The sequence below is a fragment of the Proteus faecis genome (genome assembly GCF_030286765.1).
In the GTDB taxonomy this organism is placed as follows: Bacteria; Pseudomonadota; Gammaproteobacteria; order Enterobacterales; family Enterobacteriaceae; genus Proteus; species Proteus faecis.
Genome location: NZ_JASVWV010000005.1, coordinates 1 through 57,671, shown reverse-complemented (window position 1 = coordinate 57,671; position 57,671 = coordinate 1). Strand labels below are relative to the sequence as shown.

The 57,671-nt window shown below is 38.6% G+C and carries 52 protein-coding genes and 1 rRNA gene (1 of these 53 running past the window's edge); 42 read left to right on the top strand and 11 right to left on the bottom strand.

Features of this window, described 5'->3' with window-relative positions; all coding sequences use genetic code 11:
* A protein-coding gene (locus QSH13_RS08610) for a sigma-54 interaction domain-containing protein (protein ID WP_286039040.1) crosses the window boundary here: on the bottom strand, positions 1-1,362 show its 5' portion. It extends 438 nt beyond the left edge of the window; the window shows 1,362 of its 1,800 coding nt (coding positions 1-1,362); the start codon lies at positions 1,360-1,362; the stop codon falls past the left edge of the window.
* Positions 1,363-1,726: 364 nt separating this feature from the next.
* On the opposite strand from QSH13_RS08610, the gene dpaL reads away from it, so the two are divergent.
* The 4 genes from dpaL (at position 1,727) to QSH13_RS08590 (ending at position 7,194) form a co-directional block, all read left to right on the top strand.
* Positions 1,727-2,944, top strand: coding sequence for a diaminopropionate ammonia-lyase (gene dpaL / locus QSH13_RS08605; protein WP_286039039.1), 1,218 nt, complete (start codon positions 1,727-1,729; stop codon positions 2,942-2,944).
* 31 nt (positions 2,945-2,975) lie between these two features.
* Positions 2,976-4,160 carry a YgeY family selenium metabolism-linked hydrolase gene (locus QSH13_RS08600; RefSeq protein WP_286039038.1) on the top strand — a complete coding sequence of 395 codons (1,185 nt, stop codon included), beginning with the start codon at positions 2,976-2,978 and terminating at the stop codon, positions 4,158-4,160.
* A gap of 77 nt (positions 4,161-4,237) precedes the next feature.
* Entirely contained in the window at positions 4,238-5,824 is a 1,587-nt protein-coding gene (locus QSH13_RS08595) for an N-acyl-D-amino-acid deacylase family protein (RefSeq protein WP_286039037.1), read from the top strand.
* A gap of 95 nt (positions 5,825-5,919) precedes the next feature.
* The gene (locus QSH13_RS08590; RefSeq protein WP_072064521.1) at positions 5,920-7,194 is read left to right on the top strand and encodes an MFS transporter; all 1,275 of its coding nucleotides are present in this window, start codon (positions 5,920-5,922) and stop codon (positions 7,192-7,194) included.
* Positions 7,195-7,415: 221 nt separating this feature from the next.
* On the opposite strand, the gene prfH is transcribed toward QSH13_RS08590, so the two are convergent.
* The 4 genes from prfH to deoC form a co-directional block, all read right to left on the bottom strand.
* Entirely contained in the window at positions 7,416-8,027 is a 612-nt protein-coding gene (prfH, locus tag QSH13_RS08585; RefSeq protein WP_109406856.1) for a peptide chain release factor H, read from the bottom strand.
* On the bottom strand, positions 8,027-9,163 hold the full coding sequence (locus QSH13_RS08580) for an RNA ligase RtcB family protein (RefSeq protein ID WP_286039036.1): 1,137 nt from the start codon (positions 9,161-9,163) through the stop codon (positions 8,027-8,029). The genes prfH and QSH13_RS08580 overlap by 1 nt, the downstream gene beginning before the upstream one ends.
* A gap of 312 nt (positions 9,164-9,475) precedes the next feature.
* Positions 9,476-10,252, bottom strand: coding sequence for a DeoR family transcriptional regulator (locus tag QSH13_RS08575; protein WP_196544149.1), 777 nt, complete (start codon positions 10,250-10,252; stop codon positions 9,476-9,478).
* A gap of 55 nt (positions 10,253-10,307) precedes the next feature.
* Positions 10,308-10,976: a deoxyribose-phosphate aldolase gene (gene deoC / locus QSH13_RS08570; protein ID WP_109396767.1), complete on the bottom strand. Its 669-nt coding sequence runs from the start codon at positions 10,974-10,976 to the stop codon at positions 10,308-10,310.
* Positions 10,977-11,155: 179 nt separating this feature from the next.
* Here deoC and rbsK point away from each other — a divergent pair, with 179 nt between their 5' ends.
* From rbsK to ilvN, 12 genes are all read left to right on the top strand, one after another.
* Positions 11,156-12,076 carry a ribokinase gene (gene rbsK / locus QSH13_RS08565; RefSeq protein ID WP_109396768.1) on the top strand — a complete coding sequence of 307 codons (921 nt, stop codon included), beginning with the start codon at positions 11,156-11,158 and terminating at the stop codon, positions 12,074-12,076.
* Between the two features lie 234 nt (positions 12,077-12,310).
* Positions 12,311-13,225 (top strand): N-acetylmuramic acid 6-phosphate etherase, encoded by a 915-nt coding sequence (gene murQ, locus QSH13_RS08560; protein WP_109396809.1) that lies wholly within the window; start codon positions 12,311-12,313, stop codon positions 13,223-13,225.
* Positions 13,226-13,264: 39 nt separating this feature from the next.
* Positions 13,265-14,629, top strand: coding sequence for a PTS transporter subunit EIIC (locus QSH13_RS08555; protein WP_109406853.1), 1,365 nt, complete (start codon positions 13,265-13,267; stop codon positions 14,627-14,629).
* Between the two features lie 24 nt (positions 14,630-14,653).
* Positions 14,654-15,505 (top strand): MurR/RpiR family transcriptional regulator, encoded by an 852-nt coding sequence (locus tag QSH13_RS08550; protein WP_109396770.1) that lies wholly within the window; start codon positions 14,654-14,656, stop codon positions 15,503-15,505.
* A complete protein-coding gene (locus QSH13_RS08545) occupies positions 15,505-16,293 on the top strand; it encodes a sulfite exporter TauE/SafE family protein (RefSeq protein ID WP_286039035.1) in 789 nt (262 codons plus the stop codon). Before QSH13_RS08550 ends, QSH13_RS08545 begins: the two co-directional genes overlap by 1 nt.
* Positions 16,294-16,594: 301 nt before the next feature.
* Positions 16,595-16,696: a leader peptide SpeFL gene (speFL, locus tag QSH13_RS18545; RefSeq protein WP_109372621.1), complete on the top strand. Its 102-nt coding sequence runs from the start codon at positions 16,595-16,597 to the stop codon at positions 16,694-16,696.
* Positions 16,697-16,833: 137 nt separating this feature from the next.
* Positions 16,834-17,826: an ornithine carbamoyltransferase gene (gene argF / locus QSH13_RS08540; RefSeq protein ID WP_109406851.1), complete on the top strand. Its 993-nt coding sequence runs from the start codon at positions 16,834-16,836 to the stop codon at positions 17,824-17,826.
* A 15-nt stretch (positions 17,827-17,841) separates the two neighbouring features.
* Positions 17,842-18,789 carry a carbamate kinase gene (gene arcC, locus QSH13_RS08535; protein WP_286039034.1) on the top strand — a complete coding sequence of 316 codons (948 nt, stop codon included), beginning with the start codon at positions 17,842-17,844 and terminating at the stop codon, positions 18,787-18,789.
* A 104-nt stretch (positions 18,790-18,893) separates the two neighbouring features.
* Entirely contained in the window at positions 18,894-20,405 is a 1,512-nt protein-coding gene (locus QSH13_RS08530) for a YfcC family protein (protein ID WP_109396774.1), read from the top strand.
* 243 nt (positions 20,406-20,648) lie between these two features.
* A complete protein-coding gene (ivbL, locus tag QSH13_RS08525) occupies positions 20,649-20,747 on the top strand; it encodes an ilvB operon leader peptide IvbL (protein ID WP_071788573.1) in 99 nt (32 codons plus the stop codon).
* A gap of 108 nt (positions 20,748-20,855) precedes the next feature.
* A complete protein-coding gene (ilvB, locus tag QSH13_RS08520; RefSeq protein WP_109396775.1) occupies positions 20,856-22,553 on the top strand; it encodes an acetolactate synthase large subunit in 1,698 nt (565 codons plus the stop codon).
* A 3-nt stretch (positions 22,554-22,556) separates the two neighbouring features.
* Positions 22,557-22,841 (top strand): acetolactate synthase small subunit, encoded by a 285-nt coding sequence (ilvN, locus tag QSH13_RS08515; RefSeq protein WP_023583512.1) that lies wholly within the window; start codon positions 22,557-22,559, stop codon positions 22,839-22,841.
* Positions 22,842-22,893: 52 nt separating this feature from the next.
* On the opposite strand, the gene QSH13_RS08510 is transcribed toward ilvN, so the two are convergent.
* Positions 22,894-23,472, bottom strand: a complete 579-nt coding sequence (locus QSH13_RS08510; RefSeq protein WP_069368071.1) for a helix-turn-helix domain-containing protein — start codon at positions 23,470-23,472, stop codon at positions 22,894-22,896.
* Between the two features lie 185 nt (positions 23,473-23,657).
* Between QSH13_RS08510 and QSH13_RS08505 the strand changes: the two genes are divergently transcribed.
* The 6 genes from QSH13_RS08505 to QSH13_RS08480 all read left to right on the top strand — a co-directional run bounded on the left by QSH13_RS08505 (position 23,658) and on the right by QSH13_RS08480 (position 31,438).
* Positions 23,658-24,404 (top strand): sulfite exporter TauE/SafE family protein, encoded by a 747-nt coding sequence (locus QSH13_RS08505; RefSeq protein WP_196544152.1) that lies wholly within the window; start codon positions 23,658-23,660, stop codon positions 24,402-24,404.
* A gap of 200 nt (positions 24,405-24,604) precedes the next feature.
* Complete coding sequence (locus tag QSH13_RS08500; RefSeq protein ID WP_109396777.1) at positions 24,605-25,792, top strand: MFS transporter; 1,188 nt, start codon at positions 24,605-24,607, stop codon at positions 25,790-25,792.
* 744 nt (positions 25,793-26,536) lie between these two features.
* The gene (locus tag QSH13_RS08495; RefSeq protein WP_109406849.1) at positions 26,537-27,883 is read left to right on the top strand and encodes an NCS2 family permease; all 1,347 of its coding nucleotides are present in this window, start codon (positions 26,537-26,539) and stop codon (positions 27,881-27,883) included.
* Between the two features lie 127 nt (positions 27,884-28,010).
* The gene (locus tag QSH13_RS08490; protein ID WP_109396778.1) at positions 28,011-28,514 is read left to right on the top strand and encodes a GNAT family N-acetyltransferase; all 504 of its coding nucleotides are present in this window, start codon (positions 28,011-28,013) and stop codon (positions 28,512-28,514) included.
* A gap of 399 nt (positions 28,515-28,913) precedes the next feature.
* Complete coding sequence (locus QSH13_RS08485) at positions 28,914-30,563, top strand: Na+/H+ antiporter (protein WP_072064506.1); 1,650 nt, start codon at positions 28,914-28,916, stop codon at positions 30,561-30,563.
* Positions 30,564-30,565: 2 nt separating this feature from the next.
* Complete coding sequence (locus QSH13_RS08480; protein ID WP_109396779.1) at positions 30,566-31,438, top strand: carboxylate/amino acid/amine transporter; 873 nt, start codon at positions 30,566-30,568, stop codon at positions 31,436-31,438.
* Here QSH13_RS08480 and metR read toward each other — a convergent pair.
* A complete protein-coding gene (metR, locus tag QSH13_RS08475; RefSeq protein WP_109396780.1) occupies positions 31,353-32,306 on the bottom strand; it encodes an HTH-type transcriptional regulator MetR in 954 nt (317 codons plus the stop codon). The genes QSH13_RS08480 and metR overlap by 86 nt on opposite strands.
* A gap of 107 nt (positions 32,307-32,413) precedes the next feature.
* Between metR and metE the strand changes: the two genes are divergently transcribed.
* The gene (gene metE / locus QSH13_RS08470) at positions 32,414-34,687 is read left to right on the top strand and encodes a 5-methyltetrahydropteroyltriglutamate--homocysteine S-methyltransferase (RefSeq protein ID WP_109406848.1); all 2,274 of its coding nucleotides are present in this window, start codon (positions 32,414-32,416) and stop codon (positions 34,685-34,687) included.
* Between the two features lie 175 nt (positions 34,688-34,862).
* Positions 34,863-35,690, top strand: coding sequence for a hypothetical protein (locus QSH13_RS08465; protein WP_109396782.1), 828 nt, complete (start codon positions 34,863-34,865; stop codon positions 35,688-35,690).
* 79 nt (positions 35,691-35,769) lie between these two features.
* Here QSH13_RS08465 and QSH13_RS08460 read toward each other — a convergent pair whose 3' ends face one another.
* A complete protein-coding gene (locus QSH13_RS08460) occupies positions 35,770-36,162 on the bottom strand; it encodes a YidB family protein (protein ID WP_109396783.1) in 393 nt (130 codons plus the stop codon).
* Positions 36,163-36,865: 703 nt separating this feature from the next.
* Here QSH13_RS08460 and udp point away from each other — a divergent pair.
* From udp to tatC, 10 genes are all read left to right on the top strand, one after another.
* Positions 36,866-37,624: a uridine phosphorylase gene (gene udp / locus QSH13_RS08455; RefSeq protein ID WP_023583501.1), complete on the top strand. Its 759-nt coding sequence runs from the start codon at positions 36,866-36,868 to the stop codon at positions 37,622-37,624.
* Between the two features lie 147 nt (positions 37,625-37,771).
* Positions 37,772-38,554, top strand: coding sequence for a tyrosine-protein phosphatase (locus tag QSH13_RS08450; protein WP_109396784.1), 783 nt, complete (start codon positions 37,772-37,774; stop codon positions 38,552-38,554).
* Positions 38,555-38,613: 59 nt separating this feature from the next.
* Positions 38,614-39,144, top strand: coding sequence for a DedA family protein (locus QSH13_RS08445; RefSeq protein ID WP_109396785.1), 531 nt, complete (start codon positions 38,614-38,616; stop codon positions 39,142-39,144).
* Positions 39,145-39,246: 102 nt separating this feature from the next.
* Positions 39,247-40,587, top strand: coding sequence for a DNA recombination protein RmuC (rmuC, locus tag QSH13_RS08440; RefSeq protein ID WP_109406847.1), 1,341 nt, complete (start codon positions 39,247-39,249; stop codon positions 40,585-40,587).
* Between the two features lie 83 nt (positions 40,588-40,670).
* Entirely contained in the window at positions 40,671-41,426 is a 756-nt protein-coding gene (ubiE, locus tag QSH13_RS08435; RefSeq protein WP_006535554.1) for a bifunctional demethylmenaquinone methyltransferase/2-methoxy-6-polyprenyl-1,4-benzoquinol methylase UbiE, read from the top strand.
* A gap of 1 nt (position 41,427) precedes the next feature.
* Entirely contained in the window at positions 41,428-42,069 is a 642-nt protein-coding gene (locus QSH13_RS08430; RefSeq protein WP_109396787.1) for a ubiquinone biosynthesis accessory factor UbiJ, read from the top strand.
* Positions 42,069-43,706, top strand: a complete 1,638-nt coding sequence (gene ubiB, locus QSH13_RS08425) for a ubiquinone biosynthesis regulatory protein kinase UbiB (RefSeq protein WP_109396788.1) — start codon at positions 42,069-42,071, stop codon at positions 43,704-43,706. The genes QSH13_RS08430 and ubiB overlap by 1 nt, the downstream gene beginning before the upstream one ends.
* 125 nt (positions 43,707-43,831) lie before the next feature.
* Positions 43,832-44,101: a twin-arginine translocase TatA/TatE family subunit gene (gene tatA / locus QSH13_RS08420; RefSeq protein ID WP_109396789.1), complete on the top strand. Its 270-nt coding sequence runs from the start codon at positions 43,832-43,834 to the stop codon at positions 44,099-44,101.
* 3 nt (positions 44,102-44,104) lie between these two features.
* Positions 44,105-44,620 (top strand): Sec-independent protein translocase protein TatB, encoded by a 516-nt coding sequence (gene tatB, locus QSH13_RS08415; protein WP_109406846.1) that lies wholly within the window; start codon positions 44,105-44,107, stop codon positions 44,618-44,620.
* 3 nt (positions 44,621-44,623) lie between these two features.
* Positions 44,624-45,397 (top strand): Sec-independent protein translocase subunit TatC, encoded by a 774-nt coding sequence (gene tatC / locus QSH13_RS08410; RefSeq protein ID WP_109396791.1) that lies wholly within the window; start codon positions 44,624-44,626, stop codon positions 45,395-45,397.
* A gap of 62 nt (positions 45,398-45,459) precedes the next feature.
* Here tatC and rfaH read toward each other — a convergent pair whose 3' ends face one another.
* Positions 45,460-45,960: a transcription/translation regulatory transformer protein RfaH gene (gene rfaH / locus QSH13_RS08405; RefSeq protein ID WP_109396792.1), complete on the bottom strand. Its 501-nt coding sequence runs from the start codon at positions 45,958-45,960 to the stop codon at positions 45,460-45,462.
* A gap of 287 nt (positions 45,961-46,247) precedes the next feature.
* On the opposite strand from rfaH, the gene pepE reads away from it, so the two are divergent.
* The 3 genes from pepE to fre all read left to right on the top strand — a co-directional run bounded on the left by pepE (position 46,248) and on the right by fre (position 49,280).
* Positions 46,248-46,973 carry a dipeptidase PepE gene (pepE, locus tag QSH13_RS08400; RefSeq protein WP_006535545.1) on the top strand — a complete coding sequence of 242 codons (726 nt, stop codon included), beginning with the start codon at positions 46,248-46,250 and terminating at the stop codon, positions 46,971-46,973.
* 120 nt (positions 46,974-47,093) lie between these two features.
* A complete protein-coding gene (gene ubiD, locus QSH13_RS08395) occupies positions 47,094-48,563 on the top strand; it encodes a 4-hydroxy-3-polyprenylbenzoate decarboxylase (RefSeq protein WP_286039076.1) in 1,470 nt (489 codons plus the stop codon).
* Between the two features lie 15 nt (positions 48,564-48,578).
* Positions 48,579-49,280, top strand: a complete 702-nt coding sequence (gene fre, locus QSH13_RS08390; RefSeq protein WP_109396793.1) for an NAD(P)H-flavin reductase — start codon at positions 48,579-48,581, stop codon at positions 49,278-49,280.
* A gap of 149 nt (positions 49,281-49,429) precedes the next feature.
* On the opposite strand, the gene fadA is transcribed toward fre, so the two are convergent.
* A complete protein-coding gene (gene fadA / locus QSH13_RS08385; RefSeq protein WP_109396794.1) occupies positions 49,430-50,593 on the bottom strand; it encodes an acetyl-CoA C-acyltransferase FadA in 1,164 nt (387 codons plus the stop codon).
* Between the two features lie 11 nt (positions 50,594-50,604).
* Positions 50,605-52,785, bottom strand: coding sequence for a fatty acid oxidation complex subunit alpha FadB (fadB, locus tag QSH13_RS08380; protein WP_109396795.1), 2,181 nt, complete (start codon positions 52,783-52,785; stop codon positions 50,605-50,607).
* Positions 52,786-53,052: 267 nt separating this feature from the next.
* On the opposite strand from fadB, the gene pepQ reads away from it, so the two are divergent.
* From pepQ to QSH13_RS08355, 5 genes are all read left to right on the top strand, one after another.
* Positions 53,053-54,387, top strand: coding sequence for a Xaa-Pro dipeptidase (gene pepQ, locus QSH13_RS08375; protein ID WP_109396796.1), 1,335 nt, complete (start codon positions 53,053-53,055; stop codon positions 54,385-54,387).
* Positions 54,387-55,007 carry an IMPACT family protein gene (locus QSH13_RS08370; RefSeq protein WP_109396797.1) on the top strand — a complete coding sequence of 207 codons (621 nt, stop codon included), beginning with the start codon at positions 54,387-54,389 and terminating at the stop codon, positions 55,005-55,007. Before pepQ ends, QSH13_RS08370 begins: the two co-directional genes overlap by 1 nt.
* 25 nt (positions 55,008-55,032) lie before the next feature.
* Positions 55,033-56,484 carry a Trk system potassium transporter TrkH gene (trkH, locus tag QSH13_RS08365; protein WP_109396798.1) on the top strand — a complete coding sequence of 484 codons (1,452 nt, stop codon included), beginning with the start codon at positions 55,033-55,035 and terminating at the stop codon, positions 56,482-56,484.
* Between the two features lie 20 nt (positions 56,485-56,504).
* Complete coding sequence (hemG, locus tag QSH13_RS08360; protein ID WP_072064490.1) at positions 56,505-57,035, top strand: menaquinone-dependent protoporphyrinogen IX dehydrogenase; 531 nt, start codon at positions 56,505-56,507, stop codon at positions 57,033-57,035.
* Between the two features lie 419 nt (positions 57,036-57,454).
* Positions 57,455-57,671: ribosomal RNA gene (locus tag QSH13_RS08355) — 16S ribosomal RNA — on the top strand; the annotation flags it as partial.

Sequence of the window (57,671 nt, the reverse complement as noted above, 5' to 3'; positions counted from 1 at the left end):
AAAAAACTGAGCCAGTTCTGCAATATCTTCTCGGTGTTCACGTAATGCTGGCGTATAGATCGGAACGACATTCAGGCGATAAAACAGATCTTCACGAAATAGCCCTTTATTTACCATTTCACGCAGATCTTTATTGGTGGCTGCAATGATCCTTACATCAATATTGATCATATTATTAGAGCCAACACGCGTGATGCTTTTTTCTTGAAGTACACGTAAAAGCTTGGCTTGTAAATGTAAAGGCATATCCCCAATTTCATCTAAGAATAGGCTTCCACCATGTGCCAATTCAAATTTACCAATACGTCCTTTAGGATCAGCACCACTAAATGCACCACGTACATAACCAAAAAGCTCACTTTCTAGCAGTTGTTCTGGGATAGCTGCACAGTTAATAGTAATAAAAGGCTGTTTCGTGCGTAAGCTTTGTTGGTGAATAGTGTAAGCAACCACTTCTTTACCTGAACCGCTTTCTCCGGTGATAAGTACGCTGGCGTGGCTAACGGCAACTTTGCTTAACATGCTTTTTAATTGGAGCATATTTTGTGAGTTGCCAATTAGAGGTGAGTGGGGATTTTCATCAACAGAGTGGGTATTTATTTGTGTCATATAATCACGAGCATCATGAAAAATAACCATGGTAAGTTGGTCATTATCAACGGATGAAAACGTAATTTTTTTACACAGAACATGATAGCGTTGTTGGTTTAGGATCAGCCATGCTTCTTCATCGCCATAAAGAATATCTCCTGTCATCTGAATATCAAGAGATTGACCAATCAATTCACTATCAAAAAAGCGCAAAGCAGAAAGATTAGCGTGCCAAATTTTACTTTGGCTATCGATTGCGATCACACCTCTATCCATGACATCAATCAAATTTCGAAAAGTACCAAATCGCTCTTGCTCTCTCAGCCTTTCAAGGCATTCAAAAACACGGCTTGAAATCATCTCAGAAAACTGTTCGATAAAAGTGATAAAAGCTTGTTTTTGTTTCATCAAAAACATTTTCTGTTCTCGGTTAGAACAGATAATGCCAATGACACCAATAACTTGGTTATTAAGAAAAATCGGTGCATTAAGATCAAGCTCTTCAGTACAAGTTAAGCGATTTTGGCATAGCTGACAGAGCGCGTTTTCTTTTGGATCTTCAATCAGAATAGTTTTTTGGACTTGCAGGACATGGCGATAAATATACCCATTACTAGAGACATCTTGATTGAGCATATAGCGATAACGCCCCGTACCGGCAATACGAATTAAATTGTTATCAATAATTTCAACATCAGTACCAGTGATCCCCGCAATGGCATCGGTGTACTTACTGATTTCATCTTGTAGGGTACTAAGTAATGAGTGCATCACATTCTCACCTTAAAATTATCAATATTGATAAAAAATTATCATTGCTCATTTTGAGTTGTTAATTTAATTGTTATTTATTAATTGGTTATGTGTTTTTTGTATAAGGCTCACACAATTTCTTATTATTGATAATTTATCACTTAAATAAAACCGCCTAGATCACAGCTTTTCTGCATCATTAATTTCATCTTTTAATCAGTTAAATAATAAATCTATTTAAAATCAAAATATTGCATCTTTATTAAAGGCTTTTTGAGTGAGTTGGCATACATATTGCGATATAGGGGATAACCCTATGTATTCCGATTAATCGCGATATTGGGTTATCGCGAATTTTAAAGTGTGATTAAGAGGTAATTCCATGCAGGAGCAATTGCAGTACCTGATTAACCAGAGTTCATTTACACGAAAACCAACCGCTGAGCTTGCCCCTTTTCGTTATGAAGAGTTAGTCAAAGCGTTAGATTTTCACAGAACTATTCCAGGATACGCACCTACACCGTTATTTCATTTACCCCAATTAGCCAAAACTTTAGGGGTTGGTGAGTTATATCTCAAAGATGAGTCTTTCCGTTTTGGTTTAAAAGCATTTAAAGCGTTAGGTGGTGCTTATGCGATGGCTCGCCATATTGCTGATTTCCTCGAAATGGACATAAGTGAATTACCTTATGAGGTAATGATCAGTGATGAGATCAGGAAAAAGTTAAATGGCGTAACTTTTGCGACAACCACTGATGGGAATCATGGACGTGGTGTTGCTTGGATGGCAAGACAGTTAAAGCAAAAAGCGGTGGTCTATATGCCAAAAGGATCATCACAAGAACGTTTAGATGCCATTTTGCGTGAAGGTGCAGTCGCTGAAATCGTTGATATGAACTATGACGATGCCGTAAGAATGACGGCTGAAATGGCTGAAAAATATGGCTGGATAGTGGTTCAAGACACTGCATGGGATGGTTATGAAGAGATCCCTCTTTGGATCATGCAAGGCTATGGCACGTTAATGCTGGAATCTCTCGCACAATTACATGAAGTACCCCCGACGCATATTTTTGTGCAAGCCGGCGTGGGCTCTTTTGCGGGTATGGTGCAAGGCATGGTAACAGCCGCTTATGGCAAAAAAGCACCGAAAGTGATTGTGGCTGAAGCGCGTATTGCTGACTGTTTATATCAATCTGCGGTATCAGGAACAGCAGATGCTATTCCTGTTGGTGGGGATTTACAAACCGTCATGGCTGGGCTTGCTTGCGGTGAAGCAAATAGTATTGGTTGGAATTTATTACGTGATTATTCAGCGGCATTTTTCTCTTGCCCTGATGCCGTCGCAACTAGGGGAATGCGGATTTTAGGGAACCCTTTACCCGGTGATCCGCACATCATTTCTGGTGAATCTGGTGCTGTGACAACAGGCTTGCTCTCTATTTTGATGCAATCACCTGTTTATCAGAGTGCAAAAGAAGAGCTGGGATTAGATGAAAATGCAAGAGTGCTTGTGATAAGCACTGAAGGTGACACCGATCCTGAGCGTTATCGCGATATCGTGTGGGATGGTGAATTGCCTAGCTTCAAACAATTTTAAAAAACAAATAAGTCTTTTGGAGTGAAATAGTATGTTATCAGCAAACCGATTTGATGAAGTTATTAAGAATTGCCAATTATTAATCCAACAAAAAAGCTATTCAGGTGAAGAAGGTAATGTTGTTAAAGTCATAGAAGAGATGATGAAAAGCTATGATTTTGACGATATTCACATTGATAAATACGGCAATATCATTGGTGGAATTATAGGTCAACACCCAGGGAAAACCCTTGTTTTTGATGGTCATATCGACACCGTACCGGTTAGTGAGCGCGACTGGAAAGAAAAGCCTTATGGTGCAGAAATAAAAGATGGAAAGATTTATGGCCGTGGCACCAGTGATATGAAAGGTGCCGTCGCAGCCATGATTTCAGCGATAGGTTTTTATGGTCAAGATAATCAGCGTAATTTTGCTGGTCGTATTTATGTCTCTTGTATTGTGCATGAAGAGTGTTTTGAAGGTGTTGCCGCAAGACTCGTTTCTGAACGCTATAAACCAGACTACGTGGTAATTGGGGAAGCCTCAGAATTAAATCTCAAAATTGGGCAACGTGGTCGTGCTGAAATTGTTGTTGAAACTTTTGGTAAACCCGCTCATTCCGCCAATCCAGATGCAGGGATCAACTCTGTTTATAAAATGGCAAAACTTATCGAGAAGATAAGAACCTTAACGCCTTCTGTTCATCCTGTATTAGGAAAAGGGATCTTAGAGCTCACGGATATTAAATCATCACCTTATCCTGGCGCTTCGGTTGTACCTGAATATTGTCGCGCCACTTACGATCGCCGTTTATTAGTCGGTGAAACTAAAGAGCAAGTGCTCGCACCATTACAAAAAGCAATTGATGAACTAGCTTCTCAAGATGCTGATTTTAAAGCAAAAGTCTCTTATGCCTACGGTACTGAAAAATGTTACACCGGTGCCACTATTGAAGGTGAGCGTTTCTTCCCAGGTTGGGTATTAGAAGAGAGCGATCCTTATGTACAAAGCGTTTTAAAAGGGCTGCATGAATCGGGCTTTAACCCTACAGTCACACAATACTCTTTCTGTACTAACGGTAGTCACTATGCAGGTGAAGCGGGAATTAAAACCATTGGTTTTGGCCCGTCTCGCGAAAACTTAGCGCACACCATTGATGAATATATCGAAATTGAACAACTAACAGGTGCTGCGAGCGGTTACTACAGCATTATGAATAGCCTTTATCACCTTTAATTTACTTCTTACGCAATAAATCCTTACTAGAAGAGTGTCTGGCGAAACAGTCAGATGCTCTTTGGAGAAATAACAGAATGAAAACAATATTTAAAAACGCCACTGTTATTGATGGAACAGGGGCAAGTGCATTTCAAGCTGATGTTGTGGTTAATGAAGGAAAAATAATAAAAATCGGTCAGTTTGATGCAAAAACCAATGATCAAATTATTGATGCAACAGGGAAGATAGTCTGCCCTGGCTTCATTGATACCCACACTCACTCTGATCTTTCTGCTCTGCTTAATCCCGCTTTATCTGCCAAAATTCGCCAAGGGATCACTACTGAATTGTTAGGGCAAGATGGTGTCGCATTAGCGCCATTGCCAGAACAATATATTTCAGCATGGCGCAAGAATATTGCGGGTTTAGATGGTGATTCTGACAGCATTGATTGGCATTTTAACAATACCGAAGGTTACTTAGGTATGTTGGAAGCGAGAGGCTCTGCAACGAATCTTGCTTACCTTGTTCCTCATGGCAACATCCGGATGGAAGCGATGGGATTGGAAGGTAATCCTTCTACTCGTGAAGATGTCGCCAAGATGTGTGAGATCTTAGAGCGTGAATTAAAAGCTGGGGCATTTGGTTTATCAACAGGATTGATTTATATGCCTTGTGCCTTTGGTGATACGGCTGAAATGATCGAGCTTTGTAAGGTGACAGCAAAACATAATGGTATTTTTGTTGTACACCAGCGTAGTGAAGCTGACGATATTATTCAATCAACTCAAGAGCTTATTGATATTGCTAAAGCATCCGGTGTTTGGTTGCATATTTCCCATATGAAAGTTTGTGGTAAGAAAAACTGGGGATTAATCGATGAAATGCTAGGTATGTTAGAACAAGCACAAAAAGAGGGTATTCGTATTTCGTTTGACCAATATCCGTATGTGGCAGGCAGTACCATGCTTGGGGTGATTTTACCGCCTTGGGTTCACGCAGGAGGTACAGAAAAATTATTAGAGCGCTTAGCTTCTCCTGAACTGCGTAAAAAGATGATTGAAGATATCGAAAAAGGCATTCCGGGTTGGGATAACTTTATTGATTTCGCAGGGTTAGAAAATATTTATGTCACTAGTTCTAAAACAGAAAAAAACCAAGATGCCGTTGGCCTTAGCCTTGTAGAGCTAGGCGAATTGAGAGGTAAAGATCCGTACAACGCAACTTTCGATCTGCTATATGAAGAAGAAAATGCGGTAGGAATGGTGGATTTTTACGGTACAGAAGAACATGTTATCAAATTCTTATGTCGTCCTGAACAAAACGTATGTACTGATGGGTTAATGGGTGCAGGTAAGCCTCATCCCCGTGTATTCGGTGCATTCCCTCGAGTTTTAGGGAAATACGTCAGAGAAGAAAAATGTCTCACTTGGGAACAAGCTATCCGCAAAATGACAGGTAAACCAGCTGAAGTCCTTCGATTAACCGATAGAGGTTTAATTAAAGAAGGGTATGCCGCAGATATTGTGATGTTCGACCCTGAAAGCATTATTGATAAAGGTACGTTTGTGGAGCCTAACCAATACCCAGAAGGGATCGATTTGGTAATGGTCAATGGTCGTATCGCATTAATTAACGGGGTCGAAAGTTACGCCTGCAGTGGACATGTTTTAAGAGCATAACAACACAATAGCGCTCTTAAACGTTAAATCTTATCTCTGTTTATCACGGTTGTTTTTCAACCGTGATGGTTTCCCCTTACCTGAGGAACAGGAAAATGAGTTCAAATATTATTCCAGACCTTCAACCGAAGAAAACATGGAAAGCTCGTTACACCGTTTTATCCTTAATTTGGTTAGCATGGTTACTTTCATTCTTAGATAGAATGGTAATGAGTGTTTCATTACCTTTTATTGGACGTGATCTTAATCTTGATACCACACAACAAGGTTTAATCATCAGTGCGTTCTTTGTCGGTTATGCGGCATTCCAAATACCGGGGGGGTTTTTAGCTGACCGCTTTGGTGCGCGTAAAATTATGGCAATCGGCATTGCATGGTGGTCAGTCTTCACTAGCTTAACGGGGATGGTATTTACATTACCGTTAATGTTAGCGGTGCGATTCTTATTTGGTATTGGTGAGGGATGTTTTCCATCGGCTTCTTGGAAAATGATCTCGACTTATTTCCCATCTAAAGAGCGTGGTCGTGCAACGGCAATTCAATCAACAGTAAATACTTTAGGGCCAGCATTAGCCGTAATTGTTGCCGCCAGTATTATCGGTGCTTTTGGCTGGCATATGGTGTTTATTGTTTTAGGTATTCCGGGATTATTAATTGCAGCGGGTATTTATTTCTTTACTCGTGATAATCCCAAAGATCACCCAAGTATTACTCAACAAGATCTCGATGAATTAGCGGCAGATGGTACATTAACGGATAAACCTGTTGAAGCGGTACCTTTTAAAGACGTTTTAAAGATGCCAGTATTGTGGCAAATGGCAGCGATTTGGTTTCTGTTTGATATTACCTTCTGGGGATTCTCAACATGGTTACCAAGTTATTTAATTACTGTTCGTGAATTCTCTTTGGCTAAAACCGGGGTAATGGCGGCTATTCCATTCTTATTTGGTGCGGGTGGGACATTATTAGGGGGTTATGTTTCTGATAAATGTAAAGCACAGCGTAAATGGTTATATATGATCACCGCAGTGATTGCAGCAGGCTTCTTATATATGACATATACCGTTGAAAGTGCCGATATGGCTGTTGTATATCAGTGTATTTCAGCATTATTTATGTTCTTCGCTATGGCTATGTTCTGGGGTATTTTAATGGATACTATCCCCAATAAAATCATGGGCCGTGCTTCAGGAATTGTTAACTTCGGTGGGCAAATGGCGGGTGTGGTTTCCGCACCGGTGATGGGCTTCTTAATTAAAGCCAGTGGCGGTAGTTATGACAGTGCATTTATGTTTATGATAATTGCATTGGTTGCCTCTGCTGTTGTGACGTTCACTGTTAAAATGAGAAATACACCAGCACCTGTTTAATTAATCAGTATTAATAACGTTTATATTTAAATAAGTGTGATGTTATTAAAAGAAATAAGATTAATTAAATAAAATAAATGTATTAACTGTAAGATTTATTTATTAAAACTCACTCTATGCTTTATTGATTTTTTAATTTAAAAAATCTTATTGTAGGATACTTTTGTCTTAAAAAAGCCACGATTAAAAATCGTGGCTTTGCTTTTGTTAGATTAATAACATTATTTGCTTGTAAGAACAAAATTGTCGCCGCTAAAACAGAGAGTAGCATCGCCACGAATAACTTGATGATGGGCAATATGACGTTGGCTATTTAATGAGGCGTGTTGCTTCCTCATATAAGCCTCTAAATGCCATGCAATAAGTTGTTTAGCGAGCTTTTTATTAGCGTGCTGACTACGCTCTGATTGCACTTTTACACTAATGCCTGTGGCAATATGTGTTGCTCTGACCGCAGATTCTGTTTTGTTAACATGCTGACCACCTGGGCCATTTGAGCGCATGGTTTCAAAAACAATTTCTTGGTCATTAATTTCATCAGGTTGTTCAAAACAAGCAACACCAATAAACCAATTTTTCCGTTTATGCCGTGGTCGTAACGTGCTTGCACATTGCCATTGTATAGAACCTGCCCACTGTTGTGCGATAGCCTGTGCATCAGCACCTTCAAGAGACACTAACGCTGATTTTAAGCCATAACGTGAAGGCTCTTTTTCAAGAACAGTGATGTTTACTTGCTGTGTTGCAGTTGATTTCAAAAAGTAATTTAAAGCTTTTTCAACTGCTATGCAGCACTCTTCAGGGCCTTGTGCAGAGGTGAATTGTAATAACATTACGCCATCTCTCCACTGGTTTTGTAGGTGATCACCGGTTTTAAACGTGCAATGACTTCGATTAATCCAATACTCACCATACTTTCAATCACTGTCTCAATTGATTTATAAGATTGTGGTGCTTCTTCATAAATCAGTTGTTTATTGGCACAAATAATACGGCTACCGAATGCAGTTCGTGAGAGTTGTAAGGGCGTAAAACGGTGTGATAAACGTCCTTTACACTCTGTACGCATCCATTTTCTGCCTGCACCATGAGGTAATGAATAAAGGCTTAATTCAGACACGATTGGCTTAACAATATAGCTGTGATCACCGCGTGAACCTGGAATAACGACCATATCGTGATGTGCCGGTGTTGCACCTTTTCGATGTAACCAGCCTTGTTGACCATATAACTCACAAGGCTCCACAAGATTATGATTTACATCAGAAATAATTACACCTTGAGTACGGATTTGGCGCATCATTCTTTCACCAATAAGGCGACGATTAATCTTTGCATAATCAAGTGCATTATTGTGAGCTTGCAAATATTCATTTGCATCTTCGGTGTTAGCAATCAGCCCTTTATGACCAAACTGTTCTGTATGGGCACGTAAGATAGATTGTCCTAAGCCTCTCGATCCGCTGTGAACGAGTAGCAATAACTGTTTTTTATTGATACCACTTTCAGCGAAAAGCGTTTCATTGAGCACTTGGTCAATTTGTTGGAATTCAGCAAAGTGATTACCACCACCAATAGAGCCTAAAGATCCAGCAAAAGGGTGGTTGTGCATTTCAGTTGGTAGATAAGCTTCTAACCATTCTAACGGTGCGATATCACTCATTTCACTCAACTGTTTTTCTGCTTTATCTAAGTTAAGTTTGCTGTTTTTAAATTCAGTTTGAAAGAGTGTCATACCACAGCCAATATCATTTCCGACTAGAGCAGGGTAAAAACGATTAACAGAGAAAAAGGCTGCACCAATAGGATAACCGCGACCTGGATGTAGGTCTGGCATACCTGCAACATAAGCCATATCAGGAAGTTGAGCCGTTATTTCTAGTTGTTGGATTGCTTTGCTTTCAATCCAAGTATTATCCGATGCGATATAACAAACGCTATCAGATAAATAATGAACACAGTTGTCCATATACCAATCCATATAATGTAAAGGATTAAAAAATAAATTGATTGGCGGACAGCAAAAAGAAGGAGAAAAGGATTACTTCTGAGATTGTCCGCAAAGAGTATTCATATTTGTAATTGTCATGAGATACCTCCTTGCGTTAATTAAAATGGGTGAGAAATAATAAATCGCGGGCATAGTAACCACTTTTTTTTGCCTTGGCAATCAAAAAGTGGTGTGAATTTTTTTTATTTTTTTAAAAGAATTAATAGATTTTATTTAATTTAAGGCTAACTTTCTTTTATTTACTGTTTTAAGTTAATACTCTATTTTTAATTAATAAATCACTTTTACTGAGCTTTTTCGGCAATAATCTTCGTAATCATCCGTTAATTTTCTATCTGTGATCACAACATCAAACTGAGCTAAATCGCCCATATTGGCTGTCGCTGTTTCATCAAAATAGTGATATTTGGTGAGTAAGATCTTACGAATAGATTTGTCCATCGCTTTTTTCTTCATATAAAGATCGTCGATGCTATAACAGGTCACGCCAAAATCGAGATGTACCCCTTCGGCTGAAATAAAGGCTTTTTTAGGATTAATGCTATCAAGATAAGAGGGTTGGGTTGGATTGAAGAATGAATCACTTTTAGGGCGGTATTCACCTCCGCAGAGTAATACGGTGGCATTTTTTTTCTGACTTAATGCTAAAAATACTCGATGAGAATAACAGATCCCAGTGAAATGCAGGTTATCGGGAATAAGCTCAATCAGTGTGGGAATAAATTGTCCGTTATCGAAAAAAAGAACATCGCCTTCAGACACCATGCCAGCAGCAAGATTAGGAATATGAAGTTCTTCTGTTTGATCCGGCGTAATAATATTGGAGGATGTTGATAGCGATCCTGCATGAGGTTGGGCTAATGCAACAATATAGCCACCTAATAATGACATTGGGAACGGGTTTTCAGCATCAGAGCTAAGATCTCGTCTAATCGTCATCTCAGAAACTTCAAGGATCCTTGCGGCGTCTTTAAGATGTATGCGACCTGAGCGTTTTATACATTCACTGAGGCGGCGCAAACGTTCGTGCTGTTTGGTCTCTATCACCGAAGGATCCTTGTATTATCGAATAGCGCACTCCAAAAAAAGATACGCTAAATAATTAGTAAGTTGATTCAGGTGCATCTGAATCTGTTGCGATAGCGACACTTGCGCTAGCTCCGATACGTGTTGCTCCTGCTTTGATCATGTTTAATGCTGTTTGGCGATCGCGAACACCACCAGAAGCTTTCACGCCAACTTCATCACCAACGGTTTTACGCATCAAAGCAACATGATGTTCTGTTGCGCCCATTGTACTGTATCCTGTCGATGTTTTCACAAAATCAACGCGGATCTCACGGCACATTTCACAGACTAAACGTACTTCGTCGTCAGTTAATAAGCAAGTTTCTAAAATCACTTTCAGAGTTGTATTACCACAAGCTGCTTTTACTGCTTCAATATCTTGTTTTACGAAGTCTAAACGACCGCTTTTTAACATACCGATATTGATAACCATATCGACTTCTTGTGCACCTTGACGAATAGCTTCAGCTGCTTCAAATGCTTTTGTTGCTGTTAAACCAGCCCCAAATGGGAAGTCGATAACACAACATACTTTTACATCACTGCCTTCAAGGCAAGTTCTTGCTAAAGGGATGTAAGAAGTGTTAATACACACAGAGAAGAAACCGTGTTCAATTGCTTCAGCACACAATTTCTTGATTTGTGATTCAGTTGTATCTGCAGCAAGAAGAGTATGATCGATATAATTAGCTAATGGACGCATAGTCTATTCCTTAGTAAAGAGATTGTTATTTTTCACTCATGTTAGTTTGGTAACATATTAGAGCCGTTTTAATGAGATAACAATCACAGATGATATCTAAATAACATTATACTGTTATACATCTAACAAAATGTCACTATTTTCACATTTGAAAATTTCATATAAGAGTAAGAGGCGCTATGGATATTGCAGTGATTGGTTCAAATATGGTGGATTTAATCACCTATATAGATAGGATGCCAAAAGAGGGGGAAACCCTTGAGGCGCCGGCATTTAAGATGGGTTGTGGTGGTAAAGGAGCAAATCAAGCGGTTGCGGCTGCTAAATTAAATTCAAAAGTGATGATGTTAACAAAGGTCGGTGATGATATTTTCGCGGATAATACCATCATGAATTTAGGATCTTATGGCATTAATACACGCTATGTTGAAAAAGTACCCGGCACAACAAGTGGTGTTGCTCCTATTTTTGTGACATCTCAATCATCAAATAGCATTTTAATTGTTAAAGGTGCTAATCAACATTTGTCGCCAGAAGATATTGATAGAGCGGCAGATAGTCTGAAAAAATGCAAAATAATCGTATTGCAATTAGAAATCCCGCTTGAAACGGTCTATCACGCTATTGAGTTTGGCAATAAACACCATATTCCTGTGTTATTTAACCCAGCACCAGCTTCAAAAGCATTAGATCTTGGTATTGCTGCTCGTTGTGATTTTTTTGTTCCGAATGAAACCGAACTTGAAATATTGACCGGTATGCCAATCACTACAATGGATGAAATTCGCAAAGCCGCTTATTCTTTACTACAAAAAGGATTTAAGAATGTCATCGTTACGTTAGGTGAAAAAGGTGCATTATGGATGAACGGCGAAATTGAAAAGCACATTCCTGCCATTAAAGTTGATGCAATAGATACCAGTGGAGCAGGGGATGCCTTTATTGGTTGTTTTTCCCATTATTATGTTCACACTAATAATATTGACGAAGCATTAAATAAAGCAGTGATGTTTTCAGGCTTAAGTGTTGCCGGAAAAGGTACGCAATCTTCTTACCCAAGCATTGAAGAGTTTGGGCTGTTTTTAGCACAAAAGAAATAGTCACCTTCTACACTATCACATCTTTGTATTCCACTTGCTTTCTTATTTAGAAGGTAAGTGGAAGTCATTTTAAATCAATATATTACTTTGTTTTTTGGTCAATATTGAATTTCTTGCAAACAAAAAACATTAACTTAATGTGATTGATTTCACGAAGTGGTGACAAATACTATTGAAATATAATTTCAGTGAGTGTAATTTTTATTGAAATTTGGTTTCATTGGAGTTGTTGTGATGAAAGAAGATGCATTAAGCGAATGTCTTAAAAATGAAAGCAATCAAGAAACAACACAGTTTTCTGAATTAAGTGCTTTAGAGTTGGTTACGCTTATCAATAGTGCAGATATGACAGTTGCAAGTGCGGTTAAAAAAGAATTACCCGCTATTGCTAAAGCAGTAGAAAAAATAACTGAACGTTTGCAAAAAGGTGGCCGTATTTTTTATGTCGGTGCCGGAACCAGTGGCCGATTAGCTGTACTAGACAGTGCAGAATGCCCACCTACTTTTGGTGTCTCTCCTACGTTAGTGCAGGCGATTATTGCTGGCGGTCATGATGCAATGTTAAAAGCAGTTGAAAATATTGAAGATAGCCGAGAGGCGGCAATTGAAGAGCTTCAACGCCGTCATGTTGGTGATAAAGATGTTGTTATTGGCATTGCAGCAAGCGGTCGTACCCCCTTCACTGTCGCAGCTTTGCAATATGGCAAAAAGTTAAAAGCATTGACAGTATCTATAACTACCCGTGGCAAAAGTATGATGAGTGAAATTGCTGACTTATCTATTGCGCCAGATGTGGGCGCAGAGGTGTTAACTGGTTCTACAAGAATGAAAAGCGGTACGGCTCAAAAAATGATTTTGGGTATGTTAAGTACTAGTGTCATGACTAAGCTTGGAAAAGTGCATAAAAACCTTATGGTGGATGTGATTGCAAGTAATGAGAAGTTGCAACGCCGTGCTGAAGGTATTGTTAGCGAAGTGTGTGGAATATCACATGAAAGAGCCAGAACCTTGTTACAAATGGTGAATTATCATCCTAGAAAAGCCATTTTAATGTATGAACTTCACCTGAGTGTGGAGAAAGTGGAGCAAATTACACAGCAATATCCTTATCGTTCACTACAACAGCAACTTGCCTTATTTAATGAATAACAATATGAGTAAACACTCTGAACTTTAGCAGGCACATATATGGCTAATAAAATAGAACATCTCGACACGTTAGCAATAGAAATAGAAAAACATGCTGGTGGGTTTCAAAATGTGGCAACCCTAACACATTGTATGACTCGTATTCGATTGATTTTAAAAGATAGTTCTCTATTTGATGCTGATGCTTTAAAACAAGTCGAAGGCGTTAAGGGCGTTGTATTCAATGGTGAGCAGCATCAAGTGATTGTTGGAATGGGAACTGCGGCAAAAGTTTATTCCATCATGAATAAGCGTATGCAAAACAGTTCAGTCAGTAGTGAACATGAGACGGCGCCAACACCAGTAACAAAAGGCTTCTCAATTCGCCGTATGCTAAATACATTAGCGGCGATTTTTGTTCCAACAATTCCAGCTTTAATTGGCTGTGGTTTGATTATGGGGTTAATTAATATTATCCGTTTAGTCGCACCGGGTTTAGTTGAGCAATTTCCTGAACTATTTAAATTATTCAAATTAATTGGTAGTACGGTATTTGCATATCTCTCTATTATGATTGGGATAAATACCGCTAAAGAATTGGGAGCATCAACTTCAATCGGTGCGGTCATGGCCGGATTATTAGCCATGCCTGGGCTTGCTGATATCACCTTATTTGGTGAGAAGTTACAGCCAAACAGCGGCGGGATCTTTGCCGTATTGATGGTGGTTGTGTTCTCTTCAAAATTAGAATTATGGTTTCGTAGTATCGTTAAAGAGAGTCTTGATCTTATCTTAACGCCATTTGTGACGATTTTAGTCTCTTCACTGGTGGCGATTATGATATTTCAACCTATCGGCCATTACCTTAATCAGTTATTAGCGCAAGGCGTATCATTATCACTATTGAATCAAGGTGGTGGCGCGGTTGTAACGGGGGCTGCGTTAGGCGGAAGTTTCTTATTTTTACTCTTAACGGGATTACATCAAGGGCTGATTCCTATTCATACCGAAATTTTAAATACTTTTGGTTTAAATTATCTATTCCCTATTTTAGCGATGGGCGGTATGGGGCAAGTAGGCTCTTGTTTTTGGGTTTATCTACGTACTAAAAATCAACGTTTAAAGAAAACATTAATGGGCGCATTACCCGTTGGTATTTTTGGCGTCGGCGAACCTTTATTATTTGGTGTTTCCCTTCCACTAGGAAAACCTTTTATTGCGGGATGTATTGGTGGCGCGGCGGGTGGCGCATTAATGGCATATTTCCAAGTTGGGATCATTATTCCATTTGGCACTGCTGGGTTATCATTAATTCCTTTAGTCGGCGATGGGCAAATTATTAAGTTCTTGATCGCGGTATTAGGTGCATGGATTGTCGGTTTTATTGCCAGTATGCTAATGGGATTTACGGATCCAGAGAAATAAGTCAGAAATAAAAAGGATAACAGAATGTCGACACTGACCAAAAAGCTTGAAAGTTTGCGAATACAAGGTAAAGGCACAGAGCAGCGTATTGCTGATTATCTATTACAGAATAGTAAGAATATTGCCAGTATGAATGCGGCTGATCTGGCACTTAAAGCCGGTGTAAGTAGTGCTTCTGTTATCCGTTTTTCTCGTCAAATGGGATACAGCGGTTATCCTGAATTTAAAATTGATTACCTTTCAGAAGAAAAGCAACAAAAAAGCAGTGGCGATATTCTTTATGGTAATTTAGCAAAAACAGATCCGACGGAATTAATTATTTCCAAAACGGGTCATCTATTTACTAGTGCTATTCAGGATTCACTTGCGTTATTAGATCCCCATTATATTGATGTCTTAGCGGAAAAGATGGTCTGTGCAAAACGTATTGTATTGTTTGGTATTGGCGCATCAGCCATTGTGGCGAGTGATATTTTTCATAAATTAATTCGTGTAAATAAAAACACCTTATTTAGTCCAGATCTTCATGCTCAATTAGCGTATTCCGCCAATTTATCGGCGGATGATTTGGCTATTGCAGTGACTGCACGAGGCAATACTGCTGATATTAATCGAATGCTGAAATCTGCAAAAAATGAAGGTTGTTTAACAGTGGCATTAACGCGTTTTGGGCAAGATGAAGCCACTCGATTATCAGATTATACATTGCCTTATTTTTATGATGAGCAACACTCTCAATTAGGGGTGATCACGCCACAAGTTTTACAAATGGTGGCTTTTGATGTGCTGTTTTTTAAATATATGACATTAGCGAATGGGACGGCAGAAAAAGCACTATTAAAAGGGCGAGAAGCTGTTATGCAAGGAAATCAATAATGTTACTTATCACCACTTTAGCGGTGGGTGCGGCCATTGGTTTAATAATAAGTACGACGGGTGTAGGTGGTGGTGTTATTGTTTTGCCTGTATTGACCTATTTTTTTGGTATGAATGCGCTAATGGCAGTGGCAACCGCCAATTTATTATCTATGTTGATGAAAGTCACGTCGTCTTATATGCATTTTCGCCTTGGAAACATTCCCTTTAAAAGAGCGATGATTGTATTAGGAATAATGCTACCAAGTACCTTTTTAGCCAGTGTGTTGGTTAATTATTTAGGTTCGTTAGAGCAGTATCAGCAACAAGTCGAGTGGGGGATTAATGCACTTGTTGTTGGGGCGATTATTTTTTCTCTATTTCTTTTTGTTCAGAGAATGTTTTTCTCATTACCTCCCGTTTTAGTTGAAAATGCAACGTTAGCGCCTTTAAATATAAAAGCACTTTTACTGCCTGCGATTGCTGCAGGTGTTGTTTTAGGGGCGACTGGAGTAGGTGGTGGTGTGGTTGTATTACCATTATTGTTACGTTATGCCAATCTTTCTATTAAGCAAGCTATTGGTACTTCTATATTTACCACAACATTATTATCGGGATCTTCAGCACTAGCCTACATGCAAGATGGGCATACGGATATTCATTTGGCACTCTTGTTATTCTTAGGCTCGTTAATCTCTATTCCGTTATCTAAGTGGCTATTGATCAGAATGCCTGACAGGATATTTCAGTATGCGACTTTGATTTTAATTATTTGTAGTGCCGTAATGATGCTAGCTAAATTATTTTAGTATTGAAATGTATCATTAATGTTAATTGTAAAAATATAATTTAAATAATAGCTAAATAAAAAATTATTTTTATTGGCTATTTTTTTATTATCTTATTAATTTTATTGAAGTCATTTTTAATATGAAAACGATTATTCCTTATTTATTCTGGTGTTAATGGAATGTGTTATTATTAATTTATTTTACTAATATATAGTTATTATCATAAATAGATAATTGCGATGATAATCACATTAATATTAATTCTTATGTGTTTCACTGTGATCCTCATTTAATACCTATAAGTGACGGTACTAGTATTATGGAAAATAATAATAGAAAAACACCTCATATTAGACGTATTGCCCATATTATGATGTATAAACAACGTCAGTGCTTCCATTTCTCTGTTTTTAACGGATAAACCCTCTTTTTATTTTCTAGAAATATAAAACACACTTCTTAGTAACCTTGGTTATTGAGGTGGGTTTTCTGTTTTTTTAAATATCAAACTTTTTTTTAACTCTATTATTATCAAAATAATTAGGAGATAGGATTATTATGTCTATTAATATTAAAGGTAGAAGTTTTTTAAAATTACTCGATTTCTCATCTGCTGAAATTCAATATTTATTAAAGCTTTCTAAACATTTTAAATCATTAAAAATGGCTGGTATTCCTCACCGCTCTTTGGAAGGCAAAAATATTGTTTTATTATTTGAAAAAACCTCAACACGTACACGCTGTGCCTTTGAAGTTGCGGGTTATGATTTAGGAATGGGTGTGACTTATCTTGATCCGGGCTCATCACAAATGGGAAAAAAAGAGTCTATTGAAGATACCGCGCGCGTGTTAGGGCGTTTCTATGATGGTATTGAATATCGTGGCTTTGATCAGTCATTAGTTGAGGAGTTGGCTGCGAAATCAGGAGTACCAGTATGGAATGGTCTGACAGACAAATTCCATCCAACTCAGATGTTGGCGGATATGTTAACAGTGGAAGAAAACTTTGGTCATTTAAAAGGGCTTAAGTTGACTTTCTTTGGTGATGCTCGTAATAACGTTGCTAACTCTTTAATGGTGGTTTGCGCCAAATTAGGCTTACATTTTACAGCTTGTGGTCCAGCATCTTTAATGCCAGAAGAACAACTTGTGAAGACGTGTCGTGCAATTGCGGCTGAGAACGAAGGTTCTATCACATTAACAGAAGATATCGAGAAAGGAGCAAAAGATGCTGATGTTCTCTATACCGATATTTGGGTTTCAATGGGTGAGCCAGATAGTGTTTGGGATGAACGCATTCGCTTACTGAAAGCTTATCAAGTCAATGCTTCTATGATGAAAATGGCAAACCCTCATGCGATTTTCTTACACTGTTTACCTTCATTCCATGACCGTTTAACAACCATTGGCGAAGATATTTATCAAAAATTTGGTTTGAGTGAAATGGAAGTGGCGGACGATGTTTTTGAGTCTCGCCAATCAAAAGTTTTCGATCAAGCTGAAAATCGTATGCACACCATTAAAGCAGTTATGTTTGCAACGTTAAGCTAAAGCAAGGAGTTAACAATGCCTAAGAAGGTATTTATTGCTTTAGGGGGAAATGCACTGGGTAGTACGCCACTAGAGCAAAAGCAGATAGTACGAAAAACCGCAAGGCCTATTGTGGATTTGGTTGAGAAGGGCTATCAAGTCATTATTGGTCATGGAAATGGCCCACAAGTTGGGATGATCAATTTAGCTATGGATTATGCATCACAACAGAACATCGGCACACCTTATATGCCATTTGCTGAATGTGGTGCTATGAGTCAAGGCTATATTGGCTATCATCTACAACAGGCTATTAATGACGAATTATGTACGAGAAATCTAAATAAAAATCATGGTTGTGCCACTATTGTGACTCAAGTGGTTGTTGATAAAAACGACCCTGCTTTTTTATCACCAACAAAACCAATTGGCAGTTTTTATACTCAACAGCAAGCTGAGAAAATTCAAAAAGAGCACGGTTTTTACTTTATGGAAGATGCAGGGCGTGGATATCGCAGAGTGATCCCATCGCCTAAGCCGTTAGAAATTGTAGAATCACCGATTATTAAACAGCTGGTTGAACGTAATATTGTGGTGATCACTGTTGGTGGCGGTGGTATTCCTGTTATTCGAAAAGGGAATTTATTAGAAGGCATTGATGCTGTTATTGATAAAGATAACTCTAGCTCAAAGTTAGCTGTAGAATTAAAAGCAGATATTTTATTAATATTAACGGCTGTTGATAAAGTTGCTATTAATTTTAATAAACCAGAACAAATAAATTTAGATAAATTAACACTTTCTCAAGCTCAGGAATATATTTCTCAAGGGCAATTTGCTAAAGGAAGTATGTTACCTAAAGTGGAAGCCTGCCTTAATTTTTTAAAAGAGAGTGAAAAAGGTGTACAAGCAATTATTACTTCTTTAGAGAATGCATTATCTGCTTTAGAAGGAAAAACAGGTACAACAATTATTTCTGGTTAATATCATACTTATTATTATTTTAAATTTAATTCTAATAATAGACTCTGCCAAATAGATATTATTTCTATTGGCAGAGTAGCCTCTTATTTAAGTCGAGGACGCTTATGAAACTTAAAAAGTTTGCGTTTCCGACCGCATTTACTATTTTATTTGCCATTACAGTAATTGTGGTTGGCTTAACGTGGATAATTCCAGCTGGCGAATATCAACGATTAAGTTATAACTCAGCAGAGCCATCATTAGTGGTTGCAAAAATAGATGGTTCTCATGAAGTGTTACCAGCAACTCAGGCGACATTGAATGATTTAAATGTCTCTATTGAGATTAATAAATTTACTGATGGGACAATTAAAAAACCCATAGCGATACCCGGAACCTATGAGCGTGTAGCACAGCAACCTAAAGGAATAATGGATATTACCGAAAGTATGGTGAAAGGGACAATAGAAGGGGCAGATGTTATTGTTTTCATTCTTGTCTTAGGGGGACTTATTGGGGTTGTAAATCAAACTGGTGCATTCAATGCGGGTTTAACAGCACTCGCGAATCGAACTAAAGGTAAAGAGTTTTTAGTCGTGTTTGGGGTCACGATTATATTATCTATAGGTGGGACAAGCTGTGGGATTGAAGAAGAAGCTGTTGCTTTCTATCCCATATTAGTACCAATATTCTTAATCTTAGGTTATGACGCTATTGTGTGTGTTGGGGCTATTTTCCTTGCCTCTTCAATGGGGGCAGGATTCTCAACTGTAAATCCTTTCTCAGTTGTTATTGCATCAAATGCTTCCGGGATCAGTTTTATTGAAGGGATCGGATTTCGTACTATTGGATTGGTGATTGGTACGTTGGGGGTTTTGGTTTATTTATATTGGTATTGCAAGAAGATCAAAAAAGATCCAACTTTCTCTTACAACTATGAAAATGCCGAAAGTTTTAAACAGCGCTTTTTGAGTAATTACGATCCTAATGAGATATTAGAATTTTCGTGGCGTCGTAAAGTGATCCTCTGCTTATTTGTTGCTGCTTTTCCTATTATGGTTTGGGGTGTTATGGACATGGGCTGGTGGTTTCCACAAATGGCGGCTCTTTTCCTTGCTATCGCAATCATCATAATTTTCCTATCGGGACTAAAAGAAAAAACAGCCATTGATGGATTTATTCACGGAGCATCTGAATTAGTTGGTGTTTCATTAATTATTGGTTTAGCGCGTGGTGTTAACCTTGTGATGGAACAAGGTAAGATTGCTGATACTATTCTTGAATTTATGTCTCATATAGTTGCAGGAATGCCACCGAGCCTATTCTTATTAGCACAACTCGTTGTCTTTATTTGTTTAGGTTTTATTGTTCCTTCCTCTTCAGGTCTTGCGGTTTTGGCGATGCCAATTATGGCACCATTAGCCGATGCAGTCGGTGTTCCTCGTTATATGGTGGTATCAGCATATAACTGGGGACAATATATTATGTTGTTCTTAGCACCAACGGGATTGGTGTTAGCGACATTACAAATGTTAGATATCTCCTATAACAAATGGCTTAAATTTATTATGCCGATGGTGATATTTATGTTTGTCCTTTCGGCAACACTATTATTGGTTCAAGTTGCTTTTTTATAAAATAGAATCGATGTGTTTACGTTGAGAAAGGAATTTTTGGGTTATTCTGTCATATGAAATTAATCTGGTTTTTTATGCTGCAATCAGGGGCGTTTTTTGATTTTCACTAGAAGTGATCTAGCTCTCGTTTTTAGTGGTGGTAAAAAATAAACCGAAAAAAAAGGTTGTTAATTTGTAGAAGTTATGTTTTTTTAAATACAGATAACACGTAAACACATCATTAAATTAATTGATAGGTAACCCATGATCATCACTACTCTACTACAAAGCCTACGACTAACAGCGCATATCGCGGCTGTGGTTGTCGTGCGTGTGGTGGTGGTCGTCGGCAAAGCGCCGTAACGGGTCCGAATCAACACAGTTTCGAAACCCCGCCGGCGAACTAACCGGGCGGGGTTTTTCTTTTCTACCTGCCCATCAAGTCCGGCTTAGAACAAAGGACAGATAAAAATGGGTGATCAACAAGAAACCGCCACAACAAGTAGAACGTTTACTGGTGCGCAATTAATCGTTTATTTACTGGAACGGCAAGGCATTACCACAGTTGCAGGGATCCCCGGTGGGGCTGCTCTCCCTTTGTATGATGCATTAAGTCAAAGTAAATCTATTCGACATATCTTAACTCGCCATGAACAAGGCGCAGGATTTATCGCACAAGGTATTGCTCGTGCAAATGGTAAACCTGCTGTTTGTATTGCATCGAGCGGGCCGGGTGCAACAAACTTAGTGACAGCGATTGCCGATGCTAAGCTTGATTCAATTCCTTTAGTTTGTATTACAGGTCAGGTTTCTTCAGCAATGATTGGAACTGATGCTTTCCAAGAAGTTGATACCTATGGCATGTCTATTCCAATCACGAAACATAATTATTTAGTTCGTGATATTGCTGAGTTACCTGAAATTATTTGTGATGCGTTTCGTTTAGCGATGTCAGGAAGACCGGGACCTGTATGGGTTGACGTACCTAAAGATATTCAGCAAGCTACAATTACATTAGAAGCGTTACCACCTATTCCACAAAAAGATCCTGTTCCCACATTTAATACTGATTTAGTGATACAAGCGGCGCAAATGATTAATCAGGCTAAAAATCCCGTTTTATATTTAGGTGGGGGGATCATTAGCTCTGAAGCATGTAAAGAAGCAATTGAATTAGCAGAGAAAAATAATCTGCCCACAACGATGACCTTAATGGGGTTAGGATTAATGCCACCTTCGCATCCGCTGTATTTGGGGATGTTGGGTATGCATGCGACGCGTAGCACCAATTTTATTTTAGAAGAAGCGGATCTGTTGATTGTATTAGGAGCGAGATTTGACGATCGCGCCATTGGTAAAGCAGAGAAGTTTTGCCCTAATGCCAAAATTATTCATGTTGATATCGATCGCGCTGAAATTAGCAAGATCAAACGCCCAGATATCGCGATTCACGCTGATGCGAAATCAGTGTTATCACTGTTATTACCATTGATTAATACAAACAAGCGTAGTGAATGGATAGATCGTGTTACGACATTGAAACAAGAATATCCATTAGAGATGAAAAATTCTGAAAATATTCTAAGTGGCTATGGCATTGTCTTAGCAGCTGCAAACTGTGTTGATGATGATGCCATTATTACAACAGATGTTGGACAACATCAGATGTGGGTAGCACAGGCATATCCGCTAAATCGACCTCGACAATGGTTAACATCGGGGGGGTTAGGTACGATGGGATTTGGTTTACCGGCAGCGATTGGTGCCGCATTAGCTGAGCCAAGTAAGAAAATTCTCTGTTTCTCGGGGGATGGTAGCATTATGATGAATATTCAAGAATTTGCTACGGCGGCTGAGCACCAATTAGATATCAAAATTATTTTGATAAATAATCAAGCATTGGGGCTGGTTCACCAGCAACAAACGCTATTTTTTGAAGAGCGTATTTATGCTGCTGCTTACCCTTATCAAACAGATTTTATTCGTATTGCACAAGGTTTTGGTTTAGATACCTGTGACTTAAATCAAGAAGCGGATCCTGCGAGCGCATTAAAAGCAGCAATTGAAAAACCAGGTCCGTGTTTAATTCATGTAATGATTGATATTCATGAAAAAGTATTTCCAATGGTACCGCCAGGGGCGGCAAATATTGAGATGATAGGAGCTTAATTTATGTCACACCAATCACAACCTATCGCACTGGAATTGATTGTTCGCAACCATCCCGGTGTTATGACCCATATTTGTGGGCTATTTGCTCGCCGTGCATTTAACGTCGATGGTATTTTGTGTTTACCAATGAAAAACAGTGATAAAAGCCGTATTTGGCTCTTAGTGCAAAAAGATGATCGCCTTATGCAAATGGTGAGTCAGGTGGAAAAGCTTGAAGACGTAAAAGAAGTGAGATTCAGCGACGATTTACGTGTTTTTGAGCAAATGGAAAGTTATTTAAATTAATCGCTTTATATTATTGGCTCGCCTCACTAATTGAGAGAGCCAATAATATCGCTTAAGGGCGGTGATGATAATGCTGTTGATTTGGGCTAGACATAATCACAGAGGCACGCAAATGTCCTTCAACACAGATATACGAGTGAGGGGCATTACCGTGAAAAGCATAAAAATCACCTGTTTCTAGTAAGACAGTTTCGTCATTATCAAAACGCATCATCAATTTACCAGAATAGACCATGATATGTTCTTGGGTGCCATCAGCGTGGGCAGGGCTATTGATGATCGCGCCATGCTTCATTTCGATATGCCAAATTTCAGTAATATTGCCGATGCCAATACGAAATTTAAACTCTTGGGCATAATCACCAACGATAGGTTTATGTCGTTCTAAACGAGGGTACTCTTCACGTGTAAAACTAAATAAATCTCCCAAAGGAAAGCCAAGTGCTATTGCGATAGCCTCTAAGGTATCGATTCTAGGATTAGAATCACCCGATTCTAATTTTGACAATGCAGCCTTGGATATTCCCGATTTTCTTGATAACTCATTAAGTGATAAATTTCGAGATTGTCTTAATTGTTTGACTTTATTACCAAGGTATTCATTTGTTTTTTTAGGAGGTTGTGGGTTCATTGCCAATTCAAAATATCGTTAGTTTAAAAGTGTTATTCCGATTAGATAATAACACTAAATAATCGTATTCGGAAAAATGAGATCCTGTTTCTGCTGTATTTTGTGAATAGTCTTACGATCACTGTTCGAGTTTTAATAATTACGCTAATATCCTTCATTAAATGATAATTATTCAAGGTTTTATTATGATGGACTTGCTCAGTTGGTCTGATCTTTTTATTTGCCTACTTACCTTATTCTTTGCTTATGTTATTTTCGGTATGGCTGGGTTTGGCTCAGCGTTAATTGCGGGTCCTGTATTAGCACTCTATTTACCTCTTTCAATGATAGTGCCTTTATTAGCATTAATCGATTTAAGTGCCGCCATAGTGAATGTTTTAAGAGATGGTAAACAGGCTGATTTTAAAGAGATACGCTATCTTATCCCGCTTATTATTATTGGGAGCCTTGTCGGAGCAACAATTTTATTAACCACACGACCGGATTTACTCTCTCTTCTTTTAGGCATCTTTGCCACTTGTTATGCAATTTATGCTCTGTTTTGGAAAAAACAAGAAAGCCAATTTTCTCAACGCTTAGTGTATCCTTTTGGGTTAATTGGTGGTGTGTTTAGTGCGTTGTTTGGCAGTGGTGGCTTTTTATATGCGATCTATTTATCAGGTAGAATTGCAGATAAAAACAAGTTTCGCATTACACAAACGACATTGATTGGCTTTAGCACACTTACGCGAGTGGTTATCTTCTTATTTGCAGGTATTTATTGGCAATTGGCACTCCTTAAGTTAGCCGTTATTTTCTTACCTGCTATGTTTGCTGGTGTATGGTTAGGGCGAAATTTAACATTACGGATGTCAAAAGCACGATTTATGAGTGTGATTTATACCATTGTATTGGCATCAGGTAGTGTGCTTATCTATCGTTATTTTTCTTAAGCGTTGTAGGATAAATAACGATGAAGTGAGAATATTGTGAAAGGCAAAGATCTTCGACAGTCAAATGGAGATCTTTCTCTAATTAACATTACTTTTTAAGCATGTTTATCTATTTCTTATCCCCTATAATACAACAATATTTTATTTAACCACCTTCCTTTTATTACAGAGGTTTCTGTTATTTGCAGAAACAAAACAACATGTCACATCAAAATTATCGCCAATCTGAAGTTTTTGCGATAACAACTATCACGGTAAGCATTGGGGTTATCGGAATTGTTATCGGATTAACTATTCCTATGGTGGCACTGCGCCTTAATTTAGTGGGTATTAATGAGTCTATTATTGGGCTTATTTCCGCAGCACCCGCTATTGGAATGTTAATTATTTCCCCCTTTGCTCGGCGTATTGTCCAATGGATCGGTAAACGCTTTGCCATGCTATTAGCAACCATTATTTCTGCAATAAGTTTATTACCCTTAATGGGAAGTTTACCTCTAGAGTTGCTATTTCCTTTACGATTAATCACGGGTATTGCCAGTGGTGTGATGATTTGTTTAGGAGAAACATGGATTAATGAGCTTTCACCAGATAATAAACGTGGGCGGATTTTAGCGGTATATACCACGGTATTTACGATTAGTCAGTTATTAGGACCTTCAATTATTGCGTTGTATGGGGTTGCAGATAAGACACCGATTTTAATTAGTGTTTTTATTCATATTATCTCTATTGTTCTATTTTTAATGATGGATCAGAAAACCGGAGATAAACTACCAAAAGATACGCAAGAGCCTAATTTTTCTATTATCCACTTTGTTAAAGTTGCGCCAGCAATCTGTGGTGGAATTGTTTTCTTTGCTTTTTTTGATGGCACCGTGCTTTCAATGTTTCCTATTTATGGCTTAAGTGTAGGGCATACTGAAGCTATTGCGGCAATGATGATAAGCGCTATTTTAGCGGGTGATGCCATTATGCAAATGCCATTTGGTTGGCTTGCTGATCATATGAACAGAACGCGGTTATATCGAGTTTGCGGTGTAGTGACTTTACTAGCAAGCTTATTACTACCTATCATGATGTCCCATACATTTTTGATTTGGCCTTTATTACTGGTATTAGGTGCAACAGCCGGTGCGATATACACCATTGCGTTGGTACAAATTGGGCAATACTTCTCAGGTAATGATCTGATGGTCGCTAATGCATCAGCTGCGATGTTATGGGGGATTGGTAATTTAGCAGGGCCTTTGCTGGCGGGGGCGATGTCTGAAATTTCATCATCTTCACTACCATTCTTATTGGTTGCTATGACGGGTTTATTCTTAGTTTCAACGATGGAACGTTGGAACCAAGGGGTTAAAACACTCAATAATAGCCCATCTTAATGTTATTTCTTCTCTATCGTATTCTATTTAGAAGATAGGAGTGCGATAGAGGAAGCCTTTCTTTTCTCGATTTCTAAATATTAAGATCTTATCTTCTTGTTTTCTATAAATGGTTATAATTATCTTTCGTAATTTCGCTTATTTTAAAATTTATTAAGAATAATCTAGAAATGCTTATACAAAACAGAAAACGGTTTGCTAAAACAGCATTTATTCATCTAACGTTAGAAGTAGAAGATAAGCTTATCTTCAGATAAAAATAATGAATACTGCAAATCATTAATCGCCACACATTGGGAACGGGAGGTATTATTTATCTAAGTAACTTATTAAAGTTACTAATAATAGATAGATATACCTAGTCATCGTAATGAGTAATATAAATTCAATAAAAACAATTGATTAAGATGTTTTCTACTGTGAGATAAGTATGATATTAGATAATTGTACAAAAGTAGAATAATGAGGAAAGTAGGTAACTGCTTTCCTCTTTTTCTGTTTTTCTAACTTTAAACTATCTTTTTATGACATTTTTATTAAAAATGTATTTTTTCACTTGATTCTTACCCTAAAATCACCAGATAATCGTTTGCGTCAAATTCTCTCACTCAATCCACACGAAAAACCAAACGTTTGCTTTTTGACTCCCTCTTAAGATTATTTATCAATAAGAGGCTATTCTAATTGATACGTAATCGTTTTCGTTTTTTGGAGAGTGAACCGTTTTTATGTCAGAGGAATGTAATGTCTGCTAATCAATCAGCAAGCACAGGTAAACTGGATAGCTATTTTAAACTTACAGCACGTGGCACAACTGTTCGCAAAGAAATGATCGCAGGTTTGACGACATTTCTAGCTATGGTGTACTCCGTGATTGTTGTTCCTAGTATGTTAGGGCAAGCCGGTTTTCCACATACAGCGGTTTTTATTGCAACCTGTTTAGTCGCGGGATTGGGCTCTCTTCTAATGGGTTTGTGGGCAAATCTTCCTATGGCAATTGGTTGTGCTATTTCCTTAACAGCATTTACCGCTTTTAGCTTGGTCTTGGGACAAAATATCTCTGTACCCGTTGCATTAGGTGCCGTATTTTTAATGGGATGTTTATTTACCGTTTTCTCATTAACAGGCATTCGTACTTGGATCTTAAAAAATATTCCAATAGGGATTGCGCATGGTGCGGGAATAGGGATCGGGCTTTTTCTGCTTTTAATTGCAGCAAACAGTGTTGGATTAGTGGTTAAAAACCCATTTGATGGTTTACCTGTCGCTATGGGGAAATTTACGTCATTTTCTGTTCTGATGTCACTCGCTGGGTTAGCCGCTATTTTCGGATTAGAAAAACGTAAAGTACCCGGTGGCGTGCTATTAGTGATTGTGGCTATTTCGATTATTGGTCTTATTTTTGATCCTAATGTGAAATATCAAGGGATCTTTAAAATGCCTCAATTGGGTGAGGATGGACTTTCTTTATTGTTTGCGATGGATATTAAAGGTGCCTTACAACCTTTAGTATTACCGAGTGTTCTTGCGTTAGTAATGACGGCTATTTTTGATGCCACTGGGACTATTCGTGCTGTTGCAGGTCAAGCAAATTTATTAGATAAACGTGGGCAAATTATTAATGGCGGAAAAGCGCTGACTTCTGACTCTGTGAGTAGCATTTTTGCGGGCATTATTGGCGCAGCACCTGCTGCGGTTTATGTTGAATCAGCCGCAGGAACAGCTGCTGGTGGTAAAACTGGATTAACCGCCACAGTAGTTGGTATTTTATTTTTATTGATCCTTTTCTTATCGCCTCTCTCTTATTTAGTTCCCGCTTACGCAACGGCGCCAGCATTAATGTATGTCGGTTTATTGATGCTAGGTAATGTTACTAAGTTAGATTTTAGTGATTTTGTTGATGCAATGTCAGGCATGGTGTGCGCTGTATTTATTGTTTTAACGTGTAATATTGTCACCGGTATTATGTTAGGTTTCGGCTGTTTGGTTATTGGTCGTATATTTGCAGGTGAATGGCGTAAACTCAATATTGGTACAGTCTTAATTACTATTGCTCTAGTGGCATTTTATGCGGGTGAGTGGGCAATTTAATTTAAATAATCGGTTTTAAAGACAAAAGGCGGAATATATTTTTATTCCGCCTTTTTGCTATTTATTTATCTACTTTTATTCGCTATTGTCGAAATTAAGCCTAGTGATTAAATTTTTGGTAGAATATATGCAAGAAATAAAAATACGCCATGGCGAACTTGACGACGCATTAGCAATTCAACAGCTATATACTCATCCCGATTTATATATTTGCACTTGCCAATTTCCTTATCCTTCAGTCACGATGTGGAAAAAAAGATTACTTGAATTTTCAGAGCAAAATATTCCTAATTTTGTTGCAACTATTGATGATCAAGTGGTGGGGCATCTAGCTCTGATAATCGATAATCACCCTCGTCGTCGCCATGTTGTAAGTTTTGGTATTGGTGTTGGCGCTGAATACTCAGGAAAAGGTGTTGGTAAATTACTTATCAAGACAGCAATTGATTATGCTTTCAATTGGTTAGCTGCCACACGATTAGAATTAGAAGTGTATTCAGACAACGAAAGAGGTTTGCATCTGTATAAGAAACTAGGTTTTGAAGTTGAAGGTGTACGCCGTAAAGCGGCTTTTAGAGACGGTAAATATTGTGATGTTGTTATGATGTCGATGTTAAGAACAATTGAATAATCATTAGCATTACGGGTTAGCTCTCAAATTTAATCGTAATTGTTATTTATCTATGATTTTTTATTTAATTACTTAACGTTTTACGTTTTTATACGGTCTATTACATTGCTTAGACTGAAAAAGAGAAATAAAAACGTATGCTTTCTAGAATTAATGCCGTTAATAAATAGAGAGCAATAAATTGTGTACAATGTGCGGTGTTAGATACGATTAATCTTAATTTTTAAATATTCTCACAGAGTCTATGTGGGTTCAGTTTAAAATAAGCATAGATACATAGATAAAGAAAGGTACGATGCGCGAATTTTACATAATACGTTTCTTTATCGTTCGGTAGGTTTCCCGTTTATCAGGGGAAAATGGCTGGTTTCAGGATAAAAATAGGCATGTAAGGGTAACATGGAAATTTTCTTTACTATTTTGATTTTAATACTGGTGGTTTCAGTTTCGGGAGTTATCACAAAATTAATTCCCTTTCGTGTTCCGTTACCATTAATACAGATTGTGATAGGGGCTTTATTGGCATGGCCTCAGTTTGGTTTACATGTCACTTTTGATCCTGAATTATTCCTCGTTCTATTGATCCCACCTTTACTGTTTGTTGATGGTTGGAAAACACCGACACGAGAATTTATCCAAAATGGGCGTGAGATTTTTATTCTCGTGCTTGTTTTAGTCATGGTGACCGTTGTGGGTATCGGTTACCTGATTTATTGGATGATGCCAAGTATCCCTCTTATCTCGGCATTTGCGTTGGCGGCAGTACTTTCGCCAACGGACGCGGTCGCACTCTCTTCTATTGTCGGTAAAGGGCGAATACCTAAGCGAATAATGGGTATCTTAGAAGGTGAAGCATTAATGAATGATGCTTCGGGTCTGGTGGCCTTGAAATTTGCGGTTGCTGTGGCTATGGGCACGATGGTGTTTACTGTTGGTGGTGCAACCCTTGAGTTTTTCAAAGTTGCCATAGGTGGATTACTGGCAGGTATCGGTGTCACCTTAATTTACAGTAAATCTTTACGATTGATGAGTCGTTGGAGCGGAGACGACCCAGCTACACAAATCGTCTTTATGTTGTTGTTACCTTTTGCCTCTTACCTTATTGCCGAACATATTGGTTTTTCTGGTATTTTAGCGGCTGTTGCCGCCGGTATGACTATCAGTAAATCTGGCGTTATCCGGAATGCGCCTCTTGCGATGCGCTTACGTGCTGATAGCGTGTGGTCAATGCTTGAATTTGTCTTTAACGGCCTTGTCTTTATCATGCTAGGCTTACAGCTTCCTATTATTTGGACGAGCTCTGTTATTCAAGCAGATCTTGACCCAGAAGTTGAAGTCTGGATGCTGTTTGCGGCAGTTTTCGTTATCTACTTTGCACTGCTACTTCTGCGATTTACGTGGTTATGGCTAATGAAGAAAACTAGCCGGATCTTTATGAAAAAGCATCCACTTGATTTTGCTAATTATACAACGCGTGAGTTGTGGTTATCGTCATTTGCAGGTGTTCGTGGTGCTATTACGCTTGCAGGTGCGCTTTCTATTCCACTCTTTTTAACTGATGGCAGCACTTTCCCAGGACGTTATCAAATTATCTTTATTGCTGCTGGTGTTATTTTACTGTCGATTTTAGTCGGTATCATTTCACTTCCTTTCCTATTAAAAGGCGTGAAGACAACTGATAAAGAAGCAGATAAAAATGAAGTTCGCTATGCACGGAAAGTGATGGCAGAAGTGGCAATTGTCAGCCTGAATAAAATGGAAGAGCGCTTAGCTGCAAGTACTGAAGAGCAGTTGGATGCGGAAGAAATTAATGAGGTTGCTTCTCGTGTTACGGGATATTTAAGACGTCGTACTGCGGATCAAGATGAGATGCTCCATAACGCGTTAGAGGAAGATCTCGAAAGACGTTTTCGTTTAACGGCATTACGTGCTGAACGTGGTGAACTATACCATTTAAGAGCGACGAGAAAAATCAGTAATGAAACACTCCAATTATTGCTACATGAGTTGGATTTAATGGAAGCATTGTTAGTAGAGAAAGATAGTTAATTATGTGGTTGCTTGTTATTACAACACTACTATGGGCAGCCTCTTTTAGCCTGATCGGCGAGTATCTCGCGGGTCAGGTTGATAGCTGGCTCTCTGTCCTGATACGCGTTTCTTTGGCGGCTTTGGTCTTTTTACCTTTCTTACGTTGGAAGGGGATCCGCTTTAAGGTGATTTTGCTTTATATGCTTGTGGGAGCTTGCCAACTCGGCATTATGTATCTCTTCGTCTTCCACGCTTATAACTATTTGACTGTTGCAGAATTTTTACTTTTTACTGTATTAACACCGCTTTATGTCACGTTAATTTATGATTTATTAGAGCGTCAGAAATTACGTTGGGGTTATGCATTTAGCTCATTATTAGCGGTATTAGGTGCGGCAATCATTCGTTATGATCATTTAAGTGATGATTTTTGGTATGGGTTGTTATTAGTTCAATTAGCGAATATTTTCTTTGCTATTGGTCAAGTGGGTTATAAACGATTAATGGAAGTGCATCCTATTCCACAACATCATGCATTTTCTTGGTTTTATCTTGGTGCTGTTGTGGTTTCATTAGTTGGAGCATTGTGTTTTGCCGATTGGCAGAAAATGCCAACAACATCACTACAATGGGGTGTTTTACTCTGGTTAGGAGTGGGGGCTTCTGGAATAGGGTATTTCATGTGGAACTATGGTGCCACACAAGTTGATGCTGGAACCTTAGCTATTATGAATAACATGATGGTTCCAGCAGGATTATTAGTGAATTTTTCTATTTGGCAGCAACATCCAAATTGGCCAAGTTTCATCATAGGCGCGAGCCTGATCGTTGCATCACTTTGGATCCATCGACGCTGGATACGCCGACCTGCTTTACAAAAGGAAGATTGTTAACCGCATGTTGGCCTGATAAGCGAATAAACTCTCTGATTGCCGGTTGATGTTGCTCTCCAAGACGGTTAGCAGCATATAATCGGCTCCATAATCCCTCACCTAATGTTTTTGTAACTACTAATCCTTGTTTTTCAAAATTCTCAACAGCCCAATGAGGTAATGCAGCAATTCCCATACCGGCTGCAACCATTTGAATTAACAACAGCGTATTATCAACATGTTTAAAATTTGGAGTGATCCCCGCTGGTTGTAAAAAATGGCGCCATACATCAAAGCGCTCTCTTTGTACGGGATAAATAAATAAAGTTTCTGCAATTAAATCTTGTGGCTGAATATGTAAGCGATTAGCAAGAGGATGATCTGGAGATAAAACCAATTTTACTTCATAGTCAAACAGCGGTGTGTAGTGCAAACGAGGATCATCTGAAATATCTGATGTCAGCACAACATCTAATTCACGCTGTAATAATGCTGGTTGTGGATCAAACGTTACCCCGGAATGAAAATCGACAGTCACTTCAGGCCATGTTTGGCGATATTGCTGTAATGCAGGCGTTAACCATTGAATACAACTGTGGCATTCAATAGCAATGTTCAAATTCACACTCCCCGGTTCATTACATGTATCGAGCGCTCTACGAACGATAGGCAATACTTCTTCTGCTAATTTAACCAACACATCTCCTTGTGGGGTGAAACGCAGTGGTTGGCTTTTACGCACAAAAATTCGATAACCAAGACGATGCTCTAATTCACTGAATTGATGCGAAAGGGCTGATTGTGTTTGATGCAACTGATTTGCTGCATTGGCAAGGGAGCCGGTGTGCTTTAGTGCCAATATCGTTTTTAAGTGTTTTATTTCTATCATGAGAAACCTTCAGGTTGTTAATGAAAAATTTGCGCTTGTGATTTATACACTACCTGTAGATTATGGATGTGTAAACATCTAGACGGCTAAAAATAGGATTTTTTATTATGACCATTCGTAATCACACATTAGGTTTCCCTCGTATTGGCTTAAACAGAGAGCTAAAAAAGGCGCAAGAAAATTATTGGGCAGGTAAGATTTCACAGGAAGAGTTGGTGGCTGTGGGTAAAGAGCTTCGTGCTCGTCATTGGCAACAACAAGCCGATGCGGGTGTTGAATTACTCCCTGTTGGTGATTTTGCTTGGTATGACCAAGTTTTAGGAACTAGCTTACTGTTAGGTAACGTACCTCCCCGTCATCGTAATGAAGATGGCACACTCGATCTTGATACTTTATTTAGAGTGGCTCGAGGTAGAGCACCGACAGGTAAACCTGTTGCGGCATCTGAAATGACGAAATGGTTTAATACTAATTATCACTATATCGTACCGGAATTCCAACAAGGTCAATCATTTACCTTTGCATGGAAAGAGTTATTAGATGAAGTGGATGAAGCATTAGCTCTTGGTCATAAAATAAAACCAGTGTTACTGGGGCCTGTGACTTATCTTTGGTTAGGCAAAGTGAAAGGGCCTGAATTTGATAGATTAACGCTTTTAAAAGAAATTCTCCCTATCTATCAACAAGTTCTTAATGCCTTAAAAGAGAAAGGTATTGAGTGGGTACAAATTGATGAGCCGGCTTTGGTACTGGATTTACCTGTTGAATGGCAAAATGCGTATCAAACAGCTTATCAGGCATTAACGGGACAAGTTAAATTACTGCTGACGACCTATTTTGATGGTATTTCTCATCATCTTGATATTATTAAAAACTTACCTGTTAATGGGCTTCATGTTGATATTTCAGCAGGGCGAGATGATTTGCAACACTTACATCAAGTATTACCTAATGATTGGGTGTTGTCATTGGGTGCCATTAATGGTCGAAATGTTTGGAAAGCAGATTTAAGTGAACGTTATCAGCAAGTGATTGCGCTAAAAGATAAACGTTCCTTGTGGATCGGAACATCCTGTTCATTACTACATAGCCCAATTGATTTGAATGCAGAGACGAAACTTGATGATGAAGTAAAAAGCTGGTTCGCTTTTGCTGTTCAGAAATGTGAAGAAGTCGCTCTGTTAGCTAAGGCATTGAATGCACCAGAAGGTGAGTATGATGAACAACTAGCACAGTACAGTGCACCAATTCGTCAACGTCAGCACTCGACTCGTGTACATAATGCAAAAGTTGCAGCTCGTTTACAGGCAATTGAAGCGCAAGATAGTGAAAGACATTCACCTTATACCCAACGCGCAGAAGTACAACGTGCACGGTTTAATTTGCCATTATGGCCAACCACTACGATTGGCTCATTCCCACAAACAACTGAAATTCGTACTGTCCGTTTAGATTTTAAGAAAGGGCGTATCGATACGGCTGCTTATCGTACAAATATTAGTGAACATATTAAGCAGGCAATATCTGAACAAGAAAACCTTGGCCTTGATGTATTAGTTCATGGTGAAGCAGAACGTAATGACATGGTGGAGTATTTCGGTGAGCATTTTGATGGTTATGTATTTACACAAAATGGCTGGGTACAAAGCTATGGTTCACGTTGTGTAAAACCACCTGTGATTATTGGTGACATTAGTCGCCCAGCCCCCATTACCGTGGATTGGGCAACTTACGCGCAGTCGTTAACGGAAAAGCCAGTCAAAGGCATGTTAACAGGCCCCGTGACAATTCTATGTTGGTCTTTCCCTCGTGAAGATGTGACGCGTGAAACGATTGCAAAACAGATCGCGTTAGCACTACGTGATGAAGTGGATGATTTGCAAAAAGCAGGTATTGGTATTATTCAAATTGATGAGCCAGCATTACGTGAAGGATTACCATTACGTCGTAATGAGTGGCAGGCTTATCTTGATTGGGCAGTGGATGCTTTTAAATTAAGTGCTGCGATTGCTGATGATGAAACACAAATCCACACACATATGTGTTATTGCGAATTTAATGACATCATGGGATCTATTGCGGCTTTGGATGCAGATGTTATTACTATTGAGACATCACGTTCAGATATGGAGCTGTTAGAAGCTTTCGAGCATTTTGATTATCCAAATGAAATTGGGCCAGGAGTTTACGATATTCACTCACCTAATGTGCCTAATGTGGAATGGATTGTTGGATTATTAAGAAAAGCGCAATCACGTATTCCTGCAGAGCGTTTATGGGTAAATCCAGACTGTGGATTAAAAACACGAGGCTGGACTGAAACACGCGCAGCATTAGCAAATATGGTTGAAGCTGCTAAATATTTACGTCAAAACGCATAATCATTAATTACTGATTAGCCTGTTATCTATATTGTCTTATTTTGCTAAATGACTAATTAAGATAACAGGTTAATTCTATATAAAACGAAAAGGATAGGTATAAATTAAAACTTAGAGAAAATCTTATTATTGATATTTTTGAGAGTTGCTATACTGCGAAAACTCTCTATTTTTTATGGATATAATTATTGTGCAAACGAGCATTCAACTTTCGGATAAAGTATTAGATGCTTTTCCAACTCGACCTTTGAAATTAGTTCCACTAAGAGGAGATGGTGGACTATTTCGCTCCTTGTTTTTAGTGATCACCATGTTGGTACTGACGATATTTAGTGCTTACCAAATTCCGAATATTCTTTATGACTATAAAATTAGTGAGAATGCAGTTCCTGTTGATGCCACAGTTAAAGGTTCTTGTCGTTCTCAACTCTTTGTTCTTACTAACTGTAGTGTTGATTTAAATTATAAAGGCAATGAAGTTTCGCGTAATTTTACTTTTTTAGATTTAGGTCCTAAAGATGTGTTAGTTGAACCTGTCGCTGATGCAAATGATCTAAGTAAAATGACTGTTGATGTGGCGATAGATAATATTTGGCTTCGTTTAATTAGCACGATTATTTTTGTCGGATTATTTGGTTTTTGTGTGATATTTTTTATTTATCGTCAAATACTGACAAGTAAAGTGAGAAAAGCATTATTATCAGTGGGAACGCAACCTTTAAAATTAATCGCTGTTCCTGCAAAAATGGTTGTGAGTAATAAGCAATTTATTGCCACTTATCATCTTAATTTAGATGGTAAAGATATTCGTATTGCTTATTCAGGGAATAAGAAAACACCTCCTATTGTGATTGAGCAAAATGGAAATACCTACGTATTAGCCGTTTATTCACCACAACAGAATATCCCTTATGCTCTGGATGTACCTTTAGAGCGTATTCAGGCAACACCTGAAGAGAAGCAACGTTTTCATGAAGCGTTGATTGAAGAAGGTTTGCTGTAATTCGTTTCAATTATTAAGATAGTGATGCGTTTTCTCTTATTGGGATGTAAGGGAAAACGCATTAAGACGATCTGCTTATTTAGCCACCGAAAATTTTTGCTTTTAAAATATCCATCCCCGCACTGACTAAATCTAAGTCTTTAGGTACAACGCCATCTGGTGTGACTTTATCAATTAATTTAGGTAGATATTGTGCCGCCATTTCAGACGCTTCTGTCGCATTTAAATTAATTTTTGACGCAAGTTCGTTAATAACAGGTAATGAAAAAACGGCTACGATTTGTTCAGCACTGATAGGTAAATTTGTATTTGTGCTTATCCAAGATTGAATAAGCTCACTTAAACCCGCTGCATCAAATTGCTTTATTAAGCCTTCAATACCCCCTTGAGATCCAATCCACTCAAGGACAGTTTTATATTGATTGATTTTTTCGCCACCTAATAGGTTCGCAATTTGGTTAAATAAGCTCATATTCACTCCAGTGACGATGTGTTTGTCACATTAGATGTTTTTTAAGGGCGGGTAGTGTACGCGTTATACTCGTTATACTTCAAGTTACTCGTCATACTTCAAGCTGTCGCGTTGTTGACTTCGTTCATTCGCACTAGTCACATACTACTGTATGCTCCTAGCGACTCATTCACTTGTCGCCTAGCGACATCTTGAATTATTTAGAGTATCTACTCGTCGACTTTTAATTAATCGCGTTGTTGACTTCGTTCATTCGCACTAGTCACATACGACTGTATGCTCCTAGCGACTCATTCACTTGTCGCCTAGCGACATCTTGAATTATTTAGAGTACCTACTCGTCGACTTTTAATTAATCGCCGTTGTTGACGGCGTTCATACGCACTAGTCACATACTGAATTATTTAGAGTATATATTTGGTATTTGGGTATTTATATTCGATAAGATGTTTATTGCATCTATACTGATTGATTAGGATGGATGCATGACTATCTTGAATGATTGAAGTGAGCAAATATTGGTAGTGTATTTGCTGAGAATGTATTTCGAACGTCACATTTCGTGATAATAATCACAATTTTATGAAATTATTACTTTGTTTGGAACCTTGTAGGTGATATTGGTCACTAAAAAGGTCTGTAAAGCTGATAAAGTAAGTCTTAATTTAATGATCATTGGTTTTGTCCCATTGAGGAGTCCGATATGTCTGATGTATTTCACTTAGGTTTAACCAAAAATGACCTACAGGGTGCCACTTTAGCAATTGTTCCAGGTGATCCTAAGCGTGTTGAAAAAATTGCAAAATTAATGGATAACCCAGTTCATCTGGCTTCTTTACGTGAATACACGTCGTGGCGTGGCGAAATTGATGGCAAAGCTGTTATTGTTTGCTCAACAGGTATCGGTGGTCCATCTACCTCTATCGCAGTTGAAGAATTAGCACAGCTAGGTATCCGCACTTTCTTACGTATTGGTACAACCGGTGCAATTCAAGAACATATCAATGTAGGTGATATTCTTGTGACTACGGCGGCGGTTCGTTTAGATGGTGCAAGCTTACATTTCGCACCAATGGAATTCCCAGCTGTTTCTGATTTTGAATGTATGAACGCACTGTACAAAGCGGCTAAAGACAATGGCTCAACTGTACATGTAGGTGTTACAGCATCTTCAGATACATTCTACCCAGGACAGGAACGTTACGACACCTATACAGGTCGCGTTGTTCGTCGTTTCAAAGGCTCTATGAAAGAGTGGCAAGAAATGGGCGTAATGAACTATGAAATGGAATCAGCAACATTACTGACAATGTGTGCAAGCCAAGGTTTACGCGCAGGTATGGTTGCAGGTGTTATCGTAAACCGTACTCAACAAGAAATTCCAGATGCGGAATTACTGAAGAAAACTGAAAATAATGCACTCGGTATTGTTATCGAAGCCGCTCGTATTTTAATGAAATAAGTTTTTTTTAATCAATTATGAAAGCCCTTAATACCTAGGTATTAAGGGCTTTTTTGTATGGTAATTCATCACGTTAATGTATTAACAGACAATGATTTCTGTTAAGGTCTTTAAGGTCTTAACAATACAACAATGAGAAGAGGCATTATGACTGATATCTTACAAACACATCCTTCGGTGTTGCCTTTAGTTGGCGGAATTAACTTTCGTGATCTAGGCGGTAAAAAGTTGAGTAATGGTGGTGTGATTAGACCCGGAATGCTCTTTCGCTCTGGCTCACTGGATAGATTAACCAATACAGACCAATCTCTGCTCATTGATAAAAATCTTTTTCAAATCATTGATTATCGTGATAGTGGGGAAATCGTTGATAAACCAGACCGAGTCTGGGAGGGAGCACAATATTATCATGCTCCTGCAAACCCATTATCCAAAGAAGTTTCTGCAAACCTTGAAAAGTTGACACCTGAAATACTTGAGCAATTTGATGCTAAAGCCTTTATGTTTCAGTTATATAAATTATTACCTATTAATAATCCTGCCTATAAACAATTAGCTACGTTATTAAAGCAACCTGAAAAAGGGGGCGTTGTGCAACACTGTGCGGTAGGCAAAGACAGAACAGGTGTTGGCTCTGCTTTAGTGTTATTTGCTCTTGGAGCATCTTTAGATGTGGTGATGGAAGATTATTTGCTTACTAATGAAACATTAGCGCCTTATCGCGCTTATCTTTTAGAAGAACATGCCAAAACAATGAGTGATAACATTGTTGATAAATTTGCCTATGTTTATTCAGTACAAGAAGAGTTTTTGCAAACGGCATTGGCCAGTATTAATCAGCATTATGGTAATGTTGATACTTGGCTAGAAAAAGATATCGGTTTAGATGCTTCTAGCCGAGATGCCCTACAAAATTATTTTCTCGAATAATAAAGTAATTTATATTCGGTTAATATTATTTAGGTTAACCGAATATAAGGCCCTCTATTTTGACAGTACAAGATATTATTCATACCATCACTCTCTTTGTAAAAGAGCACGAAATTTGGGCGATTCCAATCGTGTTTTTTCTTGCTTTTGGTGAATCACTCGCGTTTATCTCATTGCTTATTCCTGCCACGGTTATTTTATTGGGATTAGGCGCCTTAATCGGTGAGAGTGGTCTGTTTTTCTGGCCGATTTGGCTTGCTGCTGCATTAGGAGCTTTCTTTGGTGATTGGGTATCGTATTGGATAGGATTTCACTATAAAGAAGGAGTGAGAAATTTGTGGCCAATTTCACGCTCACCACAAACATTGGTTAGAGGTCATCAATTCTTTAATCGTTGGGGAATTTGGGGGGTGTTTATTGGGCGATTTTTTGGGCCTTTTCGTGCAATTGTTCCGTTAGTGGCGGGTATTTGTGCAATGCCACAACGTTATTTTCAAATGGCTAATTTTACATCAGCCATGATTTGGGCTTTTGGTATTTTGGCACCCGGTGCTTTTGGTTTGCAATGGCTTGCCAAATGGATGGGATAACTGCGTCCTTTATCGCAAATCAAGTCATGATATAAATTGTTGCTAGACAATATTACCTATGCGTTTTAACGTAGCCCGCTGGAAAGTAAAAAGGTCACTTTAGTGGATATTCAGTTGTTATATGGGATCATTGGTTTATTAGGTGGGGTACTTGTTGGTGGCGCGCTGGTGTGGTGGTCTGTTCAACAACGTTTATCCGATAAAGAAACCATGCTACGTGAAAATTATACGCAGCTTGCTATCGCCCAAGAAAAAGCGGTGATTATCCCCTCTTTACAACAACATATAGAACAGCTTGAGCAAGAATTACGCACTCAGAGAGAAATTATTACTTCTCAAGAAGCTGAATTAAGAGAAGTGACAACTCGTTGGGAAGAAAGCCGAATATCCGCAGAGGAAAAACAGCGATTATTAATGAATAGCGAACAACGGCTTGCTACACAGTTTGAGAACTTAGCTAATCGTATTTTCGAACAGAGTGGGCGTAAAGCTGAAGAGTTAAATCGCCAAGGATTAACACATTTACTTTCACCATTTCGTGAACAACTCGAAAGCTTTCGACGACAAGTTCAAGATGGTTTTGGGCAAGAAGCTAGAGAGCGACATACTTTGGTTCATGAAATTCGTCAGCTCCAACAATTGAATGTAAAAATGGCACAAGAAGCGGTTAACTTAACTAATGCCCTAAAAGGGGATAATAAAGTTCAAGGTAACTGGGGCGAAACGGTATTAGCACGTATATTAGAGTCTTCGGGATTACGTGAAGGCCATGAGTTTGAAACACAGGTAAGTATTCGACATGAAAATGGTAGTCGCTATCAACCTGATGTAATAGTGCATCTACCTCATGGCAGAGATGTTATTATCGACGCTAAAATGTCGCTGGTGGCATATGAAAAGTATTTTAGTAGTGATAACGATAATGAACGTAAACAAGCGCTTTATGCGCATGTGAACTCAATTAAAGCGCATATTAAAGGATTGAGTGTAAAAGATTATCATAAACTACCGGGTGTAACGTCTTTAGACTATGTTTTAATGTTTATACCTATTGAGCCCGCTTATCTTGTTGCAATTGGTCATTCTCCAGACTTGCTAGAAGAAGCATTGAAAAACAATATTATGTTAGTGGGGCCATCTACTTTACTTGTTGCTTTACGTACAATAGCTGCATTGTGGCGTTATGAATATCAGAGCCAAAACGCACAAGAAATTGCAGACAGAGCGGCTAAAATGTATGACAAATTAAGACTTTTCGTTGATGATATGCAAGGGCTGGGAAACAGTATTCAAAAAGCGCAGTCTGGCTACTTATTAGCAATGAAAAAACTCTCTGAAGGTCGTGGAAATCTTATCAGTCAAGCGGAAGGCTTTAAATCCTTAGGGGTTGAGATAAAAAAAACGATTGATAATGATCTCATTGAAAAATCAGCATCTGATTGATTTGATAAAATAAAGAGATAAAGGCTTCTGAAAACGACCAGTACTGAACTTACTAAATTTTGATTAATTAGCGGGCAAATAATATGACTCAACAAACAAAGGAAACAACAGATTTTGGTTTCCAAACCGTTGACAAAGATGATAAACAAACCATGGTTGCAAGGGTTTTTCACTCTGTCGCGTCTAAGTATGATTTAATGAATGACTTGATGTCATTTGGTGTTCACCGGATTTGGAAACGTTATACCATTGAAGCTAGTGGTGTAAGACGTAACCAACGTGTTCTTGATCTTGCTGGTGGTACGGGTGATTTAACGGCTAAATTCTCTCGTCTTGTGGGCGAAAATGGGGAAGTTGTTTTAGCTGATATTAATGACTCAATGTTGAAAATGGGACGTGAAAAGCTACGCGATCACGGTATTGTGGGTAATGTTAACTATGTACAAGCGAATGCTGAAGAATTACCTTTCCCTGATAATCATTTTGATTGCATCACTATCTCCTTTGGCTTACGTAATGTGACCGATAAAGCAAAAGCTTTACGTTCAATGTTCCGTGTATTAAAGCCAGGTGGACGCCTGCTGGTGCTGGAATTTTCTAAACCTGTACTTGAACCTTTAAGCAAGATTTATGACGCTTACTCTTTTCATATCCTACCGAAAATTGGTCAAGTGATTGTGAATGATGCTGAAAGTTACCGTTATTTAACAGAATCAATTCGCATGCATCCTGACCAAGAGACGCTAAAAGGTATGATGGAAGAAGCGGGATTTGATCAAGTTACCTATACCAATATGACTGGAGGTATAGTTGCCTTACACAAAGGATTTAAATTCTGAGATGGAAAAAGCCACTTTTTCTCATGATATTGCCTCTCAAGTACTGTATCCGCTGTTAACAGCATCCATGGAGACAGCACTTAATCATGTTTTATATCAGGAAAATGTGCTTAAACCTGCCCGCAATCGCCTTGCGGGCAAAGTGTTAGCGCTTTCTATCAATGAGTTTCCTCGTTCTATCTACTTAGTCTTTAGCGAACAACAAGTTGATGTGTTAAGTCAGTGGGATGATGAAATTGATTGTTTGATAAAAACAAAATTATTAACTTTGATTAAGCTTCGTGACCGTCAAAAAATGTCAGAACTAATCAACCGTGGTGATATTACTATTGATGGTGATATGCAGGTTGTTCAAAATTGGTCTGCATTATTAGATATGGCGCAGTGGGATCCTGCGCAATATTTAGCACCTTATATTGGTGATATTGCGGCGCAAGGCCTGACTGTTGTTGCAGGAAAGGGCGTTCAGTTATTTTCTTCACTCTTAAGTCATCAAAAAGATTATTTGCGTGACGCGTTAATTGAAGAGTGGAAAACCGCACCTAGTGCATTAGAAACAGTCCATTTTTATGATGAAATAGAAGAAGTTGCACAGCAAACAGCCGAGCTGGAAAAACGGTTAGGTATATTGGAGAAAAAATAATGCTCCTTAGTGAGTTAAAGCGCCTCTATCATATTATTCAGGTATTTTTATCTTATGGGCTTGATGAGTTAATTCCTAAACATCGAATTACTTTACCTGCAAGATTAGGATGCCGAGCACTATTTTGGATCAAAAATAAGCATCCAGAAAAACCATTAGGTGAACGCTTACGACTCGCATTGCAAACATTAGGCCCTGTTTGGATTAAATTAGGTCAAATGTTATCAACTCGACGTGATCTTTTCCCTCCTCAAATTGCTGACCAACTTGCTTTATTGCAAGACAAAGTTGCTCCTTTTGATGGTAAGAAAGCACGACAATATATTGAAAAATCATTTGGTGGCCCTATTGACCAATGGTTTGATGATTTTGATGAAACCCCATTGGCTTCTGCTTCTATTGCGCAGGTTCACACGGCAAAATTAAAAGAAAACGGCAAAGAAGTCGTACTCAAGGTCATTCGTCCTGATATTCAACCAGTGATTAAAGCGGATATCCGTTTGATGTATCGCTTGGCAAATCTTTTACCGTTTTTGCCTGATGGTCGTCGTTTACGACCAAAAGAGGTGATCCGCGAATATGAAAAAACATTACTTGATGAGCTAAATTTGTTGCGTGAAGCTGCAAATGCTATTCAGCTACGTCGTAATTTTGAAAATAGCTCGATGTTGTATATTCCTGAAGTGTATTCAGATTATTGTCATGAAAACGTGATGGTAATGGAGCGTATTTATGGTATTCCCGTTTCTGATATTGAAGCGTTGAATGCACAAAAGACGAATATGAAACTTCTTGCGGAGCGTGGTGTAAAAGTCTTTTTTACTCAGGTGTTTAGAGACAGTTTCTTCCATGCTGATATGCATCCAGGTAATGTGTTTATTAGCTATGATCACCCTGAGAATCCATATTATATCGGTATTGATTGCGGTATCGTTGGCTCATTAAATAAAGAAGATAAACGTTATTTAGCTGAAAACTTCTTAGCTTTCTTTAACCGTGATTATCGAAAAGTTGCAGAATTACATGTTGATTCAGGCTGGGTACCAGCAGATACCAATGTAGAAGATTTTGAATTTGCAATCCGCACGGTGTGTGAGCCGATTTTTGAAAAACCACTTTCTGAGATCTCATTTGGACATGTGTTACTTAATCTTTTCAATACAGCACGTCGTTTCAATATGGAAGTACAACCGCAGTTAGTTTTACTTCAAAAAACATTGCTTTATGTTGAAGGGCTTGGGCGTCAGTTATATCCACAGTTGGATTTATGGAAAACGGCAAAACCGTTTTTAGAAGATTGGTTACATAGTCAAATTGGTATCACGGCATTAGTGAATGGTATAAAGAGTAAAGCACCTTACTGGATTGAAAAAATGCCAGAGATACCAGAGCTGGTTTATGATAGTCTGAAGCAACATAAAAATATGAAGTTAACGCTAGATAAATTGACGGAACAAATAAGTTCGCAAAGAGTCAAACATAGACAGTCTCTATTTTTATTGGGTATAGGTACAACACTGTTTTTATGCGGTAGCCTGTTTTTTGTTTCTGGTTTTAAAACATTATTCAGTGTTTTTATCAGTTTAGGCCTTCTTGCATGGATTTTGGGTTGGTTTAGATCTGGTAATCCACAATAAAAACACATCAAAGTTTGTCTTTGAGCAAGTTAAAAGATGAATTCGAGATTCCCGAAAATTGAATTCGTTGTATATAATGGGCACTGTTATTAAGTATAACCCCGAAAATAGTTGAGGAACATAAAATGGGCGGTATTAGCATTTGGCAATTACTTATCATCGCTGTCATCGTTGTTTTATTATTTGGTACAAATAAACTGCGCACATTGGGCTCAGATTTAGGTGCATCAGTAAAAGGCTTTAAAAAAGCGATTGGTGATGAAGCTGCAGATAAGAACACCAACAACGCTGAAAAAACAAATAACGACGCAGATTTTGATACTAAAAATTTAGCGCAGAAGACTTCAACAGAAGAGAAGTCTACAACTGAGAGCAAAAACAAAGAGCAGGTATAAACCGTGTTTGACATTGGTTTTAGTCAGCTGCTATTGGTCATGGTGATTGGTCTTGTTTTTCTGGGGCCAGAACGTTTGCCCGTAGCAGTAAAAACAATTGCTGGCTGGGTAAGGGCGCTACGCTCTTTGGCTGCGAATGTGCAAAATGAACTGACTCAAGAACTAAAACTTCAAGAACTCCAAGAGAGCTTGAAAAAAGTTGAAGAGAAAGCAAATTTACAAACGTTATCGCCAGAGCTGAAAGCGTCTATGGATGAGTTAAAAGAGGCTGCACAGTCTTTAAAACAAACTTATCAAGCACCTACAACGCCAGAACCCACTAAAGAGCAGTCTGTAAAAACCGACTCTACGGAACCTTCACCTTCTGATTTAGCCGCACTTGCTGAAGCTAATGAAGTTAATGATGATGCTAATCGCCATAAACCTGTGGCAGAAAGTGTTACAAAGACAGAAGTTCCTGTTACTCAGCCAGTAACAATAGAGAAAAAAACAACTGATCAGGTCAATGGTGAGCATTAAAACATGGCAGTAAATGATACCCAACCGCTGATCAGCCATTTAATAGAATTACGCAAGCGTTTGATGTATAGCTTGGTGTCAGTTCTTGTGGTTTTTTTAGCGCTGGTTTATTTTTCTAACGATATCTATCAATTAGTCTCGGCTCCATTACTTGATAAGTTGCCACAAGGGTCAAATATGAGTGCGACTGATGTTGCCTCTACATTTTTGACTCCGATTAAATTGACAATCATGGTATCCGTTTTTGCTTCTGTACCTGTTATTCTTTATCAGGTATGGGCTTTCATCGCACCAGCATTGTATAAACACGAACGTCGCTTAATGCTGCCATTACTTGTTTCAAGTACAGTATTATTCTATCTCGGTATGGCGTTTGCTTATTTTGTTGTGTTCCCTCTTGCGTTTGGTTTCTTTGTTAATACAACCCCAGAAGGGGTTAACTTTATTCCTGATATCAGTAAATACCTAAGTTTCGTGATGACGCTCTTTATGGCGTTTGGTGCTGCTTTTGAAGTACCCATTGCGATTATTTTATTGTGCTGGAGTGGTGTAACAACACCAGATGCGTTAAAGAAAAAACGTCCTTATATTCTTGTGGGTGCCTTTGTTGTTGGTATGGTATTGACACCTCCAGATGTTTTCTCTCAAACCTTATTGGCAATACCTATGTACTTACTGTTTGAAATCGGTGTCATGGTATCGCGTTTTTATGTAGGTAAGGGAAGAAGAGAAGACGAAGACGCAGATACAGAAGCAGAAGCAGAACAGCAAAAATAATTTTAGAAACCATTTTCTAAAATCATATGATATTAGCCCAGCAATTGCTGGGTTAACTTTTTCTAGAAAGTCTCTTTTTTAAATTCTTTATTTCCCACTGATTTTTTCACTTCGCTATTTAATATATTTAAAAGCAAAATTGAACGTGCTTCACCATCAGGTTCTTGATATATGGCTTTGATCCCTTGAAATATACCCTCTGTAATTAACACGCTATCGCCACTATGGGGTACATTTTCTTCACTATAAGAGAGAGCAGAAAGCTGAGGTATTTGCAGTGTATCAATCACATCTTGAGGCACTGTGACAGGATATTGCCCAAAACGGACAAACGAGTTTACTCCACGCGTTGAGTTAATGGTCGTGGTATGGATCACTTCAGGATCAAATTCTATAAAAAGGTAATTAGGAAAAAGCGGTTCGGTTACCGTAGTGCGCTTTCCTCTTACTATTTTTTCTATGGTTACCATCGGTGTAAAACAGCCCACTTGCTGACGTTCTAAGTGTTCGATAGCACGAGGAATTTGTCCTCGTTTACAATACAGCAAGTACCAATTTTTCATAGTAGAGACAATAAGTTAGTTGATTTTAATTTACGTAATAATAGCAAATTTATCGTTGAGGTAACAGCTATCTATTGAGGTTAAATAAAAATAGCTTAACGCGATTTTATACTGGAAAAAGAAGAGAAAAGCTGTGTTTATTCGCAATAAAAGAGTTTGTTTTTGTTACTTTCAATTGGATCTCAGATAGAGGTAACAAGTTGACAAAAAAGTGATGGTAAAAACAAGAAAAAGCTTTCAAGATAATTATCTTAGAATTTTATTCATAATTATAAAGAGGTTCTGTAATGGAAGTTTTTTTATTAAGTAACGGGAAAATTGCCGGGGATCCACGTTGGTTAAGTTATGCAAAAGATAATATCGATAGCATGATTAAAAAACGCGGTATTCGTTCTGCTGTATTAATTGCTTATGCCGTTATTCGTTCAGATCATGATCAACGTGCTCGTGATTTATCAGAAGTGTTAGGTATTGAAGTTACTTGTATTGAACATTTTGATTCAGAAGTTGATGCAATCAATAATGCAGAATGTATTTTAGTCAGTGGTGGTAATACTTGGTTATTAAACCAAATGTTGCATGAGAAAGGATTAGTTGTTCCTATCCAACGCGCAGTACGTGAGCGCAATATTCCATATATTGGTTGGAGTGCCGGTTGTAACGTTGCAACACCAACAATTCGTACCACGAATGATATGCCAGTACGCTCCTCTGTTATTATGCCTTCATTAGGTCTATTCCCTGTTCAAATTAACCCACATTACATTGATGCTTCTATTAGTGGCCATATGGGTGAAACGCGTGATGAACGTATTGCAGAGTTTTGTGCAATTAACCCTGAAGAGATTGTTGTGGCTATCCGTGAAGGTAGTTACTTACATATTCAAGGTGAAGAATTACATTATTACAGCGCTAAAAATGAAGGTTTTAAAATCTTCCAACATGGAAAAACATTCCCTGAACAGTTTGATACAAAATTACTTTCAGAGTGGGTTCCATTCCGCTGTTTATAAGTATAGTGAACGCTACTAAATAAAAAGCATTGCATTTTAGTGAGTTATGCGTTTAGCTTATAGCGTCTCAAAGAGGGCATTGTCCCTCTTTTCTTTCACTCACTGGCTCGTAAGATTATGATGAAATACCGCGATTTAAGAGATTTCCTTTCATTATTAGAAGAAAAAGGTGAATTAAAACGTATCACCTATGAAATAGATCCCTACCTTGAAATGACCGAAATAGCGGACAGAACTTTACGTGCCGGTGGGCCAGCACTGTTGTTTGAAAATCCTAAAGGGTATGATATGCCAGTGCTTTGTAACTTATTTGGTACACCTGAGCGTGTAGCAATGGGGATGGGCCAAGATGATGTTAAAGCCTTACACGAAGTTGGAAAGTTATTAGCTTTTCTAAAAGAGCCTGATCCTCCGAAAGGTTTTCGTGATCTCTTCGATAAGTTACCTAAATTTAAGCAAGTTTTAAATATGCCAACAAAACGCTTGAGTAAAGCGCCTTGTCAGGAGGTGGTTTTAACAGGTGATGATGTTGATTTAACAAAGATCCCTGTTATGCATTGTTGGCCTGAAGACGCAGCACCTTTGATTACTTGGGGATTAACGGTGACTCGTGGCCCATTAAAAGAGCGCCAAAATCTGGGTATTTATCGCCAGCAAGTGCTGGGTAAAAATAAAGTGATTATGCGCTGGTTATCACATCGTGGTGGTGCGTTAGATTTTCAAGAGTGGTGTCAAAAACATCCGGGAGAACGATTCCCTGTTTCTGTAGCATTAGGAGCTGATCCTGCTACTATTTTAGGTGCTGTAACACCTGTACCAGATACCTTATCTGAATATGCATTTGCTGGATTATTACGGGGTAATAAATCAGAGGTTGTAAAATGTCTTTCAAATGATCTTGAAGTGCCGGCAAGTGCTGAGATTATCCTTGAAGGTTACATTGAACCGGGAGAATTAGCCCCAGAAGGGCCATATGGAGATCACACAGGATATTATAATGAGATTGACTCTTTCCCTGTGTTTACCATTACGCATTTAACGCGCCGTAAAGATGCAATTTATCATTCAACCTATACAGGGCGTCCACCTGATGAACCGGCAGTATTAGGTGTTGCGTTGAATGAAGTGCTTGTTCCGATATTACAAAAACAGTTTCCCGAAATTGTAGATTTTTATTTACCTCCTGAAGGATGTTCTTACCGTTTAGCCGTTGTGACAATGAAGAAACAGTATGCGGGTCATGCTAAACGCGTAATGATGGGAGTTTGGTCTTACTTGCGGCAATTTATGTACACAAAATTTGTGATTGTTTGCGATGATGATGTCAATGCAAGAGATTGGAAAGATGTGATTTGGGCAATTACAACCAGAATGGATCCTGCGAGAGATACCATTATGATGGAAAATACGCCTATTGATTATCTCGACTTCGCTTCACCGGTTTCAGGATTAGGATCAAAAATGGGGCTTGATGCGACGAATAAATGGCCAGGTGAGATAGATAGAGAATGGGGTAGACCTATTGTAATGTCTGATGAAGTTAAGCAACGAGTCGATACTATTTGGGAACAGCTCGATATTCTTAAATAATAACAGAGGAACAACATGGCAATACTGAATTGTAAAGTCTCACTTGTTGAGCCGATGACAGATACGGTTTATCGGGTAAGGCTATTACCTGATGGCGAATTTGATTTTCAGGCTGGGCAATATCTTTTAGCAGTTATGGATGAACGTGATAAACGCCCTTTTTCTATTGCATCTATACCTGAGAACAAAGACTTTATTGAACTTCATATTGGTGCGTCTGAACTCAATCTTTATGCGATGGCAGTGCTTGATGTGATATTAGAAAAACAGCAACTTACCATTGATATTCCTCATGGGAATGCATGGTTTAAAAAAGAGAGTCAACGTCCTCTACTATTAATTGCTGGCGGTACAGGATTTTCTTATACCCACTCAATTTTATTGGCTGCATTAGCTGAAAACCCACAACGATCTATTACGATTTATTGGGGGGGAAGAGAAAGCGTTCACCTCTATGACCTTAATGAATTACAAGAATTATCAGAATTGCATCCATCTTTAACGGTTGTACCTGTAGTCGAGCAACCTGATGAAACTTGGCGAGGCCGAAAAGGTACGGTATTAACAGCGATAAGCGAAGATTTTGGTGATTTATCAGAATATGATATTTACATCGCAGGGCGTTTTGAAATGGCTAAAATTGCCAGAGATCGTTTTTGTAATGAGCGTAATGCTGATAAAACACGCTTATTTAGCGATGCTTTTGAATTTATCTGATAAAACGATAGTATCCCATTATTTGTTATTATTTTCGTTTTTAAAACCATAAAAAAACCCGCCCCTGACGGCGGGAAAATGGTTTCTAACCATGCAATCGAAGTGAATACTGTCCCAACGATAAGAATGTGGATATACAGAATACGGTATTAAACACGTTCTATAATCGTTGCAATACCTTGTCCTAATCCAATACACATTGTGGCTAAGCCAAACTGCGCATCTTTACGCTCCATAATATTTAATAATGAAGTAGTTATTCGAGAGCCTGAGCAACCTAAAGGATGCCCTAAGGCAATTGCTCCGCCATTTAAATTAATTTTGTCATCGATACTATCGAGTAAATTCATTTTCTTCATGCAGGCTAATGACTGTGCTGCAAAAGCTTCATTTAGCTCAAAAATATCAATATCACCTAATGTTAATCCTGCTTTTTTCAATGCGATTTCTGTTGCAGGCACAGGACCATAACCCATAATTGCAGGATCACAGCCCGTCACTGCCATAGCACGGATCATGGCGCGAGGCTTTAAATTGTGCTCTTTGGCATAACGCTCACTGGTGATAAACATAGCGGATGCACCATCAGATACTGCGGATGAATTGCCTGCCGTTACAGAGCCTGTCGCGGGATCAAACACAGGTTTAAGCTGTGCTAACTCTTCAAGGCTAGGGTTATAGCGAATAACCTCATCATTTTTTACATTGATAAGATTACCCATTGCATCATGACCATTGATAGTCACTATCTCATTCTCAAAATAGCCTTGTTGTGTTGCAATTGCTGCTAACTGATGCGAACGATAAGCAAAATTATCTTGCTCTTCACGTGAAATTTGGAATGATTTTGCTAGCATTTCCGCGGTTAATCCCATTGAAAATGAGGCTTTAGCGACAGAAAGATTAAGTGATGGATTAAAATTTGTATTATAAGTCATCGGTACATGACCCATATGTTCAACACCACCGATTAATGCGACTTGACTATCACCCAGCATAATCTGGCGAGCTCCATCATGTAATGCTTGCATTGATGAACCACATAACCGGTTAACTGTAACTGCTGGAACCTTGTGTGGAAGTTCAGCCAAGAGCGCCGCATTACGAGCAATATTAAAGCCTTGTTCTAAAGTTTGTTGCACACAGCCCCAAATCACATCACCAATATCATTAGGATTAATATTCGGGTTACGTGTTAGTAGTGTTTGCATCAATTGTGCTGAGAGATTTTCCGCTCTAACATGGCGAAATGCGCCGCCTTTTGAGCGTCCCATTGGAGTACGAATACCATCAATTATGACAACTTTTTCCATTTCATATCTCCTTACGCGAGTTCTCTGATGTTAACATCTACTTTTTCGGGCTTTGGATAATAAGTTTCGTTGCGTTGCGCTTTCTGTTTTAAGCTTTCAGGAATTTGATAAAGAGGCCCTAATGATGCGTATTGCTGTGCATCTGCAACAAATTGCGCTAATCCAATGGTATCAAGGTAACGGAATACACCACCTCTGAAAGGAGGAAAGCCTAAACCATAAACTAACGCAATATCGGCTTCTGCTGGTGAGGCAATAATACCTTCATCTAAACAACGGATAACTTCATTAATCATTGGGATCATCATGCGAGCGATAATTGCGTCTTGGCTAAACTCTTGTGTTTTGCCAGCATTTTGCTGAATAAGCGTTTGAATTTGACCATCAACAGATTTCTGTTTTTTACCCCGTTTATCAATAGAGTAATCATAGAAACCATGGTTATTTTTTTGACCATATCGTTGTTGCTCATATAAAAGAGCAATCGCATCTCGTTCAATTGTCCCCATTCTGTCAGGGAAACCCTCAGCCATTACGGCTTGAGCGTGATTTGCCGTATCAATACCCACAACATCGAGTAGGTAAGCGGGTCCCATAGGCCAGCCAAATACTTTTTCCATTGCTTTATCAACGGCAATAAAATCAGCACCATCTCTTAGTAATAGAGAGAATCCTGCAAAATAAGGAAAGAGGACTCGGTTTACAAAGAAGCCGGGACAGTCATTAACGATAATCGGTGTTTTTCCCATTTTACTGGCGTAACTGACTATACGATTAATAGTTTCCTCACTGGTTTTTTCGCCTTTAATGATTTCAACCAGTGGCATTCGATGAACTGGGTTAAAGAAGTGCATTCCACAGAAATTCTCAGGACGCTTTAAAGATTTCGCAAGTAATGAAATAGGGATGGTTGATGTGTTGGATGCAAGGATCGCGTTATCTGCTAATAGTGCTTCTGTTTCTGCAAGTACAGTTGCTTTTATTTTTGGGTTTTCAACGACAGCTTCGACAACAACATTTGCATCACTGACAGATGCGTAATTCAATGTAGGTTGAATAGAAGCGAGAGTTTTCGCCATATCTACGGCATTCATTCGACCTTTTTCCTGACGTTTTTGTAGCAGGCTTAACGCTTCATTCATACCCAGTTCAAGGGATTTTTGGTTAATATCCTTCATTACAACAGGAATACCTTTTAAGGCAGATTGGTAGGCGATCCCACCTCCCATGATCCCTGCACCTAATACAGCAGCCTGTTTAGGTAGTTCGGCATGACGTTTTTTCGTGATGCTTTTGACGTACTGATCATTAAGAAAAATACCGACTAAGGCTTTTGCAACATCAGTACGTGTGAGCTTAACAAAGTTTTCGGTTTCGAGAGCCAGTGCTTCATCTCTATTTAGGAAGGCTGCTTTTTCAATCGTTTTTACTGCGGTGATAGGTGCTGGATAGTGAGGGCCTGCTACTTTCATCACCATACCTTTAGCCACACTGAAAGACATTTTATGCTCAAGCTCGGTCAGTCTTAATGGCGCTGTTTTTGGATGACGTGCCGCTTTCCAATCAATTTTACCTGCAATTGCTTGTTCGATTAATGAAATAGCACTCTCTTTTAAATTTTCTAGCGGAATAATTGCTTGAATTAATCCATTTTGAAGTGCCGTTTGAGCATCAATATCTTTACCAGCAGTAATAATTTCTAATGCGTTATCGACACCTATTAAACGAGGTAGACGTACTGAGCCGCCAAAGCCAGGCATGATCCCAAGTTTTGTTTCTGGTAAACCGATACGTAAATCAGGAGAAGCAATACGAAAATCAGTGGCAAGTACGCACTCACAACCACCGCCAAGCGCATAGCCATTGATAGCGGAAACAGTAGGAACAGGTAAGTCTTCAAGTCGACTAAAAATCTGATTAGAGAAATGTAGCCACTGAGTTAATTCTTCTTCAGGGGCATCAAAAAGGGATAAAAACTCGGTAATATCAGCACCGACAATAAAAGCCGGTTTTTCAGAACGTAAGATAACGCCTTTCAAGCCAGGTGTTGCCTCTAATACTGTTAAAGCTTCACTTAGCATTGCAACGGTTTTGGTATCTAATTTATTAATAGAACCTTTAGCATTAAAAATAAGTTCAACAATACCTTGTTTCACCCAATCGGCTTGAATATTTTCGCTTTGATAGAGCATTTGTATTCTCCCTTAATGTATAGACTGGTATGACCAGATAATAAGAGTGTGAATACTATGTTAAATAAATGCAAATATTTGATTAAAAAACTGCAGAGGTGATCACAGTGAAATTATTCAACTTATTGAATTCTATGTTGTTGCTCAGATTGATAAAAAGAGGAGCGATAAATCGGTAATAATCTATTTTTGTTATGGGGTTAGCCACTAAAAGAGTTAGCGTGTTAAGCTGAATCATTAACAATGAATAAGATAAGGTAATTAATAATGGAAAAATTGCTCTCTCTGTACCAAGAACATATCAAAACTCTACAAAATCGTACTCGTGATGCTTTATCCAGACACCATCTTGATTCTGTATTAATTCATTCTGGTGAACCTATTCGTATTTTCCTTGATGACAGTGATTACCCTTTTAAAGTGAATGCTCATTTTAAAGCGTGGGTACCTGTAACAGATGTACCACATTGTTGGTTATTAGCGGATGGTGTGAATAAACCTAAATTATGGTTCTATTCCCCGGTTGACTATTGGCACAGTGTTGAAGCTTTACCAAGTAGCTATTGGACTCATGAAATTGAGTTAATTCATCTCAAAAATGTTGATGATATTCAAAAAGAGCTAGCACCTTATATTAATAAAAACACTGCTTATATTGGTCCAAATACACAGCGAGCAGAATCATTAGGTGTGAGTATTGAGAATATTAACAATCAATCTCTTCTTAATTATTATCATTACTATCGTGCATATAAAACAGGTTATGAATTAGCTTGTATGCGTGAAGCACAAAAAATGGCCGTCAACGGACATATTGCCGCTCGTGAAGCTTTTCAAGCTGGATTAAGTGAGTTTGATATTAATATGGCGTATTTAATGGCTACGGGCCATCGTGATACGGATGTTCCGTATGGCAATATTGTCGCTTTAAATGAACATGCTGCTGTTTTGCATTACACAAAATTAGATCATGAATCACCGGATGAATATCGTAGTTTCCTTATTGATGCCGGTGCAGAGTATAATGGTTACGCAGCAGATATCACCCGAACTTATAGCGCAAAAGAAAATCATGAATTTACTTCGTTAGTTAAAGATATGAATGATGCGCAACAAGCACTGATTGCAACAATGAAAGCGGGTGTGCGTTATACTGAATACCATGTTCAAATGCATCAACGCATTGCTGGGCTACTTAATAAGTACGGTATTGTTAAAGGTGTGAGTGAAGAAGAGATGGTGAGTGCTGGATTAACTACACCATTTTTACCACACGGCTTAGGACATGCTTTAGGTCTACAAGTTCATGATGCGGCTGGATTTATGCAAGATGATAAGGGAACTCATTTAGCGGCTCCTGCTATGTATCCATTCTTACGTTGCACACGCATTATTGAACCGGGCATGGTATTAACAATTGAACCTGGGTTTTACTTTATCGACTCTCTGTTAGCGCCTTGGAAAGAAGGCAAATACGGTACTCATTTCAATTGGAAGCTTATTGAGCATTTCAAACCATTTGGTGGTATTCGTATTGAAGATAATATTATTATCCACGATAACAAAATTGAAAATATGACCAGAGATTTACACTTAGCCTGATGAAAGCGTATTTGATCCCCGCTGAAACTGTAGAATTCAGTGAAGAAATAAAGAAGAGTCGTTTTATTACATTTATAGCTCACACTGAAGGTATTGATGCAGCAAAAACTTATATCCAGTCTATCAAAGAGCAATTTCCTGATGCCCGACACCACTGTTGGGCTTTTGTTGCAGGAAGACCCGATGATTCACAACAGTTAGGTTTTTCTGATGATGGTGAGCCAACAGGTACGGCGGGAAAACCTATTCTTGCACCTCTTTTAGGGAGTGGGATGGGAGAAGTTACCGCCGTGGTTGTTCGGTATTTCGGGGGGATCAAATTAGGAACCGGTGGGTTAGTTAGAGCTTATGGTAGTGGCGTTCAACAAGCATTAAAGCTTTTGCCAACAAAAACGAAAGTGCCACAGTTGCGTTTTAGTGTAGCGTGTGAATATTCACTTGTTTCATTACTTGAACAAGTCGTTGAACAATATCATGGGCAAGTACTTTCAAGTGAATATACTGATAAAGTTACTTTTATACTTTCATTGCCTGCAGTACATAGTGGTGAAGTTGAAGTTAAACTACGTGATATAAGTCGTGGCAGTATGCAATTAATCCCGTTAGATAAAAATGAATAATCTTTGCTATCAAGGAAATCGCTAAATGCATTTTCGTTCAATAACCCGTATTGTCGGACTGCTTGTTATCTTATTTTCTGTCACGATGATCATTCCTGGTATTGTCGCACTAATATATCGAGATGGTGCAGGGCGTGCATTTAGCCAAACATTTATTGTAGCGTTGATCATTGGGTTAATGCTGTGGATCCCAAATCGACATAAAAAAAGTGAGCTTAAGCCTAAAGAAGGTTTTCTGATTGTTGTCTTATTTTGGACAGTATTGGGTAGTGTTGGGGCATTGCCGTTTATCTTTTCTGAACAACCTAATCTCTCTATTACTGATGCCTTTTTTGAATCCTTCTCAGGACTAACGACAACAGGTGCCACAACACTTGTAGGGCTAGATTCGTTACCTAAAGCTATTTTGTTTTATCGCCAAATGCTCCAATGGTTAGGAGGGATGGGGATCATCGTGTTAGCTGTCGCTATTCTTCCACTTTTAGGTGTTGGGGGAATGCAGTTATATCGTGCAGAAATGCCGGGTCCATTGAAAGATAACAAAATGCGACCTCGAATAGCAGAAACAGCAAAAGCACTTTGGCTTATCTATGTTTTATTAACGATCATTTGTGCTTTAGCATTATGGATTGCGGGCATGGATGTGTTTGATGCTATTTCTCATAGCTTTTCAACAATTGCGATTGGCGGCTTTTCTACTCACGATGCTAGTATTGGTTATTTTAATAGCCCAACTATTAACATCATTATTGGTGTATTTCTTCTGATCTCGGGTTGTAACTTTGGTTTGCACTTCGCCGTATTAACGGGCAGAAGCTTAAATATCTATTGGCGTGATCCTGAATTTCGTATGTTTATCTCAATTCAATTGGGATTAGTTATTATCTGTAGCGGTATTCTATGGTTTTATTCTGTATATGACACAGGATGGGTAACCATCAATCAGGCTTTTTTCCAAGTTGTCTCTATGGCGACAACAGCAGGCTTTGCCACGGATAGCTTTGCACAATGGCCTGCATTTTTACCTCTTCTATTATTATGCTCGGCATTTATTGGTGGTTGTGCAGGATCAACGGGTGGGGGATTGAAAGTTATTCGTATCTTGCTGTTATTCCTACAAGGGAATCGTGAATTAAAACGTCTTGTTCACCCTAACGCTGTTTATACCATCAAACTTGGTCACCGAGCATTACCCGAACGTATTATTGAAGCTGTGTGGGGATTTTTCTCTGCTTATGCATTGGTATTTATTATTAGCTTAATGTTGTTGATAGCGACAGGCGTCGATGAATTTTCTGCATTTTCTGCTATTGCTACCACATTAAATAATCTTGGGCCTGGACTAGGTATTGTTGCTGACAACTTCACAACAATGAATCCAGCGGCAAAATGGATATTGGTCGTGACAATGTTATTTGGACGACTAGAAGTTTTCACACTATTGGTTTTATTTACCCCAACGTTTTGGCGTGATTAACCTAATACAAGGAGTAATGTATGAGCGCGCTATTATTGTACTGTAGTACTGATGGTCAAACTAAAAAAATAATGACACAAATCGCGAATGAATTAAGACAACACGGTCATGAATGCGATGTGAGAGATTTAACCTCTGTGCAGCAGAGTTTAAATTTATCTGCTTATAATAAAGTCTTAGTAGGTGCTTCGATTCGCTATGGTTACTTTAATAAAGCGCTCGATAAATTTATCACTCGTCATCTTGTACAATTGAATAGTATGCCGTCCGCATTCTTTGGCGTTAATCTTACGGCAAGAAAAGCAGAAAAGAATACACCTGAGACGAATGCTTATATGCGTAAGTTTTTAGATAAGACTCCATGGAAGCCAACGTTAACGGGAGTCTTTGCAGGCGCACTTTTTTATCCTCGTTATAAATGGATTGATAGAGTCATGATCCAGTTAATTATGAAGATGACTAAAGGTGAAACGGATCCTACAAAAGAAATTGAATATACAGATTGGAATAAAGTAAGCGAATTTGCGACGCACTTTGCTAAAATTGAGTGATATTTAATCTTTTTTGTGGGGTTTTTATACGTCTTGTTGGAGTTTTGAACGAACAGTAAATTATTTTAAAAAAACACTTGCGCTAATCCGAGAACCCCCTATAATGCGCACCCACTGACCGGCGATGAGCAAACAACAAGCCACGCAGGACGGTGAAGAGAAAAGAAAAAAGTTTGAAAAAATTCTTGACTCTTCAGAGGAATAACGTAATATACGCCTCCTCGCAACAACGCAGAAGACCGGAAACGGCAGCGAATGTTGCACTGCTCTTTAACAAATTATCAGACAATCTGTGTGGGCACTCGCAGAGACGATATCTTCTAAAATATTAGATGTATCAAGTCTTGAAGAGTGAACAACAAAAGTAAATTCATTTATGAATAGCTAAGTTTTCGATTTCTTTGAGCATCAAACACTTTTAATTGAAGAGTTTGATCATGGCTCAGATTGAACGCTGGCGGCAGGCCTAACACATGCAAGTCGAGCGGTAACAGGAGAAAGCTTGCTTTCTTGCTGACGAGCGGCGGACGGGTGAGTAATGTATGGGGATCTGCCCGATAGAGGGGGATAACTACTGGAAACGGTGGCTAATACCGCATGACGTCTACGGACCAAAGCAGGGGCTCTTCGGACCTT

Bases quoted from the DNA above. Each gene is read 5' to 3' on its own strand.
- QSH13_RS08430 (WP_109396787.1), top strand. From the start codon at position 41,428: ATGGAAAAAGCCACTTTTTCTCATGATATTGCCTCTCAAGTACTGTAT.
- QSH13_RS08480 (WP_109396779.1), top strand. From the start codon at position 30,566: ATGTGGTTGCTTGTTATTACAACACTACTATGGGCAGCCTCTTTTAGC.
- QSH13_RS08370 (WP_109396797.1), top strand. From the start codon at position 54,387: ATGAAAGCGTATTTGATCCCCGCTGAAACTGTAGAATTCAGTGAAGAA.
- QSH13_RS08530 (WP_109396774.1), top strand. From the start codon at position 18,894: ATGAAACTTAAAAAGTTTGCGTTTCCGACCGCATTTACTATTTTATTT.
- arcC (WP_286039034.1), top strand. From the start codon at position 17,842: ATGCCTAAGAAGGTATTTATTGCTTTAGGGGGAAATGCACTGGGTAGT.
- ilvN (WP_023583512.1), top strand. From the start codon at position 22,557: ATGTCACACCAATCACAACCTATCGCACTGGAATTGATTGTTCGCAAC.
- ivbL (WP_071788573.1), top strand. From the start codon at position 20,649: ATGATCATCACTACTCTACTACAAAGCCTACGACTAACAGCGCATATC.
- QSH13_RS08460 (WP_109396783.1), bottom strand. From the start codon at position 36,162: ATGAGCTTATTTAACCAAATTGCGAACCTATTAGGTGGCGAAAAAATC.
- ubiB (WP_109396788.1), top strand. From the start codon at position 42,069: ATGCTCCTTAGTGAGTTAAAGCGCCTCTATCATATTATTCAGGTATTT.
- QSH13_RS08600 (WP_286039038.1), top strand. From the start codon at position 2,976: ATGTTATCAGCAAACCGATTTGATGAAGTTATTAAGAATTGCCAATTA.
- QSH13_RS08580 (WP_286039036.1), bottom strand. From the start codon at position 9,163: ATGGACAACTGTGTTCATTATTTATCTGATAGCGTTTGTTATATCGCA.
- rfaH (WP_109396792.1), bottom strand. From the start codon at position 45,960: ATGAAAAATTGGTACTTGCTGTATTGTAAACGAGGACAAATTCCTCGT.
- QSH13_RS08545 (WP_286039035.1), top strand. From the start codon at position 15,505: ATGTTACTTATCACCACTTTAGCGGTGGGTGCGGCCATTGGTTTAATA.
- ubiE (WP_006535554.1), top strand. From the start codon at position 40,671: ATGACTCAACAAACAAAGGAAACAACAGATTTTGGTTTCCAAACCGTT.
- trkH (WP_109396798.1), top strand. From the start codon at position 55,033: ATGCATTTTCGTTCAATAACCCGTATTGTCGGACTGCTTGTTATCTTA.
- QSH13_RS08505 (WP_196544152.1), top strand. From the start codon at position 23,658: ATGATGGACTTGCTCAGTTGGTCTGATCTTTTTATTTGCCTACTTACC.
- hemG (WP_072064490.1), top strand. From the start codon at position 56,505: ATGAGCGCGCTATTATTGTACTGTAGTACTGATGGTCAAACTAAAAAA.
- QSH13_RS08490 (WP_109396778.1), top strand. From the start codon at position 28,011: ATGCAAGAAATAAAAATACGCCATGGCGAACTTGACGACGCATTAGCA.
- fadA (WP_109396794.1), bottom strand. From the start codon at position 50,593: ATGGAAAAAGTTGTCATAATTGATGGTATTCGTACTCCAATGGGACGC.
- QSH13_RS08510 (WP_069368071.1), bottom strand. From the start codon at position 23,472: ATGAACCCACAACCTCCTAAAAAAACAAATGAATACCTTGGTAATAAA.
- QSH13_RS08450 (WP_109396784.1), top strand. From the start codon at position 37,772: ATGACTGATATCTTACAAACACATCCTTCGGTGTTGCCTTTAGTTGGC.
- murQ (WP_109396809.1), top strand. From the start codon at position 12,311: ATGAAAGAAGATGCATTAAGCGAATGTCTTAAAAATGAAAGCAATCAA.
- tatA (WP_109396789.1), top strand. From the start codon at position 43,832: ATGGGCGGTATTAGCATTTGGCAATTACTTATCATCGCTGTCATCGTT.
- speFL (WP_109372621.1), top strand. From the start codon at position 16,595: ATGGAAAATAATAATAGAAAAACACCTCATATTAGACGTATTGCCCAT.
- pepQ (WP_109396796.1), top strand. From the start codon at position 53,053: ATGGAAAAATTGCTCTCTCTGTACCAAGAACATATCAAAACTCTACAA.
- tatC (WP_109396791.1), top strand. From the start codon at position 44,624: ATGGCAGTAAATGATACCCAACCGCTGATCAGCCATTTAATAGAATTA.
- fadB (WP_109396795.1), bottom strand. From the start codon at position 52,785: ATGCTCTATCAAAGCGAAAATATTCAAGCCGATTGGGTGAAACAAGGT.
- QSH13_RS08550 (WP_109396770.1), top strand. From the start codon at position 14,654: ATGTCGACACTGACCAAAAAGCTTGAAAGTTTGCGAATACAAGGTAAA.
- ubiD (WP_286039076.1), top strand. From the start codon at position 47,094: ATGAAATACCGCGATTTAAGAGATTTCCTTTCATTATTAGAAGAAAAA.
- QSH13_RS08500 (WP_109396777.1), top strand. From the start codon at position 24,605: ATGTCACATCAAAATTATCGCCAATCTGAAGTTTTTGCGATAACAACT.
- pepE (WP_006535545.1), top strand. From the start codon at position 46,248: ATGGAAGTTTTTTTATTAAGTAACGGGAAAATTGCCGGGGATCCACGT.
- QSH13_RS08555 (WP_109406853.1), top strand. From the start codon at position 13,265: ATGGCTAATAAAATAGAACATCTCGACACGTTAGCAATAGAAATAGAA.
- argF (WP_109406851.1), top strand. From the start codon at position 16,834: ATGTCTATTAATATTAAAGGTAGAAGTTTTTTAAAATTACTCGATTTC.
- fre (WP_109396793.1), top strand. From the start codon at position 48,579: ATGGCAATACTGAATTGTAAAGTCTCACTTGTTGAGCCGATGACAGAT.
- QSH13_RS08495 (WP_109406849.1), top strand. From the start codon at position 26,537: ATGTCTGCTAATCAATCAGCAAGCACAGGTAAACTGGATAGCTATTTT.
- udp (WP_023583501.1), top strand. From the start codon at position 36,866: ATGTCTGATGTATTTCACTTAGGTTTAACCAAAAATGACCTACAGGGT.
- deoC (WP_109396767.1), bottom strand. From the start codon at position 10,976: ATGCGTCCATTAGCTAATTATATCGATCATACTCTTCTTGCTGCAGAT.
- QSH13_RS08465 (WP_109396782.1), top strand. From the start codon at position 34,863: ATGGATATAATTATTGTGCAAACGAGCATTCAACTTTCGGATAAAGTA.
- rbsK (WP_109396768.1), top strand. From the start codon at position 11,156: ATGGATATTGCAGTGATTGGTTCAAATATGGTGGATTTAATCACCTAT.
- metR (WP_109396780.1), bottom strand. From the start codon at position 32,306: ATGATAGAAATAAAACACTTAAAAACGATATTGGCACTAAAGCACACC.
- metE (WP_109406848.1), top strand. From the start codon at position 32,414: ATGACCATTCGTAATCACACATTAGGTTTCCCTCGTATTGGCTTAAAC.
- prfH (WP_109406856.1), bottom strand. From the start codon at position 8,027: ATGTTATTACAATTCACCTCTGCACAAGGCCCTGAAGAGTGCTGCATA.
- ilvB (WP_109396775.1), top strand. From the start codon at position 20,856: ATGGGTGATCAACAAGAAACCGCCACAACAAGTAGAACGTTTACTGGT.
- QSH13_RS08590 (WP_072064521.1), top strand. From the start codon at position 5,920: ATGAGTTCAAATATTATTCCAGACCTTCAACCGAAGAAAACATGGAAA.
- dpaL (WP_286039039.1), top strand. From the start codon at position 1,727: ATGCAGGAGCAATTGCAGTACCTGATTAACCAGAGTTCATTTACACGA.
- QSH13_RS08485 (WP_072064506.1), top strand. From the start codon at position 28,914: ATGGAAATTTTCTTTACTATTTTGATTTTAATACTGGTGGTTTCAGTT.
- QSH13_RS08595 (WP_286039037.1), top strand. From the start codon at position 4,238: ATGAAAACAATATTTAAAAACGCCACTGTTATTGATGGAACAGGGGCA.